Origin of the sequence: Acinetobacter sp. AG1, from assembly GCF_001005525.1 — a bacterium.
Lineage (GTDB): Bacteria > Pseudomonadota > Gammaproteobacteria > Pseudomonadales > Moraxellaceae > Acinetobacter > Acinetobacter modestus.
In genome coordinates this window covers 57,672-115,342 of record NZ_LBMZ01000122.1, presented here as the reverse complement: position 1 = coordinate 115,342, position 57,671 = coordinate 57,672, and the positions used below count along the sequence as shown (strand labels likewise).

44 protein-coding genes, 4 tRNA genes and 1 pseudogene (2 of these 49 cut by a window edge) are annotated in these 57,671 nt (G+C 39.9%); 16 read left to right on the top strand and 33 right to left on the bottom strand.

Going from position 1 to position 57,671, the window contains the following annotated elements; translation table 11 throughout:
- From AAV96_RS15580 to AAV96_RS15530, 10 genes are all read right to left on the bottom strand, one after another.
- Nucleotides 1-1,313: the 5' portion of an FAD-dependent oxidoreductase gene (locus tag AAV96_RS15580; protein ID WP_004660164.1), read on the bottom strand. 109 nt of this gene lie to the left of the window's left edge; the window shows 1,313 of its 1,422 coding nt (coding positions 1-1,313); the start codon lies at nucleotides 1,311-1,313; its stop codon lies off the left edge, out of view.
- 71 nt (nucleotides 1,314-1,384) lie between these two features.
- Nucleotides 1,385-5,863, bottom strand: a complete 4,479-nt coding sequence (gltB, locus tag AAV96_RS15575; RefSeq protein WP_171249169.1) for a glutamate synthase large subunit — start codon at nucleotides 5,861-5,863, stop codon at nucleotides 1,385-1,387.
- 463 nt (nucleotides 5,864-6,326) lie between these two features.
- The gene (locus AAV96_RS15565) at nucleotides 6,327-7,193 is read right to left on the bottom strand and encodes a hypothetical protein (protein WP_046739958.1); all 867 of its coding nucleotides are present in this window, start codon (nucleotides 7,191-7,193) and stop codon (nucleotides 6,327-6,329) included.
- Nucleotides 7,194-7,212: 19 nt separating this feature from the next.
- The gene (aroB, locus tag AAV96_RS15560) at nucleotides 7,213-8,295 is read right to left on the bottom strand and encodes a 3-dehydroquinate synthase (protein WP_046739957.1); all 1,083 of its coding nucleotides are present in this window, start codon (nucleotides 8,293-8,295) and stop codon (nucleotides 7,213-7,215) included.
- A gap of 24 nt (nucleotides 8,296-8,319) precedes the next feature.
- Entirely contained in the window at nucleotides 8,320-8,886 is a 567-nt protein-coding gene (gene aroK, locus AAV96_RS15555; protein ID WP_087535970.1) for a shikimate kinase AroK, read from the bottom strand.
- Nucleotides 8,887-8,896: 10 nt separating this feature from the next.
- Nucleotides 8,897-11,074: a type IV pilus secretin PilQ gene (pilQ, locus tag AAV96_RS15550; protein ID WP_046739956.1), complete on the bottom strand. Its 2,178-nt coding sequence runs from the start codon at nucleotides 11,072-11,074 to the stop codon at nucleotides 8,897-8,899.
- A 16-nt stretch (nucleotides 11,075-11,090) separates the two neighbouring features.
- Nucleotides 11,091-11,618, bottom strand: a complete 528-nt coding sequence (locus AAV96_RS15545) for a pilus assembly protein PilP (protein ID WP_004660150.1) — start codon at nucleotides 11,616-11,618, stop codon at nucleotides 11,091-11,093.
- Nucleotides 11,618-12,364 (bottom strand): type 4a pilus biogenesis protein PilO, encoded by a 747-nt coding sequence (locus AAV96_RS15540; RefSeq protein ID WP_046739955.1) that lies wholly within the window; start codon nucleotides 12,362-12,364, stop codon nucleotides 11,618-11,620. The genes AAV96_RS15545 and AAV96_RS15540 overlap by 1 nt, the downstream gene beginning before the upstream one ends.
- On the bottom strand, nucleotides 12,361-13,005 hold the full coding sequence (locus AAV96_RS15535) for a PilN domain-containing protein (RefSeq protein WP_004660140.1): 645 nt from the start codon (nucleotides 13,003-13,005) through the stop codon (nucleotides 12,361-12,363). Before AAV96_RS15535 ends, AAV96_RS15540 begins: the two co-directional genes overlap by 4 nt.
- A complete protein-coding gene (locus tag AAV96_RS15530; RefSeq protein WP_004660139.1) occupies nucleotides 13,005-14,063 on the bottom strand; it encodes a pilus assembly protein PilM in 1,059 nt (352 codons plus the stop codon). The genes AAV96_RS15535 and AAV96_RS15530 overlap by 1 nt, the downstream gene beginning before the upstream one ends.
- A gap of 162 nt (nucleotides 14,064-14,225) precedes the next feature.
- On the opposite strand from AAV96_RS15530, the gene ponA reads away from it, so the two are divergent.
- Complete coding sequence (gene ponA, locus AAV96_RS15525; RefSeq protein WP_081407498.1) at nucleotides 14,226-16,796, top strand: penicillin-binding protein PBP1a; 2,571 nt, start codon at nucleotides 14,226-14,228, stop codon at nucleotides 16,794-16,796.
- A 19-nt stretch (nucleotides 16,797-16,815) separates the two neighbouring features.
- On the opposite strand, the gene AAV96_RS15520 is transcribed toward ponA, so the two are convergent.
- From AAV96_RS15520 to AAV96_RS15485, 8 genes and pseudogenes are all read right to left on the bottom strand, one after another.
- Entirely contained in the window at nucleotides 16,816-17,634 is an 819-nt protein-coding gene (locus AAV96_RS15520; RefSeq protein WP_046739953.1) for a methyltransferase, read from the bottom strand.
- A 58-nt stretch (nucleotides 17,635-17,692) separates the two neighbouring features.
- Nucleotides 17,693-18,811: a phospho-N-acetylmuramoyl-pentapeptide-transferase gene (gene mraY / locus AAV96_RS15515; RefSeq protein WP_046739952.1), complete on the bottom strand. Its 1,119-nt coding sequence runs from the start codon at nucleotides 18,809-18,811 to the stop codon at nucleotides 17,693-17,695.
- Nucleotides 18,812-20,221, bottom strand: coding sequence for a UDP-N-acetylmuramoyl-tripeptide--D-alanyl-D-alanine ligase (locus AAV96_RS15510; protein ID WP_046739951.1), 1,410 nt, complete (start codon nucleotides 20,219-20,221; stop codon nucleotides 18,812-18,814).
- Between the two features lie 22 nt (nucleotides 20,222-20,243).
- Nucleotides 20,244-21,755, bottom strand: coding sequence for a UDP-N-acetylmuramoyl-L-alanyl-D-glutamate--2,6-diaminopimelate ligase (locus tag AAV96_RS15505; RefSeq protein ID WP_413772446.1), 1,512 nt, complete (start codon nucleotides 21,753-21,755; stop codon nucleotides 20,244-20,246).
- A 3-nt stretch (nucleotides 21,756-21,758) separates the two neighbouring features.
- Nucleotides 21,759-23,592, bottom strand: a pseudogene (gene ftsI, locus AAV96_RS15500) (penicillin-binding protein PBP3).
- A gap of 10 nt (nucleotides 23,593-23,602) precedes the next feature.
- Nucleotides 23,603-23,941: a cell division protein FtsL gene (ftsL, locus tag AAV96_RS15495; RefSeq protein WP_004660120.1), complete on the bottom strand. Its 339-nt coding sequence runs from the start codon at nucleotides 23,939-23,941 to the stop codon at nucleotides 23,603-23,605.
- The gene (gene rsmH / locus AAV96_RS15490; protein ID WP_046739949.1) at nucleotides 23,941-24,864 is read right to left on the bottom strand and encodes a 16S rRNA (cytosine(1402)-N(4))-methyltransferase RsmH; all 924 of its coding nucleotides are present in this window, start codon (nucleotides 24,862-24,864) and stop codon (nucleotides 23,941-23,943) included. The genes ftsL and rsmH overlap by 1 nt, the downstream gene beginning before the upstream one ends.
- A gap of 197 nt (nucleotides 24,865-25,061) precedes the next feature.
- Nucleotides 25,062-26,057, bottom strand: a complete 996-nt coding sequence (locus tag AAV96_RS15485; protein ID WP_004660116.1) for a sulfate ABC transporter substrate-binding protein — start codon at nucleotides 26,055-26,057, stop codon at nucleotides 25,062-25,064.
- Between the two features lie 464 nt (nucleotides 26,058-26,521).
- Here AAV96_RS15485 and AAV96_RS15480 point away from each other — a divergent pair, with 464 nt between their 5' ends.
- From AAV96_RS15480 to AAV96_RS15450, 7 genes are all read left to right on the top strand, one after another.
- A complete protein-coding gene (locus AAV96_RS15480; RefSeq protein ID WP_413772447.1) occupies nucleotides 26,522-26,767 on the top strand; it encodes a DUF4179 domain-containing protein in 246 nt (81 codons plus the stop codon).
- Nucleotides 26,768-26,872: 105 nt separating this feature from the next.
- Nucleotides 26,873-28,381, top strand: a complete 1,509-nt coding sequence (gltX, locus tag AAV96_RS15475; RefSeq protein WP_046739948.1) for a glutamate--tRNA ligase — start codon at nucleotides 26,873-26,875, stop codon at nucleotides 28,379-28,381.
- Nucleotides 28,382-28,439: 58 nt separating this feature from the next.
- Nucleotides 28,440-28,515, top strand: a tRNA-Ala gene (locus tag AAV96_RS15470).
- A 26-nt stretch (nucleotides 28,516-28,541) separates the two neighbouring features.
- Nucleotides 28,542-28,617: transfer RNA gene (locus AAV96_RS15465), tRNA-Glu, on the top strand.
- Nucleotides 28,618-28,734: 117 nt separating this feature from the next.
- Nucleotides 28,735-30,141 carry an amino acid permease gene (locus tag AAV96_RS15460; protein ID WP_005219431.1) on the top strand — a complete coding sequence of 469 codons (1,407 nt, stop codon included), beginning with the start codon at nucleotides 28,735-28,737 and terminating at the stop codon, nucleotides 30,139-30,141.
- A gap of 211 nt (nucleotides 30,142-30,352) precedes the next feature.
- Nucleotides 30,353-30,428: transfer RNA gene (locus AAV96_RS15455), tRNA-Glu, on the top strand.
- Nucleotides 30,429-30,465: 37 nt separating this feature from the next.
- Nucleotides 30,466-30,541, top strand: a tRNA-Glu gene (locus tag AAV96_RS15450).
- A gap of 42 nt (nucleotides 30,542-30,583) precedes the next feature.
- Here the strand turns inward: AAV96_RS15450 and AAV96_RS15445 are convergent.
- Complete coding sequence (locus tag AAV96_RS15445) at nucleotides 30,584-31,519, bottom strand: hypothetical protein (RefSeq protein ID WP_004660107.1); 936 nt, start codon at nucleotides 31,517-31,519, stop codon at nucleotides 30,584-30,586.
- Between the two features lie 179 nt (nucleotides 31,520-31,698).
- On the bottom strand, nucleotides 31,699-33,309 hold the full coding sequence (locus tag AAV96_RS15440) for a hypothetical protein (RefSeq protein WP_046739947.1): 1,611 nt from the start codon (nucleotides 33,307-33,309) through the stop codon (nucleotides 31,699-31,701).
- 224 nt (nucleotides 33,310-33,533) lie between these two features.
- Between AAV96_RS15440 and AAV96_RS15435 the strand changes: the two genes are divergently transcribed.
- A complete protein-coding gene (locus AAV96_RS15435) occupies nucleotides 33,534-33,872 on the top strand; it encodes a hypothetical protein (RefSeq protein WP_004660100.1) in 339 nt (112 codons plus the stop codon).
- 31 nt (nucleotides 33,873-33,903) lie between these two features.
- Here AAV96_RS15435 and AAV96_RS15430 read toward each other — a convergent pair whose 3' ends face one another.
- The 6 genes from AAV96_RS15430 to ettA all read right to left on the bottom strand — a co-directional run bounded on the left by AAV96_RS15430 (nucleotide 33,904) and on the right by ettA (nucleotide 43,106).
- A complete protein-coding gene (locus tag AAV96_RS15430) occupies nucleotides 33,904-34,848 on the bottom strand; it encodes a cation diffusion facilitator family transporter (protein ID WP_034600869.1) in 945 nt (314 codons plus the stop codon).
- Nucleotides 34,849-34,975: 127 nt separating this feature from the next.
- Nucleotides 34,976-38,140 carry an efflux RND transporter permease subunit gene (locus tag AAV96_RS15425; protein WP_046739946.1) on the bottom strand — a complete coding sequence of 1,055 codons (3,165 nt, stop codon included), beginning with the start codon at nucleotides 38,138-38,140 and terminating at the stop codon, nucleotides 34,976-34,978.
- Nucleotides 38,130-39,377, bottom strand: a complete 1,248-nt coding sequence (locus AAV96_RS15420; protein ID WP_046739945.1) for an efflux RND transporter periplasmic adaptor subunit — start codon at nucleotides 39,375-39,377, stop codon at nucleotides 38,130-38,132. The genes AAV96_RS15425 and AAV96_RS15420 overlap by 11 nt, the downstream gene beginning before the upstream one ends.
- 3 nt (nucleotides 39,378-39,380) lie before the next feature.
- The gene (locus AAV96_RS15415) at nucleotides 39,381-40,808 is read right to left on the bottom strand and encodes a TolC family protein (RefSeq protein WP_046739944.1); all 1,428 of its coding nucleotides are present in this window, start codon (nucleotides 40,806-40,808) and stop codon (nucleotides 39,381-39,383) included.
- Nucleotides 40,809-40,862: 54 nt separating this feature from the next.
- Nucleotides 40,863-41,261 carry a cation efflux protein, CzcI-like gene (locus tag AAV96_RS15410; protein WP_205625872.1) on the bottom strand — a complete coding sequence of 133 codons (399 nt, stop codon included), beginning with the start codon at nucleotides 41,259-41,261 and terminating at the stop codon, nucleotides 40,863-40,865.
- Nucleotides 41,262-41,444: 183 nt separating this feature from the next.
- On the bottom strand, nucleotides 41,445-43,106 hold the full coding sequence (gene ettA, locus AAV96_RS15405; RefSeq protein ID WP_004660087.1) for an energy-dependent translational throttle protein EttA: 1,662 nt from the start codon (nucleotides 43,104-43,106) through the stop codon (nucleotides 41,445-41,447).
- 297 nt (nucleotides 43,107-43,403) lie between these two features.
- On the opposite strand from ettA, the gene AAV96_RS15400 reads away from it, so the two are divergent.
- Nucleotides 43,404-44,681: an O-acetylhomoserine aminocarboxypropyltransferase/cysteine synthase family protein gene (locus AAV96_RS15400; protein ID WP_005219416.1), complete on the top strand. Its 1,278-nt coding sequence runs from the start codon at nucleotides 43,404-43,406 to the stop codon at nucleotides 44,679-44,681.
- Nucleotides 44,682-44,930: 249 nt separating this feature from the next.
- Nucleotides 44,931-45,818, top strand: a complete 888-nt coding sequence (locus AAV96_RS15395; protein ID WP_046739943.1) for an SDR family NAD(P)-dependent oxidoreductase — start codon at nucleotides 44,931-44,933, stop codon at nucleotides 45,816-45,818.
- Nucleotides 45,819-45,875: 57 nt separating this feature from the next.
- On the opposite strand, the gene AAV96_RS15390 is transcribed toward AAV96_RS15395, so the two are convergent.
- Complete coding sequence (locus AAV96_RS15390) at nucleotides 45,876-46,985, bottom strand: SDR family oxidoreductase (RefSeq protein ID WP_046739942.1); 1,110 nt, start codon at nucleotides 46,983-46,985, stop codon at nucleotides 45,876-45,878.
- Nucleotides 46,986-47,088: 103 nt separating this feature from the next.
- On the opposite strand from AAV96_RS15390, the gene AAV96_RS15385 reads away from it, so the two are divergent.
- Both AAV96_RS15385 and AAV96_RS15380 read left to right on the top strand, forming a co-directional pair.
- Nucleotides 47,089-47,466, top strand: a complete 378-nt coding sequence (locus tag AAV96_RS15385) for a heavy metal-responsive transcriptional regulator (RefSeq protein WP_005219411.1) — start codon at nucleotides 47,089-47,091, stop codon at nucleotides 47,464-47,466.
- Between the two features lie 202 nt (nucleotides 47,467-47,668).
- Nucleotides 47,669-48,961: an MFS transporter gene (locus tag AAV96_RS15380; protein WP_046739941.1), complete on the top strand. Its 1,293-nt coding sequence runs from the start codon at nucleotides 47,669-47,671 to the stop codon at nucleotides 48,959-48,961.
- 64 nt (nucleotides 48,962-49,025) lie between these two features.
- Here AAV96_RS15380 and AAV96_RS15375 read toward each other — a convergent pair whose 3' ends face one another.
- Nucleotides 49,026-49,787 (bottom strand): HD domain-containing protein, encoded by a 762-nt coding sequence (locus tag AAV96_RS15375; RefSeq protein WP_046739940.1) that lies wholly within the window; start codon nucleotides 49,785-49,787, stop codon nucleotides 49,026-49,028.
- A 101-nt stretch (nucleotides 49,788-49,888) separates the two neighbouring features.
- On the bottom strand, nucleotides 49,889-50,773 hold the full coding sequence (locus tag AAV96_RS15370; protein WP_005219406.1) for a LysR substrate-binding domain-containing protein: 885 nt from the start codon (nucleotides 50,771-50,773) through the stop codon (nucleotides 49,889-49,891).
- A gap of 108 nt (nucleotides 50,774-50,881) precedes the next feature.
- On the opposite strand from AAV96_RS15370, the gene AAV96_RS15365 reads away from it, so the two are divergent.
- On the top strand, nucleotides 50,882-51,637 hold the full coding sequence (locus AAV96_RS15365) for an SDR family oxidoreductase (protein ID WP_046739939.1): 756 nt from the start codon (nucleotides 50,882-50,884) through the stop codon (nucleotides 51,635-51,637).
- A 48-nt stretch (nucleotides 51,638-51,685) separates the two neighbouring features.
- Here the strand turns inward: AAV96_RS15365 and AAV96_RS15360 are convergent, their stop codons facing one another.
- The 3 genes from AAV96_RS15360 to AAV96_RS15350 form a co-directional block, all read right to left on the bottom strand.
- The gene (locus AAV96_RS15360) at nucleotides 51,686-52,003 is read right to left on the bottom strand and encodes an AzlD domain-containing protein (RefSeq protein WP_046739938.1); all 318 of its coding nucleotides are present in this window, start codon (nucleotides 52,001-52,003) and stop codon (nucleotides 51,686-51,688) included.
- Nucleotides 52,000-52,710: an AzlC family ABC transporter permease gene (locus tag AAV96_RS15355; protein ID WP_005219401.1), complete on the bottom strand. Its 711-nt coding sequence runs from the start codon at nucleotides 52,708-52,710 to the stop codon at nucleotides 52,000-52,002. The genes AAV96_RS15360 and AAV96_RS15355 overlap by 4 nt, the downstream gene beginning before the upstream one ends.
- A 76-nt stretch (nucleotides 52,711-52,786) precedes the next feature.
- Nucleotides 52,787-53,617, bottom strand: coding sequence for an AraC family transcriptional regulator (locus AAV96_RS15350; protein WP_046739937.1), 831 nt, complete (start codon nucleotides 53,615-53,617; stop codon nucleotides 52,787-52,789).
- A 335-nt stretch (nucleotides 53,618-53,952) separates the two neighbouring features.
- On the opposite strand from AAV96_RS15350, the gene AAV96_RS15345 reads away from it, so the two are divergent.
- Both AAV96_RS15345 and AAV96_RS15340 read left to right on the top strand, forming a co-directional pair.
- Nucleotides 53,953-54,870: a DUF2167 domain-containing protein gene (locus tag AAV96_RS15345; RefSeq protein WP_046739936.1), complete on the top strand. Its 918-nt coding sequence runs from the start codon at nucleotides 53,953-53,955 to the stop codon at nucleotides 54,868-54,870.
- A 7-nt stretch (nucleotides 54,871-54,877) separates the two neighbouring features.
- On the top strand, nucleotides 54,878-55,618 hold the full coding sequence (locus AAV96_RS15340; RefSeq protein ID WP_046739935.1) for a hypothetical protein: 741 nt from the start codon (nucleotides 54,878-54,880) through the stop codon (nucleotides 55,616-55,618).
- 87 nt (nucleotides 55,619-55,705) lie between these two features.
- Here AAV96_RS15340 and AAV96_RS15335 read toward each other — a convergent pair whose 3' ends face one another.
- Nucleotides 55,706-57,671, bottom strand: partial view of a Tex family protein gene (locus AAV96_RS15335; RefSeq protein ID WP_046739934.1) — the 3' portion only. 392 nt of this gene lie beyond the right edge of the window; only the last 1,966 of its 2,358 coding nucleotides appear in the window; its start codon lies beyond the right edge, outside the window; it ends in the stop codon at nucleotides 55,706-55,708.

The window sequence follows — 57,671 nt, the reverse complement described above, 5'->3', positions numbered from 1 at the left end:
GGATTAGATGTTTGGAATTTAAATTCTTGTTGTTCTGCCGCAACGACACGACCTGAACCATCTAAACTTACATTTGCAGAACCAAACCAATCAGCAGGACTTGGACGGAAACCAAATGCAAGTAATACTGCATCTGCCGGCAAAATTTCTTCAGAACCCGGAACAGGTTCAGGGCTACGACGACCACGGCTATCAGGCTCACCCATTTGTGTAGTGACAACCTTAACACCAGTCACCTTACCATTTTCACCAACAACCTCAATTGGCTGGCGGTTGAACAGGAATTTTACACCCTCTTCATAGGCATTCTTCACTTCGCGCGCAGAACCCGGCATGTTGCTTTCGTCACGACGATAAGCACATGTCACATCATGCGCACCTTGGCGCAATGAAGTACGGTTACAGTCCATTGCAGTGTCACCACCACCAAGAACAATCACCTTCTTACCATCAACACTGATGTATTCGCTTGGATCTTTTTCCCAACCTTGGCAACGATTGACGTTAGCGATTAAGAAATCTAAGGCATCGTAAACACCATCAAGATCTTCGCCAGGAAAACCACCTTTCATGTAGGTATAGGTTCCCATCCCCATAAATACGGCATCGTATTCAGCAAGGAGTTGTTCAATCGTTACATCGACACCGATTTCAGTATTTAAGCGGAATTCGATACCCATCCCCGTGAAGATTTCACGACGACGTTTCATCACATCTTTTTCCATTTTAAATTCTGGAATACCAAAAGTAAGTAAACCACCAATTTCAGGGCGTTTATCAAATACAACTGGTTTCACACCGCCGCGAGCAAGAATATCAGCACAGCCTAAACCTGCTGGACCCGCACCAATAATGGCAACTTTTTTATTGGTCCATTTCACGCCAGACATATCTGGACGCCAGCCCAAAGCGAACGCTGTATCATTGATATATTTTTCTGCATTACCAATCGTAACCGCACCAAAACCATCATTTAAGGTACATGCACCTTCACACAAACGGTCTTGCGGACAAACACGGCCACATACTTCTGGCAAGGTATTAGTTTGATGGCAAAGCTCAGCCGCTTGGAAAATTTGTCCTTCTGCAATCAGCTTTAACCAGTTTGGAATGTAGTTGTGTACTGGACATTTCCATTCACAATATGGGTTACCACAACCTAAACAACGGTGCGTCTGATTTGCCGCCACTTCCGCAGTAAAAGGCTTATAAATTTCCACAAACTCTGCTTTGCGGACAGTAATATCTTTTTTCTCTGGATCTTGGCGTGCTACATCCAGAAATTGAAAGTCATTATTGAGGCGTTCTGCCATGTCTCTCTCCGTGGGTAGGCGCAGTGGTGTCCTTCACCTCTGCACCTGCCTATGTCTTTGCAGTCGTGGAATTATTGTGGATCAGCTTGGGTTGTTTTCAAAAGCGATTGCAAATTAGCAGCTTTTGGTTTTACAAGCCAGAACTTACGACTATAGAAGTCGAACTCATTACGGATTTTGTATGCCCAAGCACTTCCAGTCTCTTGAATATGTTCATCAAGAATACGAAGGAGGTTTTCTTTATGATCTTCCATCGCCTCTGTAGAGATACGATTTAGGTCAATAAGCTCATGGTTATAGTAGTCAACAAAGTCATTATCAAGGTCAAGTACATAAGCAAAACCACCAGTCATGCCTGCACCGAAGTTATGACCGACTTTACCCAGTACTGTCACCACACCACCTGTCATATATTCACAACAGTGGTCACCTGCACCTTCAATGACTGCAAATGCACCTGAGTTACGAACTGCAAAACGCTCGCCCGCAGTACCCGCCGCAAAGACCTTACCGCCAGTCGCACCATATAAACAGGTGTTACCAATAATTGCAGTATTTTGCGTTTGGAAAGGAGAGCCTTTTGGTGGGAAGATCGACACACGACCACCAGCCATACCTTTACCCACGTAATCGTTTGCATCACCTTCAAGTTTGATATGCAAACCACCAGCGTTCCAAACACCAAGCGACTGACCAGCAGTACCTACAAGGTTCATGACTACTGGGCTGTTTTCCATACCCAAGTTGCCATAACGGCGTGCAATTTCACCAGAAATACGCGCACCAATTGAACGGTCACAGTTACCGACAGTGAAGTTAAACGAACCACCTGTACCTGCTTCAATTGCTGGCAACATCTCAGCCACCATTTTCTCAGCTAAAACACCTTTATCAAATGGTGCATTACCTTGAACTTGGCAATACTGAGCTTTGCCTTCAGCAGCAGGATGTGATGTCAATAATGCACTGAGATCAAGATGAGCATGCTTTTCAGTTTCGCCTGGTAAAACCTCAAGCAAATCAACACGACCAATCAAATCTTTAAGTGATGCAACACCTAAAGCAGCTAACCATTCACGTGTTTCTTCAGCAATAAACTTGAAGAAGTTGATGAGCATTTCTGGCTCGCCAATATAGTGCTCTTGACGTAAATGATCTTGCTGTGTTGCAACACCAGTTGCACAGTTATTCAAGTGGCAAATACGCAGATATTTACAACCTAATGCGATCATTGGTGTAGAACCGAAACCAAAGCTTTCAGCACCTAAAATTGCTGCTTTGATCACATCCAGACCTGTTTTTAATCCACCATCAGTTTGTACACGAACCTTACCACGCAAATCATTTACACGAAGTGCTTGATGCGCTTCACTTAAACCAAGTTCCCAAGGCGAGCCCGCATGGTGAATCGATGAAAGTGGTGATGCCGCTGTACCACCGTCATAACCTGAAATGGTAATGAAGTCGGCATAGGCTTTTGCAACACCTGCCGCAATAGTACCAACACCTGGCTCTGATACTAGTTTTACCGATACCATCGCTTGAGGATTGACTTGCTTCAAGTCAAAGATCAATTGTGACAAATCTTCAATCGAATAAATGTCATGATGCGGAGGCGGAGAAATCAAAGTCACACCCGGCACTGAGTAACGTAAACGTGCAATTAAGCCATTTACTTTACCACCTGGTAATTGACCACCTTCACCTGGTTTTGCACCCTGTGCCACTTTAATCTGCAACACTTCAGCAGAAGTTAAGTACGCAGGAGTTACACCAAAACGACCTGATGCAATCTGTTTGATTTTCGAATTACGAATAGTGCCGTAACGTGCAGGATCTTCACCGCCCTCACCAGAGTTCGAACGACCACCAATCGTATTCATCGCAATTGCAATTGCTTCATGTGCTTCTGGAGACAATGCACCTAAAGACATTCCCGCAGAGTCAAAACGAGGTAGAATCTCTTCAATCGTTTCAACTTGATCAATCGCAATCGAATCGGTTGTTTTTAACTTGAATAAGTCACGAATCGTAGCAACTGGACGGTTGTTTACTAGCTCAGCGTATTCTTTAAAGTCTTGATATTGACCTGAACGAACCGCTTTATGCAATGAGTTAATCACATCAGGGTTGAACGCATGGTACTCTTTACCGAATACGAATTTCAGTAAACCACCCTGATCAATTGGTTTACGATTTGACCAAGCTGTGCTTGCCAATTTTTTCTGGTCATTTTCCAGATCAGCAAAGGTTGCACCCTGAATACGGCTTGGTACGCCAAGGAAACATTTATCAACCACTTCAGATGACAAACCTACCGCTTCAAACAATTGGCCGCCACGATAAGAAGCAACTGTCGAGATCCCCATTTTAGAAAGAACTTTTAATAGGCCTTTCTCAATCCCTTTACGGAAGTTTGCTTGCGCATAAATTGGGTCACCCAATAACTCGCCTTTTGCAACCAAATCATTAATCACGTCATAAGCTAAATACGGGTAAATTGCTGTCGCACCAAAACCTAGTAGTACTGCAAATTGATGTGGATCACGTGCGAAACCTGTCTCAACCAAAATATTTGCATCAGTACGTAAACCAACTTGAATCAGGTAGTGATGTACTGCACCTGTTACCAATGCTGAGTTTGCTGGCAAGAAACCTTCACGAATATTTTTATCGGTCAAAACGATTAAAGTTTTGCCATCACGAACCGCTTGTGCAGCTTCTTCACAAATACGTGCAACTGCGGCTTGTAAACCTTCGGTTTCTGCATAATTCAGATTGATATCAGCAACAGCATAACCCGCACGTTCTTTTTCAACATCACGAAGCTGCTGCATTTTTGAATGTGACAATACAGGGCTTGAAATAATGATGCGATCAGCGTGTTCAGGACCCTGTTCAAATACGTTTTGCTCACGACCCAAACATGTTTCCAATGACATTACAATCGATTCACGTAATGGATCGATTGGTGGGTTGGTCACTTGCGCAAACTGTTGACGGAAATAGTCTGATACATGGCGAACTTGACGAGACAAGACTGCCATTGGCGTATCATCACCCATTGAACCAACAGCTTCCTGACCACTTTCTGCGATTGGACGCAAAATCTGATCACGCTCTTCAAATGTCACCATAAACATTTTTTGAGCCGCTTTTAATGCATCACCAGTTAAACCTTGATCACTCAATTGTTCTTCAAGCTGAGGATCTGCTTTCAAACGAATCGCATGGTCACGCAACCATTCACGATACGGACGCATGTTTTTAAGGTGATTGCTGACATCTTTCGTATCAAGCACTTTGCCTGTCAAAGTATCTACAACCAAGATTTGACCAGGACCAACACGACCTTTAGACACAACATCTTCTGGCTCATAGCCCCATACACCAATCTCTGATGCAAGCGTGATGTAATCATTTTTGGTGATCACCCAACGCGCTGGGCGTAAGCCATTACGATCCAACATACAAATCGCGTGACGACCATCTTGAATCACAAGACCCGCTGGACCATCCCAAGCCTCCATATGCTTAGAGTTGAATTCATAGAATGCACGTAGATCAGCATCTAAAGTTTCAACATTCTGCCATGCTGGTGGAACCAACATACGAAGTGCACGGAATAAGTCCATTCCGCCACCAACAAGAATTTCTAGCATATTGTCTAGGCTTGATGAATCCGAACCAGTACGGTTTACAATCGGATTTAACTCAGTTAAACCTGGCAGTAATGGATTTTCAAACTTTGGCGTACGAGCCAGTGCCCAGTTACGGTTTGCTGTAATGGTATTAATTTCACCATTATGCGCAAGATAACGGAATGGCTGAGCCAATGGCCAACGTGGCAAAGTATTTGTTGAGAAACGCTGATGGAACACCACAATATGCGATTTTAGACGTTCATCAGCTAAGTCTGTATAGAAGTCAGCAATTGCTGCTGGCATCATTAAGCCTTTATATGTGATGACAGTTGTTGCAAGTGTTGTCACATAGAATAATGGATCGTTTTGTAATTGTTGTTCTGCACGGCGACGAGCTAAAAATAACTTGCGGTTAAATTCAACTTCAGTCAAACCCATTGGGCAGTTAACTAAAATTTGTTCAAATGCTGGAAGTGATTGTAATGCAATTTCACCTAAAGCATCATTATTTGTTGGTACAACACGCCATGCCGCAACCGTTAAACCTTCTGCTGCAATTTCTTTATTTAAAATATTCTTTGCATTTTGAGCTAAAGCAGGATCAATATTCAAAAATACTGTACCCGCAGCAAAAATCTCAGTTAGATTACTGCCTAGCTTCTGAGCTTCTTCACGGAAAAATTGTTTTGGCATTGCCAATAACAATCCGCAACCATCTCCTGTTTTACCATCCGCGGCAATACCACCACGGTGCGTCATGCAACTTAAACTGTGAATCGCAGTTTCGACCAGATGATGGCTTGATTCACCCTTCATATGGGCAATCAGACCAAAACCACAGTTATCCTTAAACTCATCAGGCTGATATAAGCCTTGAGCGGGAGCTACAGTATTAGGCGATGGCATGTGCATAGCGTACCCTTCTTTCAACATGGCTCTTTCGAGCAACAAACAATCAATTCATTTTCTGCGATATTGCCGATCAACTCATATAAAGTTCAATGCTTCGCAAAAACATTTTTCCTGGCGGATTTGCAATATACGCCTTTCTTTAAGAAGAAACAGCGTACTCAAGCATATAAAGTGTTTTCAGTTATTACACCTTCACCAATGTTTGTAAAGCACAAAAACTTTCCATTTCACTAAATTAATTGGGTATTTAGTGTGAAAAAGTGCAATGAGCAGATAAATTAGCACCACAAGGAAGCAAAAAACATACCAATTAATTGAAAATTTACTAAATCATTAAAAAAATTAAAATAACCTTAATTTATAATAGGCTAAAGCTATATCTTATGAAATTTTTTTGCACCAAAATAAATCATTTCGCCTTAAAAAGGCGCTAATAATGCTCAAAAATAGTGCGATTTTAATTAAATGGATCTGTCACATCGCGTTTAGAAGAATCTGAATTTTCTTTCAATTTTTCAGGGTTTTGTGTTGAAGATTGGCTTTGTTTGACGTTTATCACGTTACCTTGAGCATCACGCTGGGTGACTGTTGTCTGAGTTGCTATTGCAGGATCAACTGCTGGCTTTCCTGAACTAACACCCAAACTACCTTGTGAAGCCACAGCCCCCCCAACCAACAAACTCTCGTCCACTTTAGGTAGCGCTGCTGGTTTTAACTGAATATCATAAAGCTGATTTGTCGCTGTTTTTAATTCATCTGAGCCTAAATCATTCACAAACTCAGCATATTTTGATAATTGCTGAGCTTTAGGTTGCACGGACTGAGGAAGCACCAAATTTAGTTGAGCAAACTGACGATTTGCTTCCTCCATATTGGGTGACATACCATAAGCAAGAACATATTGTTCTGCCTGATCTTCTCCAGTTAAGCGGAAATAAATAAACTTTTTCCGATCTAATCGACTTAACAAGAAATTTTTAACAATTGCTTCATCTGAACTACGAAAAATTTCCATCGTCCATTGTTGCTGATTTTCTTTAATAAATTTAGTGCCACGAAATTCTGGTGCATGCTCATTAGAAACAACAACTCTGGTTGTTAAATCTAATGGCTTCACCTCGTTAGAAAAGGCACCTAGATGAGCAGTTGCAGCCACTTTTTCAGGTTGAATTTGAACTTCAGTTTTAGCTGGTTGATCTACTTCAACCAAAGCATCTCCATCAGTAATGCCCCAAAAGACCAATGCAGCAATCAAGCATACAATTGCAAGTGTGAGCCAGCTGTATTGTTGAATATTTTGCCAAATTGATCTAGAAATAAGCATATTTTTCTCAATATATTGATTATGAAGATTGGTTCGCAAGAATCGTTTGCTTCATTAAATCCACATCAAAATCTTTGGTAATGATGGCTTGACCTAACTTTTTAAGTAAAACCAAACGCAATTGGCCATTGAGCACTTTTTTATCATGCGACATATAAGCCAAAAATTCGTCGAGTGGAATTTGTGGACATGATATCGGTAAATGGGCACGTAGAATAATTCTTTTTGTACGCTCAACATCTTCAGCAGATATCCAACCTAGACGATGTGACAAATCTGCTGCCATTACCATACCTGTTGCAACCGCCTCACCATGTAACCATACCCCATAACCTAGATAGGATTCGATTGCATGCCCAAAAGTATGCCCTAAATTTAAAAGTGCACGCTCGCCCTGCTCTTTTTCATCATTAGCCACAATTCTAGCTTTATGTGCGCATGAACGATAAACTGCTTCTGCGAGTAAATTCGCATCACGTGCAACAAGCGCATCCATGTTCTGCTCTAACCATACTAGAAAATCTACATCGCCTAGTAATGCATATTTAATCACTTCAGCCAAACCAGCAGAAAGTTCACGATCTGGTAAAGTATTAAGCTGCGCCATATCCGCTAATACAACTTGAGGTTGCTGAAACGCACCCAACATGTTTTTACCTAAAGGATGATTGATTCCTGTCTTCCCACCCACACTTGAATCAACTTGAGATAATAATGTAGTTGGTACTTGAATAAAATTCACTCCGCGCTGGAAACAAGCAGATGCAAAACCAGCCATATCACCAATGACACCACCACCTAATGCCAGCACTGTGCAATCACGATTAAAACCTGATTCCAAAAGCGCATCAAAAATTAAATTCAAATGTTGAATGTCTTTAAATTGCTCCCCATCAGGTAAAATACATTGTGCAATCTGTTTATCTAACTGGCGCAATCCATCAACATAATGTTGCAAATATAATGGTGCGACTGTTGTATTAGAAACCAACATTACTTGTCGACCATGAATATATGGCGCCAGCAAATCCCTAGGATTTAAATTACTTCCAATAAAAATAGGATAGCGACGATCACCCAATTCAACATGTAGTGTTTGCATAAAATTAGACCAACAAGAAAATTACTAAATTTGTTTAGATAAAATAAGCTGTAGAATTTTTTGCGCTAAATCTCGCGCTGCACCCTGATTTGTTTCAACAATAAAATGTGCAACCTCACGATAAAGTGGATCTCGCACAGTTAACAAATCTCTTAATTTCTTTTCTGGGTTTTCTACTTGCAACAATGGACGATTCTTATCGCGATGAGTTCGCTGTAGCTGAAGCTCTACAGGAGTATATAGATAAACAACGATGCCTCGCTGTTTTAAAAACTTTCGATTTTCCGATTGTGTTACCGCACCACCACCAGTCGCCAAAACAAGGGCAGAACGTGCAGTTAGGTCATTTAACACATTAGTTTCACGCGCTCGAAAACCAGATTCGCCCTCTTTTTCAAAAATCCAAGGGATTGTAGCACCTGTTTTACGCTCAATTTCATGATCACTATCAATGAATTCACGTCCCAACAATTCTGCTAAATGTCGACCAACTGTTGTTTTCCCTGCCCCCATTGGCCCTACCAAATAAATATTTGGTAGGGTTTCAAACGCTTTGCCCTGCAACGCGCCACCTATATTAATTGCGATTATTCAAAATATATTAATGATTTCTGGTCAAAGTGTCATTAACAATTCTTGGTGTCACAAAAATAAGTAGTTCACGCTTTTTATCTGTTTTTAAATCACGGCGGAATAATCTTCCAACATATGGTAAATCACCTAAAAACGGCACTTTCGTCTGATTGGTAAGGTTTTCCTGTTCAAAAATCCCGCCTAATACTACTGTTTCACCATTATCAACCAATACATTGGTATCAATTGAATTTTTATTAATCGTTAATTGACCCGTAGGTGTTGGTGTGCTTGGTGCATCTTTAGTGATATTTAATTTCATCATCACTTTACCATCTGGCGTAATACTAGGCGTTACATCCAAACTTAATGTCGCATCAATAAACTCAGTTTTAGGCACTGCATTTGCACCACTACCACTTGAAGAAGCATATGGAATTTTTGTACCTGATTCTATTTTTGCTGATTGCTTATCCGCAGTCATAACTTTAGGCGTTGAAATTACTTCACCATAACCATCAGCTTGAACAGCAGACAACTCTAAATCTAGCATAAAATCAGACAGGCTAATCAAACCAAATGCAATCCGACTTGCGCCAGGTGTTACCGCTCCCAAATCAACATTTAGGTTATCAGGACGTTCAATTTCATATTTCCACCCCCCTGTATCACTATCTTTAGTAGGCTTTCTTAAGTTCCATAAAGTAGTATCACTACCACCTACTAACAAATCATTATTACTGGTAATACCTTGCGATAGAATACCCCATTTAACACCCATTTCTTTAGTAAAATCGGTACTTGCACTTACAATACGCGCCTCTATCATGACTTGTTTTACTGACACATCTAACAAATCAATCAATTTTCGGATTTTGTCAATATTTAGTGCAGTATCATTAATGATTAAAGTATTTGTACGTGTATCTGCCACAGCACTGCCACGAGAACTTAATAGACTTTCTAAAGCTAATGAGTCAGAGTTAGCTGTTCTATTTGATGTTCCACCTTTACCATCACGAGACTCTTCAATTAATTTGAGTACATCTGCAGCTTTTGCGTAACTCAACTTAATATATTCTGTTTGTATTGGAGAAAGCTTAATACTTTGTGCAATCGCCTTAGCCTCCTCTTCTTCAGATTTTATTAATTCTGAGACTGGGGCAATCCACATTACATTGCCATTACGACGCTTATCTAAATTCTTGGTTTTAAGAACAATATCTAAAGCTTGATCCCAAGGTACATCTTTCAGACGTAAAGTAATATTGCCTTGAACCGTATCAGCTGCGACCATATTTATACTAGTGAAATCTGCCAGTAACTGCAGAACTCGACGTACTTCGATATCCTGAAAGTCTAAGGATATCTTATTTCCAGTATAGACTTGCGCTTTAGCCTTCGCAGGAGACTTATCTTCAGGGCGTTTTAGGCTAATCGTTAATTTATTTTCCGCTTGGTAAGCCATGTACTCATAACTACCTGCCGATTGAATTGTAATAACACCGTTTCCTTTGTCATTATAAGCATCTACGCTTGCAACAGGTGTTGCAAAATCATTGGTATTTAAACGGCGAGCTAAATGCATAGGAATTTTATTACCCATCGTACGGATAACAATTTTACTACCTTGCTGTTGCACATCTACAGGTGTATTACTACCTAACAAATCTACAACAACTAGTCCTTCACCTTGTGCACCACGCTGGAACCCAATATTCGACACACCTTGCTGTGGCTGTCTAGCAATAGTTGTATTACGTGAATTATTTATAGGCTGCACAGAATTAATTTTTAGAACAAAAGTATTGCCTTCAATGCGCGTAGTAAAAGCTCCTGCCTCTTTTAAATTGACCACCAAGCGAGAACGTTGATCATCTGCTGCAAGGTCTATAGATGATGCTTCAGCAGTTGATACAGGGATCGATTTTTGTTTTAGATTTTGTTGTGCCTTATCAAAATCTAAAATCAATCTTGAGGGTTGCTCTAATTGATAGGCCTGCGGTTGTGGTGGCAGACCATCAAACATCACACGGATTTCTGTACCTTGGTCAGCCAAACTCATTGGAACAATATTCGTCATACTCACTTGTGCAGATGCAACTTGCATAATTGCAATCGCGACTGCACCCATTGAAAATTGACGGAATGCATGGCTCATAGTCTTGACTTCCCCAAATAAAGAATTTTTAAACTGTTTTTTCATTGTTATTCCCTTAATCCTAAGATATTGGCCCAATTAAAACGAGCGTCCGTGGTCTTTCAACATAACCCTCTCGCCCATCTGGCACAATCTCTACTAAATCAATTTGAGTCGGGTTGATCTTAATGATTCGCCCTTGGTTCATTCCTAGATAGCTACCAACTTGAACACGTTCAATCTGTCCATCAGGTGTTTGGATCAAAGCAATAGTTTCATTCGCTTTACCACGCATCGTACCTTTCATATTTAAAGCTTCTAATGCATAACTTTCTAATGGTTGAGGTTGACGATTAAGGTTTGGATAAACACGTTTACCTGCCATTATTCTTAATTCTGCAGCTAATGAACTCGGCATAAATGGGCTTTTTAATTGATGAGCTGCATAATTAAATAATGGTACAGGAGTAAATATTGGTGCAGGCTCAATAGGTAACGGAGGTAAATTACGAATATCTGCCATTTGTTGATTTACGGCATCAATACGAGAATCACAACCAACCAAGCTTATGGTAATAAATAGAGCAGATATTATTTTATAATTATTCATCAGTGCTGCCCTCCTTGAACTGCTGGAGTTGTCGTTGTAGCTGGTTGAGTCATAGATTCTTTCTCAACTTGCTCTTCAGGACTAATATAACGATATGTTTTTGCTTTAATTGAGTAATTTACGACAGGAATGTCTGAAGCCTTTAATGAATCTGCTTTTCCAGCTTCAACAACAAAATCATGCAAAGTTACGATGCGCGGCAATGCAGCAATCCCTGTAACAAAAGCACCAAAGGCGTGATAATCACCCGTAGCTTCGATACTAATTGGCTGCTCAATAAAAAATTCTTGTTTTACTTCACTTTCCAAACGAATATTTTTGAACTTCAACCCAGAATTAACACCCGTTAAATTAATATCTTCAACCAAGCTTGGAATTTCAGTTTCTTTCGGTAGTTGCTCTAATTGTTGATTGAAATTTGCTTCCATTTCTTGTAATTGAGCTTGATATTGCTGCAAATTACGTAATTTAGAATCTTTTTCTTTAAATTCATTTAATAAATTTTGCTCTTGTGCTTGCGCGCTGGTTATATTGTCAAGTTGTTTTTTAATGACAACAAAATATCCTAGAGCAATAACTGCTAGAAAAACGAAAATCCAACAAGTGATTTTTACAGATAGAGGCCAACCACCATAATTATTCATATCCAACGTATTAAACTGTTGGAAAAATTGCTCGAACGTCATCTTCTTTTTCTTTACAACAGCGACTTCCTGATTTAAATCATCCGATTTCTCTAAGTTCATTTTGTCACCCCTGCTGTCCCTGATGCTGCTGCTTCTAAAGTTGAGTCAGCTTCAGCTGTTGTCCCTATCTCCCCCAAATCAACAGTAACCAGAAAACTACCATAATTTTCTTCAATTCGAGGAACTAAAGAACTTGCTGTTTTATCTTTTTGATCACTTGCTGCCAAAAATGAATTCATAAACGCATTACGATACCAAGGTGAAGCTTCTAGATTTCTTAAAAGCTCAGCAACGGTATTTGGGCTTTCTGCTTTACCCTCAATGGTAAACTTATCACCTGTACGGGTAAATTTTGTCAAGTACATTGTAGGTGGTGTTACTCGCACTAGCTCATCAACTAAACGCACTGTAATAGGACGCTGCCCCTGTAAGCCTTGAATCAACTTCATACGCTCAATAATTGCATTACGTCGTTCTTGCAAACCATCTAATGACTTAAGTTGAGTATCTAAATTCTGATTAGTACTTACAATTAGCTGATTTGCCTGCTCCTGATCATTCAACTTATGATCAAAGTACATCCATCCAGAAAAAACCGATACTACGCCTAATGCTGCTACCCCAGCACAAAATGCAACGAACTGTTTCTTTTTTTGTTCTCTTAGCTCATCACGCCAAGGGAGTAAGTTAATCTTTGCCATTAATCAAAACTCCTCAATGCTAAACCACATGCAACCATCAATGAGGAAGCATCGTTTTCAATTTTTTTAATATCAATTTGCGGAGAAAAGCCCATTTGCAAGAATGGATTGGCAATGGTGACGCGATAACCTAGTTTTTGTTGTAACAACTTGGCTAAACCAGGAATATTGGCATTACCACCTGCCAATAAAATATGATCAATCTCATTGAATTGTGATGATGAAAAGAAAAATTGAAGTGAACGAGCCGCTTGTTGAACTACAGCATCTAAAAAGGGTTCGAGAACTTCAGTATCATAATCATCAGGCAGCGTTCTTTCTTTTTTCGCGCGCCCAGCCTCTTCAAAAGACAAACCGTAACGACTCTGAACATCTTGGGTTAGCTGTCGACCACCAAATACCTGTTCACGTGTATAGATAATTTTACCTTTCTGCATGACAGATAAGGTTGTCATAGTATGACCAATATCTAAAATACCAACTGTGTTTGCACCCATTGGCAAAGTATCTGCGAATACACTGAAAGCACGTTCCATGGCATAACTTTCAACATCAGCAATTTTTGCAGATAAATTAGCCAGCTCAAGAACTTCTACACGTGTGTCAACATTTTCTGTACGCGTTGCCACTAACAATACATTTACACGATTTGGGTTTGCTAATTTGTCAGATAAGACTTCAAAATCTAGACTTACTTCATCTAATGGGAACGGAATGTATTGCTCAGCATCCATACGAATTTGAACTTCTCGTTCATCGGCTGTCATATCTGCATCCATTTCAATGATTTTATTAATCACCATTGAAGTTGGCACAGCTATAGCCACATTCGTCGTACGCGGATTCGCAAGGTTAACGACTCTTTCAAGCGCGTCACCAACTGCTTCTGGATTGAGAATGCTTTTTTCTACGACACTGTTTTCAGGCAGTGGCATCACAGCATAGCTTTCAACCCAATATCTACCGTTCTTTACAGAGAGCTCCAATAACTTAACAGTTGTCGAACTAATATCGACCCCTACTAACCCCTTATTTGGTTTACGATATAACCTGAGCACAGTACATTCCTATTTATTTTTTTATCCCCAAAAATACAACTCACTAATTTGTTTTGGTCTTTAATTGATACGGATACAATATCTCATCTAACAATCCGTAAGGCTAAAGGATATACTGACCATAATTAGTTTGCCATTCGCTCTTATTAAAACTTACTTATTATGAAAAAGCTATCCAGTTCTGGTATTGTTCGTCCATTTTTTTTGATGCTTATTATTATATTAGTCTCACTTCCAATGGGATTTTATGGCATGTATCTCTATCTAGCACCCTCTTTGCCTGATATGAGTTCATTAAAAAAGGCACCTTTACTAAAACCATTGCAAGTTTACACGGCAGATAATAAGTTAATTGCAGAATATGGCGGCAAACTTTCCATTCCGGTGAAATACGAACAGATTCCACCAGCGTTTATTCATGCATTTCTAGCAGCAGAAGATTCGTCATTTTTTGAGCATAATGGGATTAGTTTTAAGGGCTTGGGGCGGGCACTAACAGAATCTATTACAGGGTCAGATGTACAAACTGGTGGTTCAACCATTACCATGCAGGTAGCAAAAAACTATTATTTGAGTCCAGAACGAACACTTAAACGCAAACTAACTGAAGTTTTTCTCGCTCGCAAAATCGAGCAAAATCTCACCAAACAAGAAATTCTAAGCTCATACGTAAATAAGATCTTCTTAGGCAAAAATGCTTACGGAATTGCTGCAGCTGCACAAATCTATTACAACAAAAATATTAATCAACTTACCATTGCCCAAATGGCAATGATTGCAGGATTACCTAAAGCACCATCAAAATACAACCCTGTCGTAAATCCTGAACGCGCGCTTGAACGCCGGAATTGGATTTTAGGGCGTATGCTACAACTTGGCTATATTAATCAAAGTCAATATCAAAAAGCTGTTGCTGAGCCAATCAACCTTAATATGATTGATCGCTCTGTCAGTAACGTTTTCCCGTATGTTGGCGAAATGGTTCGTTCAGAATTGGTTGAGAACTTTGGCGAGCAGGCGATTGATTCAGGATATAAGGTGTATACGACTATTGATAGTAATCGTCAACGTTATGCTGAAGAATCAATTCAAGACGGTTTAGAAGCATATGATCGCCGGCATGGTTGGCGTGGACCAGAAGCACATGACAAACCTCTTAACCAGTTTGTTCCATATGCAAATACCTATCCAGCACAAGTCATAAAAGTTAATAACAATTCTTTTGATGCTTTGATGCAAGATGGCTCAACAGTTACCGTAAATTGGGCAGGAATGTCATGGGTTCGCCCTTATCGGAATGCTAACAGTGTAGGCGGCGCTATGTCGAATGCTTCACAGATCGTTAAAGTGAAAGATATTATTCGATTACGCCCCAATGAAAACAAAACTGTTTGGTCTTTAGTACAAGTTCCTAAAGTTCAGGGTCAGTTGATTGCCTTGAATCCAAATGATGGCTCAATAGAAGCTGTTGTTGGCGGCTATAGTTTTTATCAATCTAAGTTTAACCGTGCGTTACAAGGATGGAGACAACCAGGTTCAACTATTAAACCATTTGTTTATGCATTGGCACTTGAACGTGGTATGACACCTTATAGCATGGTGAACGATAGCCCCATCAGTATTGGCAAATGGTCTCCAAAAAACTCAGATGGGCGTTACTTAGGTATGATTCCTCTACGCCGTGCATTATATTTATCAAGAAATACGGTCTCTGTTCGTTTATTACAAACTGTGGGAATTGAACGCACACGCCAACTATTTATGGATTTTGGATTACAAGAAGATCAAATTCCTCGCAACTACACAATCGCATTAGGAACACCTCAAGTACTCCCTGTGCAAATGGCAACAGGCTATGCAACTTTTGCAAATGGCGGTTATCGCATTCAACCCCATTTTATTAAACAAATAGAAGATGCATCAGGCAAAGTAATTTATGAAGCAAATCCAGAATATGCTTGTATTCCATGTATTAGTGATCCAAATGCCTATGCAACAGCCGATGCTATTCAAGAGCAAGATGCTGTAAACGAAATCACCAATCAAACTTTAGATGATGTATCTGCCGCATCTGAAACTGTTGCATCTAATTCTCAAACAGCCGCAGCGACAAATAGTAATTATCGCCAAGCGCAACGCATTTTGAAGTCCAGCTCAGCTTATGATATGGCTAATATTTTACGCGATGTGATTCAGCATGGTACGGGACGAGCGGCACTTAAAATCGGTCGGGACGATTTAGGTGGAAAAACAGGAACAACCAATGATGCAAAAGATGCATGGTTTGCAGGTTTTAATGGCAAGTTAGTTGCAATCGCTTGGGTTGGTTTCGACCAACCACGCACACTCGGTCGACGTGAATACGGCGGAGTTGCTGCTTTACCAATTTGGACAAATTTCATGGCGAACTCACTTAAAGATACGCCATCGGCTTGGGTACATTTCGATAAAGACGCGAAAGATCCAATTTCATTCGACAAATTACAACTGGAGAAAAATGAAGGGCAAAAAGAATATCGTGCTTCACCACCATTAGCACGCCCACTTTATCGTCCTGCTCCAGTTGCACCAACTCGCTCCGCGCAAACTGACTTCTCAGATTTACCAGATACAACACCATCTGATGAAGAGCAAATTATTGTTCCCGCGAAAAAACAGCCGCCAGCGATGGGAACTGCATCACCTCAAAAAGAACATGATGGTATTGAAAATTTAATTAATAATATTCAATAAGTAAATTCAAAAGAAGCCATCAAATTGATGGCTTCTTTCTTTTTTGGAATACATAAATTTGAAAAGCGGCTGTCACTAAGAAATGCTGTTCTTGTTCTAAAATCATTCTTCGCTCAGGATTCGCTTTATAAGCATAAGGTGTCATAGCAATCAAATTTTTTAGCGCTTGTTGATCTAACTCGATTACACTTTCGACAAGCTGTTGCTGCTGTAGTTCAAATTGACTATCTAGCTGTTCTAAAAATTTTTCTGGTTCGTGTAAATTTACTTGCTCAAATAAAGCTTCACGCAACCTATAGAGATGTCGAGGTGCAGGTGTCACCACAATCAGATGACCATTCTCTTGAAGAACACGTGTGATCTCTTCTTGTGGAATTGGGCTAAATAAACTAGTACATACATCGATTGAATGATCCTGTACGGGCAATGTTGCACCCGTCCCAACAATCCAAGTGACTTTGGAATTGAGTTTCGCGGCTCGTTGTACAGCAGTTTTAGCAATATCCACACCTATACAGTGTTGAGTATGCGCTTGCATCGCACTGGTGTAATAACCTTCACCACAACCAATATCTAAAATAGTTTTCGGCTTGAGCCGCTGCAACAGTTCAACAACCGCCTGCTGTAACGGCTGATAAGCACCTGTTTGCAAAAATTCACGACGGGCCAATACCGACTCTGCAGTATCCCCTGGTGTCTTACTATGCTTATGCTGTACGACATGCAGATTGACATAACCTTGTTTGGCGACATCATAATGATGGCCTTTTTCACAACGCCAAGAACGCTCAACCAAATTCAATGATTGGCGACAAACAGGACACATCAATAAATTCATCTATTTTCTCCAAACATAAAAAAAGCTGGTGATCACCAGCTTCTTTTTGAATCATGGTTTAACGCAACTTTAAGGTCATTAAGCCTAACACAACAAGGAAAATGGTAATAATCCAAAAACGAATAACAACCTGTGTTTCCTTCCAACCTTGTTTTTCATAATGATGGTGTAAAGGTGCCATCAAGAAAACGCGCTTATTTCGCATTCGCAATGAACCAATTTGTAAAAATACAGAAACGGCTTCCATTACGAATACACCCCCCATAATCGCAAAAACGATTTCTTGGCGAACCATAACAGCAATTGTACCTAGCATCGCACCTAGTGCTAAAGCCCCGACATCACCCATGAATACTTGAGCAGGATGCGCATTATACCAAAGGAAAGCGAGACCTGCGCCAACCATAGCTGAACACACCACAACCAGTTCAGAGGTATATTTTACATAGGAAATATGCAAATAATTGGCAAACCGAATATCACCTGATAAATAAGCAAATACACCCAAACCTGCTGCAACCATCACAATTGGCATAATTGCCAGTCCATCCAATCCATCTGTCAGATTGACTGCATTTGATGCTCCATTAATCACTAAATAAGTGAAAACTATAAATGCTAGACCAAACGGCACCGCTGAAAGTGGAATGGAGAGATTCTTAAAGAAGGGAATCAGCAAATCTAGCATATTTGCAGTATTCACTGGATTATCTTGTTGTTTTGCAATTAGATATAAAGCAATACCAGCACCTAATGATGCCACAGAAGTCCAAAAGAATTTTTTACGTGCAGGTAAACCAGCATTATCTTTATAACGAACTTTAATCCAGTCATCTGCCCAACCAACAGCACCAAAAACCACCATAACTCCTAATACAATCCAAACATAAGGGTTTGATAAATCAGCCCATAATAAGGTACTAATACCGATTGAGAGCAGAATTAAGATCCCACCCATCGTTGGTGTTCCCATCTTCTTCGCATGATTTTCAGGAGCAAATGAGCTTACTGCCTGACCATATTTTAAGGCTTGTAATTTCCGGATCATCACGGGCCCTAAAGCCAAGCCAATGGTCAAAGCAGTTAATACACTCAACAAAGAGCGTAATGTTAAATAACGAACCACTTGGAAAGAGCTGTTATAGCCTGCCAATTGTTCAAATAACCATAACAACATTTAAATCTTCTCCATCAAGTCAGCCATCAACGTTTCCATATGGGTATAGCGAGAACCTTTAAATAGGAAACTCATGTGCTGGGGTTGATGTGTCTCTACTAAACTCATTAAAAATGACAAAGCTTGCCCCTGATTCAGAAAAGCTTGTAATTTTTTACCGTATTGTGTGCTTCTTGCACCTTCTTGAGTGGCAGGTGAGAATTCACCCACTGCAACTACAAAATGAATACCTTGCATCGAAACCAAATCTCGGCCCAACAAATAATGTTGTTGCGCTGCTGTACTTCCAAGCTCACCAATATCCCCGATTACCATCACTTTAATGCCCGTTTGTTGAGCAAGAACTTCTGCTGCTGCACGCATTGAAGTTGGATTGGCGTTATAAGTATCATCAATGAATAAGTGATTTTGGTGTTGAATAAAATTCAGACGCCCTTTGGCACCCTGTGCTTGTTCTAAGCCTTGTACAATATCATCAAGCGCAATCCCAATTGCCAAGGCAAATGCTGTTGCAGCAGTTGCATTTTGCACATTATGTGCACCTGCAAACGGTAGATCTACTGTACGGATACCCTGTGGAGTATGTAAATTGAATTTTGCTGATTGAGGATGTAATTCAACATCTGTCGCAAATACATCTCCACCCTGACCAAAACTCAGAATTGAATGAGTTTGAGCATTTTCACGAATGGTCGCTGTAAAATCATCATCAGCGGGAACGACCGATATCCCCTCAGGCAAAATATGCGAATAGATTTCTGATTTAGCGCGACAAATGCCCTCGCGACCACCAAATTCACCCAAATGCGCTGTGCCAATATTCAAAATCCCCGCCACATGTGGCTGCACCAGATTAGAGGTGTAATCAATTTCACCTTGGTGACTGGCACCTAACTCCATCACAGCATATTGATGCTCCTGACGCAGTTCCAGCAACATCATCGGCACACCCAAATCATTATTCAGGTTGCCACGCGTGATCAAGGTTGGTGCTAAACGAGATAAAATACTACCCAACATTTCTTTCGTGGTGGTTTTACCACTACTGCCTGTTAAAGCAATCACTTTCAACTGTGGATTTTGCTGACGGCGATACGCTCCAAGATGTCCTAAAGCCAAACGCGTATCTTTGACGACGAGTTGTGCAATATCTGCATCAATTGGGCGCTCTACAATTGCAATCTCACACCCTTGCGTCGCCACTTGAGCGATAAAGTTATGAGCATCAAAGCGCTCACCTTTTAAAGCAAGAAATGCATCGCCCGCCTCAGCGTGACGAGAGTCAGTCAAAATACGCTTAATTTCGCTTTGTGGAATCTTATGATTATGCCATTCACCTTGAGTCGCTTGTTGTAATTGCTCTGCTGTCCAAGGTTCTAGTGGAACGGTGCTGGTTGTTGAAGTATGCATACGCTTTATTTACCTTTTAACCTTAGTGTGCAGGATAAGCTGAATCTACAGGATGCGGCTGAGCATTAATCGCAGATTGCACTTCGACTACATCATCAAACCAGTGACGAACTCCATCTACTTCCTGATAGTTTTCATGACCTTTGCCAGCAATCACTACAATATCTCCAGCTTGAGCTTGAGCGACCACAAATTTAATCGCTTCACGACGATCATGAATTTCATGTACGCTGTGTTCTGCAAAATCAATTCCCTGCTTCATATCAGCAAAAATCTGTTCAGGGTTTTCAGTTCGTGGATTATCCGAGGTGAGAACCACAGGATTAGCATGATCAAGCGCAGCCTGAGTCATTAAAGGACGTTTACCGCGATCGCGATCACCACCGCAGCCAAATACCGCCCATAGTTGTCCAGTGACATGACGTTTCAACGTGGTTAACACCTGAATCAATGCATCGGGTGTATGTGCATAATCAACGACAAATAAACGATCTGCATCTTGAATGACTTGCATGCGTCCTGGGGCACCCTTAAGTTGCGGGACGAATTGCACTAAATCTGCAAGCGAAAAACCAGCATATTCTGCTGCAATCAAGCTTGCTAATAAATTTTCTACATTAAAATGTCCAAGCAATGGGCTTTGCACAGCAAATGTACCTGTTGGACTAATCAATGTAAAACTTGTACCACTCAATCGATATTGCAAATGATCAATATGATAATCCGCAGAAGTTTGAGTCAAAGAATAAGTCAAAATTTTCGGTTTTGATGGATTCTCTTTCGCAGCAGTCAGCATCACGTTTGCATGTGCATCGTCGATGTTAATCACAACGACTTTTAAAGTAGTAAATTTAAATAATAGCGCCTTAGCTTCTGCATAAGCCTCTAAAGTACCGTGATAATCCAAATGATCACGACTTAAATTACTATAAACTGCAATTTCAAGATCGCAACCATTCAGACGACCTTGTTCCAGACCATGGGAACTCGCCTCAAGTGCAACAAAATTAGCCCCTTGTTTAGCGTAGCCATGTAAGGCTTGCTGCAATTGCAGCGCATCCAAAGTGGTATGAGTCGATGGGGTCAAATTTGGCAAGATACCATTGCCCGTTGTCCCCATCACGGCACAACCTTTCGCTTGTGAGCTGACTAATTCTGCAATTAAACGTGAAATCGTCGTTTTACCATTGGTGCCAGTCACAGCAATTCCTCGTAAAGCTGTAACAGGGTCAGTCACCTGTAAATATTTCTTTTGCAGTATCCCTAAAACTTCCCTTAAATTGGGTATATAACAAACATTATCCTGATGTGAAAGTTCTTCTATTTCAGTTAAAACACCTATCGCACAACGTGCTAATGCCTCATCTATGTGCTCTTGAGCTTTCCCTAAATTACGATTTATCCCCTGCAATGCAATAAAAATTTGACCTGGCAAAACGTTTCGACTGTCTAAACAAAAACCTGTAAAATCATATTGTTCTGCCCATTTTGGCATAGGTTGTTCACCCACCCAAATCTCTACTAAAGTCGACATAATTTACCTACGGATTGGATTTTATAGAGGTATCAAGTGGTTTATCTAAAGGTACATTCAGTAATCGTAGCGATTCTTGCATAATTCTCGCAAAAACGGGCGCTGCAACGAGACCACCATAATAACGACCTTGAGGATTTTCAACGACGATAATCATCGCCAGACGAGGATCACTCACTGGAGCAACCCCAGCAAATAAAGCACGATATTCATTACTCGAATAACCTTTACGGTCAGCTCGTAATTTATGTGCCGTACCTGTTTTACCACCAACACGATAACCAGGAATATTGGCCTGTGTAGCTGTACCACCAGGCATAGTAACCTGCTCAAGCATCAATAACACTTGATCTGCAATCTTAGGATCAAGTACTTGCTTACCTTGAGGTGCTTGATCTAATTTTCTTAGACTTAATGGCATCTCCACACCATGGTTTGCGAGCATGGCATAACCTTGTGCAACTTGGAGAATGGTTGCGTTTAAGCCATAACCATACGCCATCGTACCCAACTGAGACGGGTTCAACTTATCACCCGAATACAACAGACCTGCGCTCTCACCTGGGAATTTCACATCAGAACGATGCCCAAAACCAACACGACGGAAGAATGAAGGTACAGCATCCTTTGGTAGTGACAATGCGAGTTTTGCTGAACCCACGTTAGATGATTTAACAATAATACCTGTCAGGGTTAATGCACCATAGTTGTGTGTATCACGAATGGTATGCCATCCCAACTTCATTGAACCTGGTGAGGTATTAACGATTGTGTTCGGCGTGTATTTGCCACTTTCTAAGGCAGCCGCAACGGTAAATGGTTTCATCGTCGAACCCGGTTCGAACATATCAATTGCACCACGGTTACGCATTGCATCTTTGTTGGCTAAACCATTTTTATCATTTGGGTTATATGACGGCCAACTGGTCATTGCTAAAATTTCGCCAGTTTTTACATCTACAGCAATAGCGGTTGCCGAACGAGCATTATTTGCAACACCAGCAGCTGTCAATTCACGATACATAATATATTGCAAACGTGAGTCGATACTGAGTGTGACATTTTCACCTGACTCGACTTCTTTAATCACTTCTGAAACTTTAAGACGGTTACCTTTTTTATCCCGAATAATTTTTTGTTCACCATCGACGCCTGACAACTGTTTATTCAGTTGCATTTCTAAACCTTCAACCCCAACCCCTTCACTATTGGTTAAACCAATAATTTGTGCATTCGGCTGCGGTTGCGGATAGTAACGCTTATACGTCTTTTCGGCGTAAACCCCTTGAAAGTTTCGCTTGGTAATGAGGTCAGCTTGCTGCGGTGGAATTTCTTTTTGTAGTACCAAATAACGTGAGCGTGGACGAGCTTCCATTTGCTTTTTGAGATCAGCACGATCTACACCAACCACATCTGCCAACTCATCCAAATTCAAGTTTTTATCAGGTAATTGACGTTTTAATTTTCGGTTATGTGGATCTTTTTTTAATTCGGCAGTAATTTCATCAAATTGTTGTTTCGTTTCCCAATAATCTCTTGGGTCAATCACAATTTTCATAATTGGTGTACTAATCGCTAAAGGCACTCCGTGGCGATCACTAATCACACCACGCATTGCTTCTAGGCGTTCCGTACGCAAAATATTAGCATTCGCTTTATTTTGTAAAAAGTCTTTATTGACCACTTGCACATAAAATGCACGTGCAATCAACACAATAAAGCACAGTAACACCGTGCCCCAAAGCAAATAAAATCGCCACATGTCTAAAGCAAGTATTGGTCTTTCAGAAATAGACTGCTGTTTTTTTCGTATTGGTTTACTTCGCTTATCTGCCATACAGCATGCCTTATTTGTCTTGCTTTGAAGTCATAGGTAAAGAAATCACAACCGTTTGTGCTGCGGGTGGTGAAAACATCCGCAATTGTGTAACAGCACGAGAGCCAATCTGCGCAGTTGCACCAAACGTTTGTTGTTCAATCAGCAAGCGCCCCCATTCTGCATTCAGATCGTCTCTTTCACGCATATAAGCACTTAAATCACGATAATCATGACGATATTCAAACACTTGAAAGACCACCATCATTGCGCTTGTGAATACCATCGCAATCAGCACAGCATACACTACAACTTTTTTCAGTCCTTTCTTGCTGCTAGATATGATCTCATCATCATTCTTTTTATTCATTATCTGCCTTTCTGCTCTAAACGCTCTGCTACACGTAACCATGCACTACGTGAACGAGGATTTGCTTTTACTTCTGCTTCACTCGCACGAATACGAGACACTTTCTTTAAACGTCGAGTATCAATCTGTGCTTGAGGCATTCCCCAACCATGATCTTCCGCTAAAGTTGATTCTTTTTGAATAAATTGTTTAATCAAACGATCTTCCAAAGAGTGGAAGCTAATCACAGCCAACTGTCCTTGTACTTTCAACAATTCTACAGCTTGCGGTAAAAACGTTTCAATATCATCAAGCTCTTTGTTAATTGCGATACGAATCGCTTGGAAAGTACGCGTTGCAGGATGTTTATGCTTTTCCCACTTTGGATGTGCAACCTTAACAATTTCAGCTAATTGCGCTGTTGTGGTGATTTCGCCTGCCAGTTTAATGGCTTTGGCAATACGGCGACTATAACGCTCTTCACCATATTGAAAAATAATATTGGCTAATTTTTCTTCTTCGATTTCAAGTAACCATTCAGCCGCAGTTAAACCTTGAGAATTATCCATACGCATGTCTAGTGGACCATCTTGCATAAAGCTGAACCCACGTTCTGCTTGGTCAAGTTGCGGTGAAGACACACCCAAATCGGCCATAATGCCGTCAACTTCAGTAATTCCAATATTTGTTAATTCCACCTGAATATCGGCAAAACTGGCATGAATAATTTTAAAACGCGGATCTTCTTGTTCTAATTGCGCGGCAACTTCAAGTGCCTGAGGATCTTTATCAAAGGCGTAAACACGTGCATTTTGATCCAATTTGGAAAGTAAGAGCTTGGTATGCCCTCCTCGACCAAACGTTGCATCGACAAAAATACCAGTATCGCGACCTGCCAATACGCCATCAACGGTTTCATGAAGTAAGACAGAAATATGCGACATAACAATAGGATCAATAGCTAAAAATGTAACTGCACATTATCACCTTGTTTTATCCCAGTACCAAACGACTTTTTGTAGAGAATTCTTAACTTTTCATAGATAAAACCGTTTTCTTATCATTTTTTATGCAACAAAAAAGCAAATACTCCGTGTATTTGCTTTCTCATATTCAATCACAAATTTTATATATAATTTATTTACTGTTTATCTGCATAAATTTGATCAAAAATCGCACCATTTATAAAGTGAGTTTTCTGCGCTTTTGCCCATCCACCAAATACATCGTTAATGCTGAATAGTTTGATCTTTGGAAATTGTTTCGCATATTTTGCTGCAACTTGCGGATTACGTGGACGGAAATAATGTTTTGCTGCAAGTTCCTGCCCTAATGGTGAATAAAGAAAATTTAAATAACCTCGTGCTAAATTGCGATTACCATCTTTATCCACGGTTTTATCTACAATCGCAACTGAAGGCTCAGCCAAAATCGAAATTGATGGATAAACAATATCGTATTTATCTTTACCTAAACCTTGGGTCGCCAATAAAGCTTCATTTTCCCATGACAGTAACACATCGCCTATACCTCGCTCAGCGAATGTAGTTAAAGAACCTCGCGCTCCCGAATCAAGTACTTTGACATTTTGGTATAATTTTTTCACTAAATCACGGGCTTTAGCATCATTTCCACCGGGTTGTTTCAACGCATAGCCCCATGCCGATAAATAAATCCAACGCGGTGCCCCACCTGTTTTCGGATTTGGGGTAATAATTTCGACACCCTCTTTGGTGAGATCATTCCAATCACGGATATTTTTCGGATTTCCTTTGCGGACAAGGAATACAACCGTTGATGTATAAGGCGCAGAATTATTTTTAAATTGTTTTTGCCAATCTTTACGAATGAGACCTGCGTTGGCAATTTCATCAATATCATTCGCCAAGGCCAATGTCACAACATCAGCCTGTAAACCATCAATTACCGATCGTGCCTGTTTGCCTGAACCACCATGCGATTGTTTAAAATCGACCTCTTGACCTGTACGCTGTTTCCAATATTGACCAAATGCTTGGTTATATTCTTGATAAAACTCTCGTGTTGGATCATAAGATACATTTAAAAACGTTGTAGCTGCCTGCGCTATGCTATTTAAACCCAAAGCAAGCAATGCTGCGGCGATCACTGTTTTCATTTATTATTCACTCATTTTCTGTATATCTGTGATCACTATATTTATTTAAAAATAATTTACAATCATATAGTTATATCAATAATTTAGAAATTATTCTTTTTTTTATATATCGTAATATTAAGGATGTATTGCAGTTAAAATGCTAAGTGTTTATTCATGTTATTTTTATTTTGAGAAAAATTATCATTCTCCACTTTTTCTACACATTTGCTTGTTAGATTTAATTTGCACATATTCTAGCCATCAGGCTTACAATACCCAAAAGTGTGTTTGTTTATTATTTTTTGTAAAAAGTGTGACGTAGTTATACTTTTTTATTAAAATTTATGTTTGAATCGTATGATTAAAGCAATACTATAGTCATTTAGTTAGTCTTTTAGACTCGAAGTCATGAAGGGGATGTTACCGTGCAAGCATCAAAACTTAAAAAAACACTATGCTTAAGCTTATTTTTGGTGTGTTCTATTCAAGTTGGACATGCAGCCGCAATTAAAGAAAACAATAATATTAAAACGATAGACAAATCGTCTTCGTTAATTGTGAAAGCGCTTGATCAACAAAAACGTAATACGGCGATGTTGCCTTCAACAGATGACGAATTAAAAATGTTGAATACGATCCGTACAACGCCAACGCAAACGTTCTTTGCAAGCCAACACGAACGTTTTTCACGCTTTGTTCAGACTATTTTTCAACCGCATACTTCTTGATCTTTTAAATATGTAACGCTCTACATGTTTAAATAAGCCTAGTCATGCTGTGACTAGGCTTTTTCGTTATAATAGTTTCAATTTTAATTTGAGCTTCGATAATTTATGAAAGTTCGTACCCGTATTGCGCCTTCTCCTACAGGTTTCCCTCATGTAGGTACTGCTTATATTGCGTTATTTAATTTATGTTTTGCTAAACAGCACGGCGGTGAATTTATTTTACGTATTGAGGATACTGATCAACTCCGTTCAACACCTGAATCAGAAAAGATGATTTTAGATTCTTTACGTTGGTTAGGATTGAACTGGTCAGAAGGTCCAGATGTGGGTGGCCCTCATGCACCGTATCGTCAATCGGAACGTATGGGTATTTACAAGCAATATGCCTTAGATTTGGTTGAAAAAGGACATGCTTTCTATTGTTTCGCAACAGCTGAAGAGCTAGACCAAATGCGTGCAGAGCAGCAAGCACGTGGTGAAACGCCAAAATATGATGGTCGCGGCTTAAAACTTTCACAAGAAGAAGTAGAACAACGCCTTGCTGCAGGTGAGCCACATGTCATTCGAATGAAAGTACCTGAAGATGGTATTTGTAAGATTAATGATTTGCTTCGTGGTGAAGTGGAGATTCCTTGGGCACAAGTTGACATGCAAGTATTGCTAAAAACGGATGGTTTACCGACCTATCACCTTGCAAACGTAGTAGATGACCACTTAATGGAAATCACTCACGTGTTACGTGGTGAAGAGTGGTTGCCATCGGCACCGAAGCATCAATTGCTTTATCAATACTTCGGTTGGGAAATGCCAACTTTATGTCATATGCCATTGTTACGTAACCCAGATAAATCAAAACTTTCTAAACGTAAGAACCCAACTTCTATTAACTACTATCGCGACATCGGTGTATTACCAGAAGCATTATTGAATTATTTAGGTCGCATGGGTTGGTCAATGCCTGATGAGCGTGAAGTATTCACATTACAGGACATGGTTGAAAACTTTGATGTACAGCGTGTTTCATTGGGCGGCCCAATCTTTGATGTTGAAAAACTTAATTGGCTGAACGGCCAATGGATTAAAGGCTTAACACCGGGGCAACTTCTAGATCGCCTATTAGCATGGAAAAGCGACCGCCAAACACTTGAAGACATTGCAGCTGCGATTCAACCTCGTATCAATCTACTCTCAGAAGCTGTGAATTGGGCTGGTTTCTATTTCAATCACATGCCACAAATCAGTAAAGAACAGTTTGAAAGCAAAAAACTGACCGAAGAACAAGTTCGTCAAAGCTTACAATTTGCAATTTGGCGCTTAGAGAGTCAGTTTACGTGGAATAATGATACTGTCAGCCAAACGCTGATGGATTTAGCCACTCAAATGGAAGTTAAACTTCGTGACTTTATGCCAGCATTCTTTATTGCGATTGCGGGTTCAACGAGTTCAACGCCTGTGATGCAATCTATGGTAACACTAGGTCCTGATTTGACTTTTGCACGTTTACGTCATGCCTTAGAAATCGTAGGTGGACCAAGCAAGAAAGAACTTAAAGTTTGGGAAAAATTAAACGAATCACTAAAACTGCCGAAAAATGATGCAAATAGTGAGAATTAATTCAGTTTAATCATTGACGTGTGAGCGCATTCGCCCTAATATTGCGCTCACACAGACTGGGGTCATAGCTCAGTTGGTAGAGCGCTACAATGGCATTGTAGAGGTCAGCAGTTCGATCCTGCTTGGCTCCACCAAACTTCAATTTGTGTTGCCTCAATAAGTCCCTATCGTCTAGAGGCCTAGGACATCGCCCTTTCACGGCGGTAACCGGGGTTCGAATCCCCGTAGGGACGCCATATTTTATGCAAAATAATTAAAATTATAATTTTCAACTAAACATTCATTCATTCAGATTGCACATTTCAAAATTTTACATAAAATACCCGCTTCTCCACGCTTGGACAAATTGTGGTATGCAATCTTCCAACTCAAATGCTACCTCTGAATCAAAAACATTAAAACGTGCAATGAGCACCCGTCACCTAGTGATGCTTTCATTAGGCGGTGCAATTGGTACAGGTTTATTTTTAGGTTCTGGCGAGGTCATCGCTCAAACGGGGCCTATCGGCGCAATTATTGCCTACTTTTTAGGTGGTTTAATTGCCTATATGGTCATGCTCTGTTTAGGTGAGCTCGCAGTACATATGCCTGTGGCTGGATCTTTTGGCGCATACGCTCAAAAATATATTGGCCCAGGAACGGGTTATATGATTTCTTGGCTGTATTGGCTGACATGGACCGCAACGCTTGGTACAGAATTTACTGCCGCAGCCTTACTCATGCAAGAATGGTTTCCTCATATTTCGATGTGGATTTGGACCATTATTTTTGCGATTACGATTTTAGGATTAAATTTAAGTTCAACCCGCATTTTTGCCGAATCAGAATTTTGGCTTGCATTAGTCAAAGTCATTACCGTTATTGCCTTTATCCTTTTAGGTTTATGCGCAATTTTTGGTTTCATTCCATTCCAAGGCACTGAATCAGCACCGTTATTTCATAACTTAACGGCACATGGTTGGTTTCCACAAGGTCTTTTTCCAATTTTCACCACGATGTTAATTGTTAACTTTGCCTTTTCTGGAACTGAACTTATTGGTGTTGCCGCAGGTGAAACTAAAAATCCAGCTGAAAATGTTCCTAAAGCAATTAATGCAGCAATTTGGCGACTATTAATTTTCTTTGTGGGTACGATTGTCGTTATTAGTGCATTACTTCCTTTCCATGTAGCTGGCTTAGGCGGTGATGGAGTGAGTAGCAGCCCTTTCGTAACGGTATTTAAATACATCGGTATTCCATATGCCGACGATATTATTCGCTTCGTGATTATTACTGCCTTATTATCCGCTGCAAACTCAGGTCTCTATGCGGCTTCCCGCATGATGTGGTCTTTATCTGATCAACGCCAACTGCCAAGCATATTCTCAAAATTGTCTAAGAGTGGTACACCTATCATTGCGCTAGTGGTAACCATGTTTGGCGCAATTCCCGGATTACTATCTGAGCATTTTGCCCCAGAGACAATTTTCAAAAATTTACTAGGTGTTGCTGCATTTACCATGGTCATCGTGTGGATGAGTATTTGTTGGAGTCAGTTTAACTTTAGACGCCAATGGTACAAGGCTGGACATTCAGCAAAAGATTTAAAATTTGCTGCACCACTTTATCCAATCGTTCCCATCTTAGGTTTTGTTTTCTGTTTAATTACAGGTCTCAGCATGGCATACGATCCTGAAATGCAGGCTGGTTTTATTGGATGCTTACTGTTTATTGCCGCTTGTTATTTAAGTTACTACGTTTTCTACCGTGATCGTAAATAAAATTATAATGAATAAAAAATGCAGCTTAGACTGCATTTTTTATTTAACTTAAATTAACTTGCTTGACAATTTTACTTTAACTTCTTTATTTTGATTATTTATTCTACGATATGTTTTATTTTTAGACACTCATAAGTTTTTTTTAGATTTTCTTTGGAAAAGTGTTTGACACCCTACCTAATTCACCCTAATATACGCCCACCTCTGAAACGTCCCTATCGTCTAGAGGCCTAGGACATCGCCCTTTCACGGCGGTAACCGGGGTTCGAATCCCCGTAGGGACGCCAATATTTATTATTGTTTTCAGATGTATGCCTCATATAAGTCCCTATCGTCTAGAGGCCTAGGACATCGCCCTTTCACGGCGGTAACCGGGGTTCGAATCCCCGTAGGGACGCCAAATTCTAAAAAGCCACTGCATTGACAGTGGCTTTTTTATTGCTTACTCACTTCCAATTCCAACTTGGACTTCTAAACGTCCAGACTGAACACGTAAGCCTCGGATCTCAAATTGATCAACTAATTGTTGAACCAATTCGCGACTCTCTTGCAAAATATTAAGTCCTGGCAAAATACTGAAATCAGTCAAGCTTAATAGCTTATCGACCATCCATGAGCGGTTATTAATGAAATCAATAAAACCAGCTTCTTCAAGGTCGATATACCATAAACGATGTCCTTCTTTTTGAATCCCTGGCACATCACGAATGAGGTGATTGATCAAAAATGGGATCGGTAAGGAATTAATCACTTCAAAGCTGATATTACCAACACGTCTTGCTGCCCAATTTGTTAAAGTACCGCCATGACGAATTTGTAAGTCCAGATGCTCATCGACTTGACAAAGACGTAAATATTTTTCCTGCCCAATACGACATTCTAAAACATTGAACTCTAAAGAGAGACGATATAGGAAACGCCGATAGTGTCCATCTAATTCGATATGAAAGCGATCATTGCCACATTCAATTTTAATATCATCAATTTCAGAACGATCCATACGTTTCCGAATTTGATTATTGAGCAGCATTTCAGGCAAATATAAGGTGAGGCTACTTTTCCCTAACGATGCACGTGCCATTGCTAACGCAACTTGACGCGCTGCTTCACTGGTTTCGGATACCATATCACGAACAGTATTTCGCATCCCTTCAACACCACGTTTGGTATGATGGGTAACTTGATCTAAGGCATCTAAGGCGGCATCTGCGACACCCGCGATATTACGAGAGGTGTCACTCGCAAACTCAACAGCATCTTGTGCGTGCTGTAATGTCTTATTGATTAACCGACGTGATAAAGACGGTTTTTCATCTGATGATTCTATATCTGCAGGCATAATATCGAACATTGCCTTTTTATCATCTTGTCGATTCAAGATGTTCTCCCTCTTCCCTTTCTCAGCAACTCAATTTTGATATGAGCAACAATCTGTTTTATAAACTTATTGGCTGTTTTTATGTAGATTAGCATGCTATTTAGCGCAATTTGCGTCTTTTTGTTGCACACTTTTAAATTAATTTAATCGTCCATTTTCTAAATATGTTTCAGAAAACGTTACATTTCACCTTCTTCGAGCTGCACTTTTTCACCCGTATCTGCTTTTAATAACATTTGATTCAGACGAAGTTGTTTATACTTTTCTAGCTCAATTTCAATAGAAACAAGTTTTTCCTCTATATTGCCTCGCTCTAAATGACTAACTTCTCGCAATGCCACCCAAGCGGCTTGCATTTTATCAAAGTCATTTCCCTTCTCTAGTTTTTGTTGCATCCAATCAAATAAAGCTTGTGCACGTTGTTCAGCTTCAAATTGATAAGCAAATAAACCACTTGAAAGTGCAATTTCACTCAACTTACCCATCCAATTCAATTGCAACTGTTGCGAGCAATAATGCTGCTTTACCAAATAAGGTTCTAAAATATTCTTTGGGAACATGCGAGCAAAGCTCACCATTTCATTGACGACAATATCTCGCTGCTCATATAAAGCAGGTCTTTCAGCGTGTTGTTTATCAAGACGAAAGTCACCCAAGAATTGCATCAGCCCTTGCTCTAGGATCAGTTGTATCGGTCCTGAAATAATGGTCTGCTGTTGTTCATATTCAACTTTAGATAAAGCCTGTATAAATTCTTCACGTTGAATCGGCTCGACTAGCCATCTCCAAATATCCAGATTTTGTTGAATCGCCAACCATAACTTTAACAATAGGGTATCAGCCGACTGTTGATCATTTTTCAAAAGACGTAATAGGGCATTTTGTATTGCACTAGATTCCGCAAGACCTGCAAATACCAACGGATGAGTTAAAAGTTGTGGTGCATTTGCAATCACTTCTTTATTGTAAGGAAGCTGAAAATCCCGTCCGCCTAACATTCCACCGATTGACTTGCCTAGTGAATTTAAGCTACGTCCAACATCCGCAAGAATATTCGTTTCTATCGCTTGCGTTTGCAGTATCACTGCTGGCAACAAAGCATTTACCGCAGATTTCAACGTTTTTAGATAGGTTTTTTGATCAACTGGTTTTTCAAATTTAGAGAGTAAATCTATTGCATATTCAACATCGCTTACATTGAGCATGTACTCAGACTGGTTGCGATTTACCAAACACTCTATATATGCATAAAAAGCAATTTCACTCCGCTGTATAGACTGCTGTGAAGCCCATTCATGCTGTTTGATCGCTTCAGTATATTGTTCTGCGCCTGCATAGGCTTTTGCTAATGCCACTGCATGTTTTGCACTTGGATATTGCTGTTGAAAATAGAGCAATAAATCAATCTTAGGTTGTTTATCTAAACATTTATCTAGCTGACGTAAATAAAGATTGATTTGTGGCTGTGTCGGTTGAGGTACAACAGAATTAAGCTGATAAACCAAGCATTGTTCATACCATGCATGTTTTCTGGCATGAGATTCATAACTTGGAATAAATTCGTTTTCAATTAATTTGATGAGTTGTGATGTATATAGAATATCTTCATCTGTCTCATGCTGGAATTTCCATTGCTTTGGTAACGAGACTTTAAACAATCTTAAAAAGAAATTTGCACTTAAATCAGGAGTCTCCATACTAACCAACATTAGCTTGTCTTGGGTCGAAAGATGACCTTCTCCCTTTTCGATGCGAGCTAATCGTAATTTTAGAAGTTTGGTAGGCAGCATGCGATTCCTTGCGCATTATTCAACACATTCAGTTCACAAATTAGCATGACTAATATTGTTTTAGCGAACAAGTTTAGACGAGCTGCGACCGATATGGATTGCTCGAATCAACTTAATATTTTAAAGATAGTACAAAATAAGTAAGTTTATGTATTTGAACAACGTAGGATTTTAGCTTTTGCATAATTTTCGCTAAAATAAACAAAATACTATAGGAAACCTTTATGCAATATCGTTGCCCTAAATGCCAAAGCGTTAAAATTATGCCTGTCAGTCAGGGTACAAATAGCCCTCGCCCTAATGTGCCTAAAAGCTTGGTACTTTTAGTGCCTGCTATTTTTATTTTACTGGTGCTGGTGTTAATTAGTGTTGCAATGTGGATTTTTGGGCATGGCGCTGGTCAAGGCCTGCAAATTGCGACCGTTGCAGTATTTATCGTCTGTGTAATCGCGGGCATCTTATTTTGGCGAGATTTGCCTGATTTCAAAATTTCAATGCAGGCTTTTATGCAAGCGCAAAAGCATTGGAAATGCCGTGACTGTAATCACGAATGGCAAAACTAACACGTTGCTCTAAACTCCAATTCACATCAGCTTAGTGCTGATGTGAATGAGTATGTTGTTCATCTTCAACATGTTGATGAGTATGCTGACAATTCATTTCAGCATCATCTTCGATCTGCAAAGTCACTTCGGCAATACCATGTTCATGCGATAACATTTCAATTGCAGCACGATGTAGCTGATTACGATCAACATTCGGTGCAAACAAATGTACGGTAAGATGAATATTCTTCGATGTAATTGCCCAAACCTTTAATTGGTGGATACTTTCAACACCATCTAAACCCAACAGATCAGTGCGTAACTTTTCAATATCAACCTCTTCAGGTACACCTTCTAATAAAATATTGATACTTTGTCTGAGCAAAATCCATGTTCTTGGTAAGACCCAAAAACCGATCGCAACTGCAATTATGGTATCAACCCAATACCAGTTGGTGTAATAGATAATCACAGCACCAATAATCACACCCACAGAACCTAATGCATCACTCAGCACTTCTAAATAAGCACCTTTCATGTTCAAACTTTCAGTCGCACTCGACATCAAAATTTTCATTGAAATCAAATTAATGATTAATCCAATTGATGCGACCACCAACATGCCTATACTTTGAATTTCGGGCGGTTGGGTAAAACGTTGATAGGCTTCGTAAAGAATATACATCGCCACAAAAAATAGCATAGATGCATTAAATAATGCCGCCAAAATCTCAAAACGCTGGTAACCGAAGGTACGCTTATCATCAGCAGGGCGTTTGGCAATTTTAATCGCTGCTAAAGCAATCGCTAATGCAGCGGCATCAGTAAACATATGTGCAGCATCGGAAAGTAATGCCAAACTCTGTGTGATGATACCTGCGATAAATTCAATGACTAAAAAAGTCGTGGTCAGTATTAGCGCAATCGTTAGTTTTTTTGCATTGCCTTCTGTAACAGCGGCATGACTATGATCATGCCCTTGATGTCCACTCATGTTGGACTCCTTATCATTATCAAAGTAAAGCTGTTCAGCCCCACAGTCGACCAAAGCATGAATCATGCTTTGGTCGGTTCAGATTCTTCTTAATAAAATGCTTAATTAAGAAGATAACATAAATGGATTAGATTGCGGTTTCCTGACTTTTTGCTTCTTTAGCTTCATTCATCCAGCGATAAACTACAGGCAAAATCAGCAATGTCAGTAAAGTAGAAGAAATAATCCCACCTATTACAACTGTCGCCAATGGGCGTTGTACTTCTGCACCTGTGCCTGTAGCAATCGCCATGGGAATAAAACCCAACGATGCCACGAAGGCGGTCATCAGAACGGGCCGTAATCGGAGAATCGCCCCCTGCCATGTCGCTTTATGTAGATCAAACTGCTCACGAAGCTCTTTGATGAAACTCAGCATCACTAAACCATTGAGTACTGCAACACCAGAGAGCGCAATGAATCCAACACCTGCTGACATCGACAATGGAATATCTCGCAGCCAAAGTGCGACTAATCCACCTGACAACGCAAATGGCACACCACTGAAGACCAACAGGCTTTCCTTAAAGTTATGAAATACTGCCATCAATAAAATAAAGATGGTAATTAATGCCAGTGGAATCACAATTTGCATACGAGCCGCCGCAGAAGCCAGATTTTCAAACTGTCCACCAAACTCTAGCCAATAGCCTGCTGGCAGAGGTTGTTGTTTTAATGTCGCTTGTAACTCCTGCACAAATGACCCCAGATCACGCCCCTCCACATTTGCGGTGACAATGACACGGCGTTTACCATTTTCACGACCGACTTGGCTCATCCCTGAAATCGTTTCCACTTTGGCAACATCTTGCAATTGAATCAAACCACCATTCGGCAATTGAATAGGTAACTGCGCTAAGTTCTGTGCTGTGCGTTGTTCATCGGGCAAACGAATTTCAAAATCAAAACGACGATCACCTTGCAAAATCTGTCCAACATTTTGACCACCTACGCTGGCTGCAACCACATCCTGAATGGTTTTTACCGACAGGCCATATTGCGCAGCTAATGCATGATTGATATCCACATTAAGCACTGGCAAACCTGTGGTTTGTTCCACTTTGACCGCAGTTGCACCCGAAATTTTCTGTACTTTTTGTGCAATCGCCTGTGCTTGAGTGTTCAGCACATTCATATCGTCACCAAAGACTTTGATCCCGACATCACTACGTACACCTGAGATCAATTCATTAAAACGGAGTTCAATTGGTTGTGAAAATTCACTGTTATTACCTGGGATGGTTTCCAAAAATGCCTGCATACGGCTACGCAATTCATCAATTGTTTCTTTCGGATTTTCCCATTGATCATGCGGTTTTAACAAAATCACGGCATCTGAGATATTTGGCGGCATCACATCGGTCGCAACCTCAGCAGTCCCCGTTCTGGCAAATACCGCTTTGACTTCTGAAAAATTCTTCATAATTAACTTTTCAGTATTTTCCTGCATACGTAAAGACTGCTCCAAGCCTGTGCTTGGCGAACGCATTTGTTGTAAGGCGAAATCTCCTTCACTCAGTTGTGGCGCAAATTCACTGCCAATTTGAGTCGTCAGTACACCTGTTAATACCAAAATGCTCACGGCTAAAGCCACTACCACCATTTTGAATTGATATGCCCAATCGAGAATCTGTTGGTATTTATGTTTTAAGCCTTGCATCCAACGAGATTCTTTTTCTTTGACTTCACCTGTAATAAACAATGCAACCGCAGCGGGTACAAATGTTACCGATAAAATCATCGCACCCAGCAATGCCATTACTACCGTCATTGCCATTGGATGGAACATTTTCGCTTCTACACCTGTCAAAGCAAAAATGGGTAAATACACCACCATAATAATGGCCTGACCAAACAGGAGTGGTTTACGTGCTTGCTTGGCTGCCAAAAAGACTTCTTTAAAGCGTTCCTGTCGTGTGAGTAAGCGTCCAGCATGATGCTGCGCTTCAGCCAGCCGTCGAATACAGTTTTCGACAATAACCACTGCACCATCAACAATGATCCCAAAATCTAATGCACCTAAACTCATTAAATTGGCACTGATATTTTGTTCAGCCATACCCGTTAAGGTGAACAGCATTGACAACGGAATCACACAGGCAGTAATCAAAGCAGCACGGAAGTTGCCCAAGAAAATAAACAGAATCACGATGACTAAAATCGCGCCTTCTATTAAGTTTTTCTGAACCGTTTTGATGGCTTTATTTACTAAGCTCGTACGGTCATACACCGTTTCAATTTCAACGCCTTTGGGTAAAGTCAGCTGAATTTCCTTGATCTTGCTATCAACCGCTTGGGCAACCGTACGGCTATTTTCGCCCATCATCATCATAGCGATACCAAGCACGGTTTCCTCGCCATTATATGTGGCAGCACCTGTACGCAAATCATGTCCGATCGCCACTGAAGCCACATCTGCAACACGAATGGGTAGACCATTTTTAACCGAGACAGTAATGTTTTGAATATCCTCAACTGTACTGAGCATACCCGGCACACGCACTGTTAATTGTTGTCCATTTTCCTCAATAAAACCTGCGCCTCGGTTTTCATTGTTCTCTTGCAATGCAGTTTGGAACGCTGGCAAGGAGATCTGAAGCTGCTGTAAACGCTTTAAATCAGGTGAAACAATATAGGTTTTGTTGTAGCCACCAATACTATTAATTTCAGCCACACCTTTAACACGCTGTAATTGTGGACGCACAATCCAATCTTGGATTTCTCGTAAGTCCATCGCACTATACGGTGTTCCATCTTCTTTTTTTGCATCGGGTTTAGCTTTAACCACCCATTGGTAAATCTCTCCAAGCCCCGTAGAGATCGGTGACATCACAGGATCAACCGTATCTGGCAATTGTCCGTCTGCCTCTTGCAAACGTTGATTAATTAACTGTCTTGCCCAGTAAATGTCGGTGCCATCTTTAAAAATAATGGTTACTTGCGATAAGCCATAGCGAGAAATCGAACGGGTTTGCTCTAGATCTGGAATACCTGCCATCGCAGTTTCGATCGGATAGGTAATCCGCTGTTCTACCTCTAAAGCGGTATAACCATTCGCTTGGGTATTAATTTGTACTTGGGTATTGGTAATATCAGGAACTGCATCTATCGGAAGCTTTTGATAACTCCAAATACCAACTGCAATCCACGTCATCACAAATAGCATCACCCAAATGGCATTACGAATCGAAAATTGAATCAATCGATCAAATAAACCTTCAGGCTTGGGGAATTGAGGAGAGTTAATGCCCATGTTCAGCCTCCCCTTTCTCAAGTTCTGATTTCAACAAGAAGCTACCTGCTGCTACATAAGACTGGCCCGCACTCAAACCTTGGGTAATTTCGACCCATTGTCCATCTTGGGTACGTTGACCGATCTGAACAGGAATCGCTTTGAAATCAAAACCCTTTTTCTGATTCGGTTGAGCAACGAAAACGACATCTTTACCGTCCACCTGCTGAATCGCTTCAGAACTTACGCGAATTGCAGACGTTTTTGAACCTGCTTGCAATTCAACATTCACCATCAAGTTTGGACGTAATTCAGTTGCATTTGACAGCACTTTGGCACGAATCTGTAAACGACCTGTTTGTGCATCTGCTTCAGTCGTTAAACTTTGAACTTGGGCATTAAAGAGATTGCCTGTTTGCAGTGATTTAAATCGAATCTGCTGATTGGGCTGTACATTGATATTCGCTACGGTTGGTAACACAAATTCCAACCAAAGTTGATCTAACTGATCAATGGTAAATAGTTGATCTGCAAGTTGAACATTTTCACCAATAACAATGTCTTTATTACTAATTACACCATTGATCGGTGCAGTCAACGTATAGCGACCACTTGAGCCAGAAGCTGCACCAAAGGCACTAAGACGTGAACGTGCTGCTTGGACCTGAATCTGTGCTTGACGATAAGCATTATAAGCACGTTGATAATCTTGTTTGGCAGAAATACCTTGCGCCCACAAACTACGTTCACGCTCATAATCCTGCTGAGCTAAATCCAAATTTGTCTGAGCAATTTGTAGATTCGCTTGTTGATCCACTAAGTCGGGTACTAATAAGTTTGCTAAAGCCTGACCACGTTTCACTTGTTGACCTAATTCAACATAAACTGCTTCAACACGACCAGCAAAACTTGGTGAAACATGCGCTTGGCGATCTGTATTCACTACCAATTTTGCAGGAAAAATTTGAACCTGATTCACTTCACCCAAAGCCACTTGTGCCAATTTGACACTATGCTGTTGCATCTGCTCTGCTGTTAGGCTAAGGCTTTCTTCAGCCTCATGTTCCTCATCCTTTTCATCGTGTTTAGGTTCATCTTTTTCATTTTCTTGATGGGCATGTTCCTGCTCACCTTGTGCGGCAGTTTCAGAAGTCTTGGTTTTGTTATTCCATAATAGTCCTACTGCCAAAACAATTGTGAGTACCGCAATCACAGCGATCCAAAGCCATTGAGAACGTGTTTTTTGTTTCATATCCATCTCTTATTCTCCTACTTGGCTTGGAAAAGCGTTACTTTGTTGCCAAACGCGTTGATTTAATTGCATTAAGGCATCTTTCGCTGTGATCTGATCTACTGGAAGCCCCATACGTGCACTTTGTACTTCCACATTCAATTGCCAAGCTTGTTTAAGGAGTTGAACTTTACGTAAACGGACATCCTGTAACTGAGTTGTGGCTTGTTGCACATCCGTAACAGCAAATTTACCTAAGCGAAAACCTTGCAAAGTCTTTTGCTGAACCTGTATCGCTAAAGGTACTTGTTGGTCATTTAACTGTTTAAATTGCGTTTGTAGTCCACGTAGTTCAGCAAGACGAACATCAATATCCAACTGATTTTGCTGACGATAAAAACGTTGTTGTTGTCGAATCAGTGTTTGCTTCGCTTCCGCAATCTGAATGCCGTATTTTTGTGAGTTAAAGATATTGAGCGGAATCTCTACCCCTAAACGAATTTGATTTTCAGTATTTTGATCTGCCGAACGTGTCCGATTTACACCTAAAGACATAATCGGTTGAGGACGAGATTTTGCTTTGAGCTGATCAATATTGGCTTGTTGACGCTGAGTTTCTAATTGCAAACCTCGCTCAAATAAATTCTCTATATCTTGTCGGTCAGTTTTTACGACTGTGGCACGAGACCAAAGCTCATTGACACTTGGAGCAATCACAAATTGATTAAGGTCACTGCCCCAAAAACTTGCTAATTGCTGCTGTGCAACTCCAAGTTGTAGATCTACTTGTTGATAAATACGCTGATTTTCTAAATGTGCAATACGAACTCGCTCAACATCAACTTGAGCTATATTGCCAGCTTGATAACGCTTCATCGTTGCGTCTAAATTTTCTTGGCTGACTTGTAATTGCTCTGCAATCAAAGACTTTTCCAATTGAAATAATGCCACTTGTGACCATGCATATTGCACAATCAATTCAAGTTCAGCATTGTAGCGTTGCTGTTCTAAATCGACTTGAGTTGCTGAAAGCTGAGCAACTTTTTGTGCTGCACGACGTTGACCAAATAAATCTAATGGCTGTGAAATACCAATGGCAAGCTCTTGATCCTGATTACTCTGTAAACCAGTTTGCTCAATTGAAATGCTTGGATTCACAAGTAAAGCACTTTGTTTGAGCTGTACATTCGCCATCTGTTGTTGGGTTTGCCAATTGGATTGGTTGGCTTGATAAGCACGAATTTGCTCAAGAATTTGTTCAAAGTTACTATTTCGCTGCGCAACAGTTGCTGGCGATTGATTCACATTGAGTAAGGACTCAGCTGAAACTGCTTGAGCTAAAAGTCCCACTGATAAGCCAATACTCAAAATTGACCATTTCAATGATGATAAAAGCAGATGATTTTTAAGCGTACGCTTTTTCAATGCATAGCTACGCTGATTTAAACTTAAAGACATATAAAGCCCCGCAAATAAATAAGGTTGCGGTGGGCTATTTTTCGGCTACCCCACCTATAGCGGGGTGAATACAGGCGGCGGGGTGAGTTGTGATAAATGTGGCGACTGGTACAAATTAGACCAGTAATATTTTTGTTCTATTTCATGCGTCTGTAAAATTGGTTCATTCAACTGCTGTTGCGCTTCGGTCACAACGACATGAAAACAAGATGGCAAATGATCATGATGATCTTGCAAACTTAACGGCATGGGTAAATCAGAAGCATCTTGATCTGCAACTACTGCATGTTTTCCAGAAGCATCTAAATTTTCAGGCATGTGATGCCCAAAATGATTCAACGTACGATATTCAGTCGGCTGTTCATGTGCACAAAAAGCTGCCGCCACATTCCAAAAACTTTGGAACATGAACAAACTCAGCAAGAGTGTCATAAATACAGCAGAACGTTGCACGTTACACCAACTGTTCAAAATTTGGGTCACTATAGCAAGTAAAGTACATGTAATAAAATTACATTAAACAAACTAAAACAAGATCGTCCTGAAATTTAGCTTTATCGCACAATCCTTGGTTTCTATTTATAATTTCTGAAAATAAAAAAACCAGCTCGAAAGCTGGTTTTTTTAGACAGGAAATTAACCTGTAATCTTTTTATACTTTGTACGTTTAGTTGCTGCTGTATCCCCTAAACGAGACTGACGGTATGCTTCGTATTCTGCATAGTTACCTGTGTAGAATTCTGGCTGTTCATTCTCAAATGACAAGATGTGTGTTGCAATACGGTCAAGGAACCAACGGTCATGCGATACCACCATCACAGTACCTGGGAATACAAGAATTGCATCCTCAAGCGCACGTAAAGTTTCGATATCCAAGTCGTTCGATGGCTCATCCAGTAAGATAACGTTTGCACCTAACTGTAAGATCTTGGCAAGTTGTAAGCGGTTACGCTCACCACCAGACAATTCACCTACACGTTTTTGCTGATCTTGACCTTTGAAGTTAAAGCGACCGATATAAGCACGTGATGCAATTTCGTAATCACCAATTTTTAAGATATCTAAACCGCCAGAAACTTCTTCCCAAACAGTTTTGTTGTTATCCAAGGTGTCACGAATCTGACCAACGTAAGCCACTTTAACCGACTCACCTAAAGTCACAGTACCTGTATCTGGTTGCTGTTCACCGGTCATCATACGGAATAGCGTGGTTTTACCCGCACCGTTTGGACCCACGATACCCACAATCGCTGTAGGAGGTACAGTAAACGTTAAGTTTTCGTAAAGTAAGCGACCATCGAATGATTTACTGATGCCTTCAACTTCTACAACTTTATTTCCTAGGCGTGGGCCAGGTGGAATATAAATTTCAGAAGTTTCGTTACGCTGCTGGAACTCACGAGAGTTAAGCTCTTCAAAACGCTCCATACGCGCTTTGTTTTTCTTTTGCTGACCTTTGGCATTTGAACGAACCCATTCAAGTTCTTTTTTCAATGCTTTCGCAAAAGATTCTTCTTGTTTGTTCTCTTGCTCTAGGCGTGCATTCTTTTGTTCTAACCAAGAAGAGTAGTTACCTTGATAAGGAATCCCCATGCCACGGTCAAGTTCAAGAATCCACTCAGCCACATTATCCAAGAAATAACGGTCATGCGTAATCGCAACGATCGTACCAGGGAAATCTTTCAAGAAACGCTCTAACCAAGACACTGATTCAGCATCTAAATGGTTCGTCGGTTCGTCAAGAAGTAACATGTCTGGCTTAGAGAGCAATAAACGACATAATGCAACACGACGGCGCTCACCACCTGAAAGCAATGATACATCTGCATCCCAAGCTGGAAGATTCAATGCATCTGCAGCAATTTCAAGCTGATTATTCAGATTGTGTGCATCCCAAGCATGGATGATCGATTCTAATTTTTCTTGCTCTTTTGCAAGTGCATCAAAATCTGCATCTGGGTCTGCATATTCTGCAAAAACCTGATCAAGACGTTCTAAAGCATCAAGCGCTTCACGTACGCCATCTTCAACGTTTCCACGTACATCTTTACTTGGGTCGAGTGGCGGCTCTTGTTCTAAGTAACCGATTTTGATTCCTGGTTGTGCGCGTGCTTCACCTGAGAAATCTTTATCTACGCCAGCCATAATACGGAGTAAGGTAGATTTACCTGCACCGTTCAAACCAAGCACACCAATTTTTGCGCCTGGGAAAAATGATAAAGAGATGTCTTTTAAGATTTCGCGCTTCGGCGGAACCATTTTCGACACTCGATTCATCGTATAAATATATTGGGCCACGCAGGACTCCTCAATTGAAAAACCAATAAATCGCAAAAAGCGAAAAATAATCGCACGTATTATACGCTGAAAACGGGATTAACATGAAGTTAAGATCATCTTTGTTTCATCCAATCAAAGGATTTTCTTTTTCAAGACATTACACAATTTTGTCTTCATAACAGAATTATCGCCTTCAATCGCTTAATATTTTGTTTATATGAATAAAAACGCAATAAATCGCATAAATTATGCACCATTTTGGATAGCTTTTCGGCTACACTCGATCAGTATTTAACTCACGTAGATGATGTAATCATGACCTATAAAGATGAAACTTTAGCCATTCATGCGGGATATTCACCAGAAGCCACTACAAAGGCTGTCGCTGTACCTATTTATCAAACCACGTCTTACGCATTTGATAATACACAGCATGGTGCTGACTTATTCGATTTAAAAGTTCAGGGCAATATTTACACCCGTATTATGAATCCAACCACTGCCGTGCTTGAACAACGCCTCGCAGCGCTTGAAGGTGGTATTGGTGCATTGGCTCTAGCCTCAGGTATGGCAGCGATCACCTATTCGATTCAAACGATTGCTGAAGCAGGTGACAATATTGCATCTGTATCCACTTTATACGGTGGTACTTATAACCTATTTGCGCATACATTGCCGAAACAAGGGATTGAAGTTCGTTTCTTTGATTATCAGAATCCCGAAGCTTTACGTTCTATTATTGATGATAAGACCAAACTGGTCTTTGTTGAGTCGATCGGAAACCCTCTTGGCAATATCATCGACCTAGAAGCAATCTCCAAAATTGCCCATGAATATGGTGTCCCTGTCATTGTAGATAATACTGTTGCAACTCCTGCTTTATTGAAACCATTTGAATTTGGTGCGGATATCGTGGTTCATTCTCTGACGAAATACATTGGCGGACATGGCAACAGTATTGGTGGTGTCATTATTGATAGTGGCAAATTCCCTTGGGGCAAATATCCTGAACGTTTTAAAGCGTTGAATACACCAGATCCAAGCTACCACGGCGTGAATTATGTTGAAGTTCTAGGTGAAGCTGCTTATATCGCACGTGCACGCGTTGTTCCGTTACGCAATACAGGGGCTGCGATTAGTCCACTGAGTGTGTTTTTGATCTTACAAGGTTTAGAAACTTTAAGCCTTCGTATGGAGCGCCATACGGAGAATGCACTGAAAGTTGCAAATTATTTGAAACAACATCCAAAAGTAAAATGGGTCAATTATGCAGGTCTAAGTGACCATCCACAGCATAATTTGGCACAAAAGTATGTGAAAGGTAAACCTTCAGCAATTCTTTCTTTTGGCGTGCAAGATGGCTTAGAGGGCGGTACTCGCTTTATCGATGCATTACAACTCTTTACGCGTTTGGTCAATATTGGTGATGCCAAAAGCTTAGCATGTCACCCTGCTACCACAACCCATCGCCAACTCAATGCTGAAGAACTTAAATCTGCTGGAGTCAGCGAAGATCTAGTTCGCCTTTCGATCGGTATCGAACATATTGATGATTTGCTTGCAGATCTAGATCAAGCCCTCGCTCACGTTTAAACGCCAGTAAATCAAACAGCCTCTCTTGTAGAGGCTATTTTTTTATTTAATAAACTAAAAACTTATTTCCTTTTCAACTATCCCTATATTTAGTTTTAGAGTTTTTACTCTAAAAAATTTATTATATTTCAAATATTTACACTAGACAAACAAAAAAAATCGGTTAATATTAATACAAAATAAAGTGCAATGTTTAATCGCAATAAAAAAGCATTGCAAACAACAGCTTGATTAATGTAGGTAACTTACATGAACGCAAAACTCAAAAAACTTTTTCAACAAAAAGTCGACGGGAAAACTATTGTTGTCACTGGTGCATCAAGTGGCATTGGTTTAACGGTATCAAAATACCTCGCTCAGGCAGGTGCTCATGTCTTGTTGCTTGCTCGTACTAAAGAAAAATTAGACGAAGTCAAAGCTGAGATTGAAGCTGAGGGCGGAAAGGCTTCTGTTTTTCCATGTGACCTTAACGACATGGAATCAATTGATGCAGTTTCAAAAGAAATTTTAGCTGCTGTTGATCACATTGATATTTTGGTTAATAACGCAGGTCGTTCAATTCGCCGTGCTGTACATGAATCTGTTGATCGTTTCCATGACTTTGAACGTACTATGCAATTGAATTATTTCGGTGCAGTTCGTTTAGTGTTAAATGTGTTGCCACACATGATGCAACGTAAAGATGGCCAAATCATCAATATCAGTTCGATTGGTGTACTTGCAAATGCAACCCGCTTCTCTGCTTATGTTGCATCAAAAGCAGCACTAGATGCATTTAGCCGTTGTTTATCTGCTGAAGTTCACTCGCACAAAATTGCAATCACTTCGATTTATATGCCATTAGTGCGCACACCAATGATTGCACCAACCAAAATCTATAAATATGTACCAACGCTTTCTCCTGAACAAGCAGCGGATTTGATTGCTTATGCGATTGTGAAACGTCCGAAGAAGATTGCAACCAACTTAGGTCGTCTTGCATCGATTACTTATGCGATTGCACCAGATGTAAATAATATTTTGATGTCAATCGGATTTAACTTATTCCCAAGCTCTACAGCATCTGTAGGTGAGCAAGAGAAATTAAATCTTGTACAACGTGCCTATGCACGCTTGTTCCCAGGTGAACACTGGTAATCTTGTGATTCCGATTTTAAAAACAGCGTATCTCTAGATACGCTGTTTTTTTATGATTTAAACAATTTTTGTGGATGTTGTTTGTTTCATCCAATCTGTTGTTTTTGCAATGGCATCCGCTAAATCCCCTGTCTTTATATCCCAACGCTGTCTAAATTGTTTAAGTGGTTCTAAATCCAGTTGTTCAGTCCTCAAAAAACTTAACATCTCAGCCGACATTTCTAATTGATTTGCCAACCATGTCCATTTCAAAATTAATCGTAAAATAACCAGCGGCACATGTTGTTTCGGTGCGGAGACATTTAATTGTTGAGCAATCATTTGCGTCAATTCAGACAAAGGAATGTTCTGCTCTGAGGCAACTAATAAGGACTGGTTCACTAAACCTGAATCTGTTGCAGCTCGCACCATTACTTGGCATAGATCATCTACGCTCACCAAAGGCAGATAATGTTTTGGTGTTGCAGGAATTGCACTCATTTTACGGCGCTTTAATAAATCAATCATTTGAGCAATTGGTTGATTGCGAGGGATTTCACCCGATAAAGCATCTCCACAGACTGTAGCAGGATGAATAATCGTCCAATCAATCGAAAGCTTTTCAGCACATTGTATCCAAGCGTAATGAGCCTCTATTTTGGAAGCTTCATATGCACCTAATTGTTGATACACTGCTTGCCAATCGGTTCGGTTGGGTTGTTCCAAACGCACGCCTGCTTGCTGTATATGTGATTGTATGGTCAACATATAGCCTGAAACATGTAGCGCACGTTGTAAATGACAATGTTGTGTTACGCAAGTCAGTAAATTTAATGCACCATCTACATTCACAGCACGCGCTTGTTGCATACTCAGGTTCCATGAAAAAAGCGCGCTACTGTTATACAACGTATTCACTGAGCTTAATTTTTCCCAATCTTGCTCGCTCATTCCGAGCTTAGGCTTAGTCACATCACCTTGAATAAATGTGAGGCTGTGTGTAGGGATGTGTTGAGCACTGAACCATTGTTCTAAACTCGCTTGTTGTACTGACTGACGTCGTAACAACGCAAAAACTTGATGCCCATTCTTTAATAATTCTGCAATTAAAAATCGCCCAACAAATCCAGTTGCTCCAGCAACTAGGGCAATCTGTTTTTGATGAAATTTTATCGGATTATTTTCCATGTTTTAGATCCTATTTTTGAAGATAGGAATAGGCTAAAGGATGGAGTACACTCTATGGTCAAGCAATTTTTTATTGCACTTTGAAAATAATAAGGATGAGATCATGTTAATTGGACAACTCGCAAAACAAACTGATTTAAGCCGAGATACCATCCGTTTTTATGAAAAAATGCAGTTAATTCAGTCTATCACCCGCAATAATGGCTATAAGGATTATCCAGAACAAACACTACAACAATTACAATTAATACGAACTGCAAAAAATTTAGGATTTTCTCTCACTGAAATTAAACAAATTTTGGCACTAACAGCGCAAGGAGAAATTCCCGCCATTCAAGTACACGATATTTTTCAAGACAAGCTGAATATGATTGATGAAAAAATTTCACAATTACTGCATATCAAAACCATGTTAAGTCGATTTACTCAAGGGGCTGCTTGCCCACTTAGAGCAGATTGCCCTATTCCTGACATAAATTAATTATTTTTCAGAATATTAGAGTCTAAGTTTAATTTTATTTCCTCATTTTAGTTTCATTCCTACCTCCTTAAAATCTCTTTTTATTTAAAATATCGCTATAAAAAGCATACAAAATAGTGTCATTTTCATGTTTTTCAGCGGTATATAACATTGATTAAAAGTTAAATAAAAAATACCTGATGGGATTACAAAAGGAATAGGAATGAACCAAACATATAGTAAGGAAGAAAGACTCAGCCGTATTAAAGGCATTGTCGGTGCAGCATCAGGGAATCTCGTTGAATGGTTCGATTTTTATATTTATGCCGTTTTTGCTGCTTATTTTACTCATGCATTAACTGCTCCAGATATGGATTCAACCACCAAAGCCATTTATGTCTGGGGAGTATTTGCGGCCAGTTTCTTTATGCGACCAATAGGCAGTTGGTTGTTTGGTCGTATTGCGGATCGACATGGTCGAAAGCAATCCATGGTGATTTCAATTTGCCTTATGGCGCTCAGTTCTTTTCTTTTTGCCGCATTACCGACTTATGAACAAGTTGGAATGTTTGCCCCTTTTTTACTGCTGATGGTTCGTTTATTACAAGGTCTATCCGTTGGCGGTGAATATGGCGCTGTCGCCACTTATATGAGTGAGTTAGGGTTAAAAGGGCAACGTGGATTCTTTGCATCATTTCAATATGTCACGCTATCTGGTGGACAACTCCTAGCCAGTTTACTTGGTGTTATTTTGCTTGGTTTTATGACGGAGCAACAATTAAATGATGGCGGTTGGCGTATTCCATTTGTGATCGGTGGGATTGCTGCATTACTCTCTTTAGCGGCACGAAGTCGCTTAGAAGAAACTCTTTCCCATGAAGATGCTCAACGCGAAGAATCAGGAAGCTTAATTGCTCTATTAAAGCAGCATTGGAAAACCTTTCTCTTAGTTGTCGGTTATACCTCTGCGGGTTCACTCACTTTTTATGTTGTGACAGTTTATTCAAAGACCTATCTCACCAATATTGGTATCGATGGTAAAACAGTGGGTTTCATCATGACCACTGCACTCTTTGTCTTTATGTTAGCACAACCATTTTTTGGAATGCTTTCTGACCGAATTGGTCGCCGTACTTCCATGCTCGCTTTCAGCTTGTTGAGTGCAATCTTTATTTATCCAGTCATGGTCATGGGTATGCGGAGTTTTGCTAATTCACCTATTATCATCACCTTATTACTCATTTTCTTGATGATGTTGTTGAGCTTCTACACCTCGATCAGTGGTTTAGTCAAAGCTGAAATGTTCCCTCCCCATGTCCGTGCCCTAGGGGTTGGTTTCTCTTATGCGGTGGGTAATGCCTTATTTGGTGGTTCAGCACCATCAGTTGCCCTGATATTTAAAGATGCAGGCATTGAAAATATCTTCTTTATTTATGTTATTTTCATGCTAATTATTTGTTTTTTCTGTAGTTTGGCATTACCAAAAAAACCTGAATATTTGGAGCATGATCACTAATAAATCAATGATTCATTTGAACCACTTCTGTTCTCGCAAAAGTGGTTCTTTTATTTCTGATCGTTTAATCAAGATATGGATTCAAACGAACCAATTGCTTAAACCCACTTTTTACTACCATTGCTGTTCGTGATTTTGGACGAATAATTGCCTCTTTTTGAGTAAATTCAATCATATTCTGGTTAAAGTCTAAACGAGGATATTGCGCATATAATTGTTGTCTAAATTGTGTAGAAAACTCAAAACCGCGACTGCCAATCACATCGCAACTGGCAGCTTGCTGTAGCAAATGTGCCTCAACGCCCTTATCAACCGCAACATAAGGATTCATGTGCATACTGATAACATCAAATAATTGATCTGCACGTGGTAGTTGCCATCCTTGCGCTAAAGACCAGCCTTGAGCAGCATAAGCGCCCTGTCCTGCAAAACAACGACAATTTTCATGATGCTGATAATGTTGCTCAGTCATGCCCAAATCATGGAGCAAACAAGATACTGCCAATAATTCAGCATCATGTTTTAAATGCTGTATCTTGGAAAATGCAACGGCATAATGCCAAGTCCTTAAACAATGATTCTGTAAACTCACTGAACTACAGGATTGCATCTTTTCAATTGCCAGTTTGACATCATGACTATCAGGCAAATATAAGTCATCCACACTCAAAAACTGATGTTTTTGCTTAGAGCGACCCGCTAAAGCATACATTTTTATACTTTGTTTGAGTACAGGGAATAGGCTATGACTCAATAAGGTCATACGATCTTTTAAAGACAAATCACCTGAAGTTTGAGCCATCCATGCTTGTCGACCAATCTGCATTTTTATTCACCTATAGAAATTAGAGTAATTACTCTAATTTCTAGTTTTACTGTAAATTTATGCTGATGTCAAAGTGAGCTGAGCTGTTGTTCCTACAAAAGCTAAAGCAAATTTTTAAGTCGTTCATCTAACCAGTCGATAAAGTCTTGAAAATATTTTGGGCGATATTGTCGATCCGTCAACAAAATATTTACAGGCAATTCTGAGCTTGGGATATCAGGAAATAGACGTATTAGCTGTCCCTTATGCACATAAGATTTTGCATCAAATTCAGGAATTTGAATTAAACCTATACCTGCTAAACCTGCTTGGATATAAGCTTCCGTATTTTCAACCAGTAAACGGTAAGGCATTTTGACACAGTGATTCTGAAAGCTTAATTCGCTTAATTCTCGATAATGCTTTGCCACATGATAATCCACAGCAAAATGCTGTTCTAATTCATTGAAGTTTTGGGGATGACCAAATTCTGCCAAATATTTAGGCGAAGCTAATGTCCAAATTTGAGTGTTCTTAATGGGTCGAATCAGTAAATATTCATCCTGAACCTGCCCAACGCGCACCACACAGTCCAGTTGTTGTTCAATCAAATTTGAAAAATCATCGCTGCCATTAATCAATACTTTGACTTTTGGATAGCGTTGATAAAATGCGGATAGATGAGGGATCAACACTTGTGTTGCCAAGCGTTTCGGCATGCCAATACTGATCCTGCCCTCTTGGCTACGTACCTGAGTTTTAAAACGATTCAACTCCTTAAGTTGAGCTACCAGACGTATTGCCTCCTCATAAAACAAGCTGCCTTCATGCGTTAATGCAACTTTCCGGGTAGTTCGATAAAACAGTAATACTTCATATTCTTTTTCCAAAACTTGAATCGCATAAGTCACATTGGAACGAGGCAAACCCAATTGCAACGCGGCTTGAGCAAAAGACTGTTTCTCAGCCACCAGACAAAAAATCTTTAAACGCTCAATTTTATCCATTTTATTATTCAACTTTCCTGCACAATCAGTTCAATACTAACAACTATTTCAAACAAATAAATTCAATTAGGATGCTTTTTATGCAAAAACAACATGAGGAATAAAGCAATGTCACAACATAATCTAAAAGGAAAAACGGTACTGATTACTGGTGGTGCAAAAAACTTAGGTGGATTAATTTCGCGTAAATTTGCTGAACAAGGGGCAAATTTATTAATTCATTACAACAGCGCAGCAACGCAATCAGATGCTGAAGAAACCTTACAAGCAGTGCAAGCACTGGGGGTTAAAGCAATCTTGATACAAGCAGATTTAGCCAATATTCAGAACATTGAAGACTTATTTGTTCAAGCCAAAGCAGAGTTTGGCGGTGTGGATATCGCAATTAATACTGTCGGACGTGTGCTCAAAAAACCGTATTTAGACACCACCGAACAAGAATTCGACAGCATGAATGACATCAACAACAAAATTGCCTATTTCTTTATTCAATCGGCAGGTCGTCATCTCAATCCAAATGGAAAAATCTGTACCATTGTCACCAGTTTACTTGCTGCATATACAGGACTTTATTCCACTTATGAGGGTTTAAAAGCCCCTGTAGAACACTACACACGTGCTGCATCGAAAGAGTTTGGTGAACGTGGTATTTCTGTCACTGCTGTCGCGCCTGGTCCAATGGATACACCTTTTTTCTACAGTCAGGAAGCGCCAGAAGCTGTGGCTTATCATCAGTCAGCATCAGCTTTGGGTGGTTTAACCAAGATTGAAGATATTGAACCCTTAGTACGTTTCTTAGTGGCTGATGGTTGGTGGATCACAGGACAAACGATTTTCGCCAATGGTGGATACACCACGCGTTAAGACATTGGCAATAAAAACCGGGAGCATAATCTATATGCTCCCAATCTTTTAATTTAACAAAAACACCAATCCATAAAAACACGCCAAACTCAAAATAATCGTTAAAAAGGTATGACGGACTTTATACGCAATCAAAATCGTTAAAATCGTGGCAAGAAAATACGGATTCAGTAAAGTCGAACGAAATACACCATGTTCATCCATAAAAACAATCGGTGTTGCAATTGCCGATAACAAACACGGTGCGGAGTACTGCAAAGACTGTTGAAACCATTTGGGTAAACGCAAAGGCAGATTCGGTTCAAGCAAAATATAGCGATTCATAAACACCACAATTGCGAGAATAATCAGGAGAAACCAAGTCATGCTGTACGCTCCCTAAAATTCTGCAAGCAGGTTGCCGCAAACATTCCAATCACACCTGCCATAATCGCAGCACTTTTAAAACCTAAGCTTAGAAAAACAACGGTGAGAATCACTGAAACCAATACCCCAACCAAAGTATTTAAGTTTTTAATAAATGGAACCACGATTGCAATAAATGTCGCAACAATGGAAAAATCGAGATGATATTGATCTAAATTAGGAACTGCGGCAGCGAGAAAGACCCCACAAGCACTAAACAGAACCCAACATAAATAAAAGCAAAGTCCTGCGCCTAACAGATAGTGAATATAATGCTGTTGCTTTTTAATACTCACTGCAAACAATTCATCAGTTAATAAAAAGCCCAACATCAAACGATCTTTTAAAGGCTGTTTAGAAATATCTTCACGTAAATACAGTGCATATAAATAATGCTGTGTGGTAATCAAAAAAACAGAAATGATAATTGTGATTGCAGGCGTTCCTGCCATGACTAAACCTAATGTCATTAATTGTGCTGCACCAGCAAAGACCAATGCAGACATCCCAATCGCTTGTAAAGTCGTTAGCCCTGCTTGAATCGCCATTGAACCCGCGAGTAAACCCCACGGCAACACCGCAAAACACAATGGCAGTATTTTGATCACTCCATTTAAAAATGCCCGTGATTCGGTCATCGGAGTGTCATCTGTGCTTTCACCTAACATTAACATCACAATTATTCATTAACGAGATTAGACTATGCCAAAAATGCTTCCATGAAGCTTGTATAAAATTGCGGTTTTATTTGAGGGTTGTAGTATAACCGCCCGGTGTAATACCAAACGTTTGACGAAAATGCCGACTAAAATGACTCTGATCAGAAAAACCACATTGCTGTGAAACCTCGGATAAATTCAAACCTTGTCTTAATAATTTTTGTGACTTCTGTAAACGTGCTTGAATAAGCCATGCATGCGGTGAGAGTCCAACATGCTTTTTAAATTGACGTAAAAAATGCCACTGGCTGAGATTTGCCATTTCCGCCAATTCGATGAGGGAAAACTCTTGCTCAGGCATACTCGCCATTAATTCTTTGATATTTAAAATACGTTGTTTGGCATTGCTCAGATCAGTGGCTTGAGGCTTGGTTTGACTATATTTTGAGATTAGCCAAGCAATTGTCGACAAAAATAATGTTTGTTTAAGCAGCTTATTATTCGGTTGTTCAAGTAAATCAAAAAGTAATCGTAATTGCTGTGCTAAACCCTCATCATGTAACACCGCTTCTCTAAACCACGGTGCTGTGCCGTGTACAGTAGTGAGATCACGGGTTAATTCATGGAAAATTTCAGGAGTCGGATAAATCGCACGGTAACGCCAACCTGTTTCCACTGCTGATGAGCCTGTATGCACTTCATCGGCATTCACTAAAATAATATCGCCTTGTGGCGCAACATGATTACCACCTGTTCGATAGAATCGCTGTGCCCCTTCTTCAATGACACCGATACAAAATCCTTCATGGACATGCCGAGAGAACTCCTGTTGAAAGTAACTGGCTTTCAACATTTCCAAACCACCTAATTCTTTTAGGTGTAAGTAATCAACTTGTTCTCGAGGTCTGCGCGACATCACGACCTCCTAAGGCATGTATGCATCATTTCAGGTTAACGCGATTTAGATAGATTTATAGAACAAAATTGCTATGTACTAAAAATAATTTAGCTCTACATTTCAATAAAAGGTTTTTAAAATCATTATATCCATTCAATTCAAGGGCTTTAAAATCGAATTAATCCTAAGATGATAATCAAAGAAAATATTCAGTTGAATTAAATAACCCTATAAATAAATATTATATCCTTAAAATTAATTTAACTTCTGATAAAAAGTATTTTAGAATGCACCCATAATTTATGTAATAAATTGCAATAAAACGAATAGCTAATAATGATTGTGAGATTTTTATGTTTAATCCTTTGCACCAAAAAAAATTAATGCCATTAAACTATGCAATTGCGCTGAGTCTTTCGATATTAGGGACAACTTCTATACCAAGTTATGCCTATGCATCAGCATCCACAGAAGAAACAATATCCAATGCAGCTCCAGCACAACAAACTGAAGAAAATCCGATGGCAAAATTGGATTGGCATTTAGGGCCCAAAAAAGAAAATGTCGCCAATGTTGCGACTTTAAATACGCTGAAAGATGAAGGTTTTTTAGACCCAATAAATTCAGACAAATTTTTAGAATTCACAGGGAACTTGACTAGTGGCAGTACTAATATTTTAGTCGCACCAGATAATTCATGGTGGGCTACTTTTGATTTTGATCCATCAGGTTATGTCAAAGATGATGAAAAAATTGATGCTGATGCATTATTAAAACAATTAAAAGAATCTGATGCCCCCTCAAATGAAGAACGTACACGCCAAGGTTTACCAAAACTTTATACTGTTGGTTGGGCTGTACCACCGCATTATGATAACCAAACCAAACGTCTAGAATGGGCATTAAAAATACGTGATGACTCTAATTCTGAAGCGATCAACTACACGATTCGTATCTTAGGAAGAACAGGTGTGACCAGCGCAACACTGGTTTCAGATGAAGAACATCTCACCCAAAATATTGATGAATTTAAATCAAGCCTAAAAGGCTTTGATTATAATTTTGGTGAGAAATATGCTGAATATCGTGAAGGTGATAAAGTTGCAGAATATGGTTTAGCTGCATTAATCGCAGGTGGGGCTGCCGTTGTCGCAACAAAAAAAGGATTTTGGGCAATTGTTGCCACTTTCTTTGCGGCAGCATGGAAATTTATTGCAGTTGGCGCAATTGCAGTCGGTGGATGGATAAGTTCACTGTTCAAAAAGAAATAAATTTTAAATGCATTTACCCTTCGACATATTGATTGTGATTGGGATAGTCGGGTTCTATATTTATGACTCGGCTCAACTCTATTTTTATAATGAATTCAATATTACAAAGGGTATTCGCCCCATCTTTAATTTCCAGCACATTTCAAAAACGCTAAATTGCTTTAATAAATATCTGGTTATTCCAAATCTATTTTTATCCCACCAACTTATTTTTAAATGTGCTTGGAAAATAAAAAACATTTCTTCACCAACTCATTTAGATAGTGAGGACAATATAAAAATAATCAGCAAAACCCTACGACCATTACAATTCCTTAATATTTTATTATTCTGGCTAACGATAGGCATTCTGCCCATTCTGATTATATTTAAATTTGGCTATATCGCACTTACGATTACGGTTAGTCTCATTTATTTGCTTAATGTTTTTTCAATTATTTTTGTGATCACCAAAAGAAAAGTATTACAACTATCTTGGTCAAAGGTCATGCAACTCTTACTTGATATATTACTATGCCCTCCATTTGCTTTGAATTTATTACGAAAAATTAGCTTAAATTATAATATTGAAACTGAAGGTACTGTACTCGCTGCCCAAATTCTGAATACTGACAATTATCAAAATCTACTGAACGAAATTGTTCATGATATTCAAACGTTAAAAACTGCATCAAATGACAAGAATGTTATACAGCTTGAATTACGCGAACAACAACTTTTGTCGTTAAAAAATCAAACTGATCATTAAGGCATCAAAAAACTCCCGGTAGGGAGTTCTGTGAATTACAATCTACTTTTAGCCTGAGCAACTGTTAAAATTGCTACAGTTAAACACTTATTTAGAGCCTTTAATCCCTGCTTGTAATAACAAAGCACCTAAACCACCGATTTTTTGCTCTTGCGGTTTTTCAGTTTTTGGCTTGTTATTTTGTGGACGCTTAAAGTCACCTTCTTTACGCGGTGGACGTTGACCTTGAGGCTTACGCTCTGAACGTTCAGTTCGCTCTTGCTGTGGACGCTGTTGCTGACGTGGTGCTTTAGCAGGCGCAGAGCCCTCTGCACGCATACTTAAGTTCACACGATTACGTTCCACATCAACTTGCATCACACGTACTTGCACAATTTGACCTGGTTTCACCACTTTATGTGGATCAGAAACAAATTCATTTGCAAGTTCAGAGATATGCACTAAACCATCTTGATGTACACCCACATCTACGAACGCGCCGAAGTTAGTCACATTGGTCACCACACCTTCGAGCTGCATGCCTTCAGTCAGTTGCGCAACTTCCGTAATATCTTCACGGAACTTGGCAGTACGGAACTCTGGACGTGGATCACGAGCCGGCTTTTCAAGTTCAGCTAAAATATCTTGAATCGTCGGCAAACCAAATTTGTCATCGACAAACTCATCTGCTTTGACTTGGCGGATAATTTCAGTATTACCAATAATGTCTTTTACTGTTGTGGCTTTTGCTGCAACAATCTTTTCAACCACGCCATAACTTTCTGGATGAACTGCTGATGCATCCAATGGCTCAGAACCATTTTGAACACGCAAGAAGCCTGCTGATTGTTCAAAAGTACGCTCACCTAAACGTGGCACTTTTTTCAAGGCTTGACGGTTATCGAAACGACCATGTTCTTTACGATATTCAACGATTTGCTGTGCAATCGATTTATTTAAACCTGCAATATATGCCAAGATCGCTGGAGATGCGGTATTCACATCCACACCCACCGCATTCACACAGTCTTCAACAACTGCATCCAGTGTTTTTGCCAAACCAGTTTGATTCACATCATGCTGATATTGACCCACACCAATTGATTTAGGATCAATTTTAACGAGTTCAGCCAATGGATCTTGTAAACGACGAGCAATCGATACTGCTCCACGAATTGAAACATCAAGCTCTGGTAATTCTTGAGAAGCAAGTTCACTTGCCGAATAAACCGATGCTCCAGCTTCACTGACCGTAATACGCGTGAGTTTTAAATCAGTATTTGCAGCCATCATCTCAGCAACAACGGCTTCGGTTTCACGACTCGCTGTACCATTACCAATCGCAATAAGTTCCACGTGGAACTCTCTGCATAAACGAGCGAGCTCTGCAATTGAGCCTTCTTTATCCTCTTTCGGTGCAAACGGGTAAATCGTGCTATGTGCTAGAACATCACCGGCGTCACTCACAACCGCAAGCTTTACGCCTGTACGGATACCAGGATCAACACCTAAAGTAGTACGACCACCTGCTGGTGCAGAAAGAAGTAAATGACGTAGATTTTCAGCAAACACATCCATTGCTTCAGCTTCAGCAGCTAAGCGCTTATCAGTCAATAATGAATGTTCGATTTGCGGACGAATCTTACCAAGCCAAAATAATTTTGCAGTTTGTTTTAAATAATCTTGACGGCTTTGTGGCTGAATTTGATCAAGATTATATTCAGTTTCAATACGAGCTAACGGCGTATCATCTTCGCCGTCCACTTTTAAACCCAATACATTTTCTTGACGACCACGTAACATCGCCAATAAACGATGCGAAGGTAATTTATTTAGGTTTTCAGAAAACTCAAAATAATCACGGAATTTTTTACCGACTTCTTTTTTCTCTTCAGAAGCAACTGCGCTCTTAAGAACTGCTGTTTTAGAGAAAATTTGTTTTAATTCAGTGGTTAATCCAATATTTTGTGCCCAGTCATCAATCAAGATGTGCTGAATTGCATCAAGTTGGCTTTCGACATCTGGATAGTCTTCATGACTAAAACCTGCCAATGCCTCAGTCGGATCAACTTGA

Excerpts from the sequence above, each read along its gene's own strand:
- AAV96_RS15395 (WP_046739943.1), top strand. The coding sequence starts at position 44,931 with ATGAACGCAAAACTCAAAAAACTTTTTCAACAAAAAGTCGACGGGAAA.
- gltB (WP_171249169.1), bottom strand. The coding sequence starts at position 5,863 with ATGCCATCGCCTAATACTGTAGCTCCCGCTCAAGGCTTATATCAGCCT.
- AAV96_RS15435 (WP_004660100.1), top strand. The coding sequence starts at position 33,534 with ATGCAATATCGTTGCCCTAAATGCCAAAGCGTTAAAATTATGCCTGTC.
- AAV96_RS15415 (WP_046739944.1), bottom strand. The coding sequence starts at position 40,808 with ATGTCTTTAAGTTTAAATCAGCGTAGCTATGCATTGAAAAAGCGTACG.
- AAV96_RS15425 (WP_046739946.1), bottom strand. The coding sequence starts at position 38,140 with ATGGGCATTAACTCTCCTCAATTCCCCAAGCCTGAAGGTTTATTTGAT.
- AAV96_RS15360 (WP_046739938.1), bottom strand. The coding sequence starts at position 52,003 with ATGACTTGGTTTCTCCTGATTATTCTCGCAATTGTGGTGTTTATGAAT.
- AAV96_RS15430 (WP_034600869.1), bottom strand. The coding sequence starts at position 34,848 with ATGAGTGGACATCAAGGGCATGATCATAGTCATGCCGCTGTTACAGAA.
- ponA (WP_081407498.1), top strand. The coding sequence starts at position 14,226 with ATGAAAAAGCTATCCAGTTCTGGTATTGTTCGTCCATTTTTTTTGATG.
- mraY (WP_046739952.1), bottom strand. The coding sequence starts at position 18,811 with ATGTTGTTATGGTTATTTGAACAATTGGCAGGCTATAACAGCTCTTTC.
- AAV96_RS15510 (WP_046739951.1), bottom strand. The coding sequence starts at position 20,221 with ATGCATACTTCAACAACCAGCACCGTTCCACTAGAACCTTGGACAGCA.
- AAV96_RS15340 (WP_046739935.1), top strand. The coding sequence starts at position 54,878 with ATGCATTTACCCTTCGACATATTGATTGTGATTGGGATAGTCGGGTTC.
- pilQ (WP_046739956.1), bottom strand. The coding sequence starts at position 11,074 with ATGAAAAAACAGTTTAAAAATTCTTTATTTGGGGAAGTCAAGACTATG.
- AAV96_RS15420 (WP_046739945.1), bottom strand. The coding sequence starts at position 39,377 with ATGGATATGAAACAAAAAACACGTTCTCAATGGCTTTGGATCGCTGTG.
- AAV96_RS15345 (WP_046739936.1), top strand. The coding sequence starts at position 53,953 with ATGTTTAATCCTTTGCACCAAAAAAAATTAATGCCATTAAACTATGCA.
- rsmH (WP_046739949.1), bottom strand. The coding sequence starts at position 24,864 with ATGTCGCATATTTCTGTCTTACTTCATGAAACCGTTGATGGCGTATTG.
- AAV96_RS15505 (WP_413772446.1), bottom strand. The coding sequence starts at position 21,755 with ATGTCGACTTTAGTAGAGATTTGGGTGGGTGAACAACCTATGCCAAAA.
- AAV96_RS15380 (WP_046739941.1), top strand. The coding sequence starts at position 47,669 with ATGAACCAAACATATAGTAAGGAAGAAAGACTCAGCCGTATTAAAGGC.
- ftsL (WP_004660120.1), bottom strand. The coding sequence starts at position 23,941 with ATGAATAAAAAGAATGATGATGAGATCATATCTAGCAGCAAGAAAGGA.
- AAV96_RS15350 (WP_046739937.1), bottom strand. The coding sequence starts at position 53,617 with ATGTCGCGCAGACCTCGAGAACAAGTTGATTACTTACACCTAAAAGAA.
- AAV96_RS15540 (WP_046739955.1), bottom strand. The coding sequence starts at position 12,364 with ATGAACTTAGAGAAATCGGATGATTTAAATCAGGAAGTCGCTGTTGTA.
- gltX (WP_046739948.1), top strand. The coding sequence starts at position 26,873 with ATGAAAGTTCGTACCCGTATTGCGCCTTCTCCTACAGGTTTCCCTCAT.
- AAV96_RS15565 (WP_046739958.1), bottom strand. The coding sequence starts at position 7,193 with ATGCTTATTTCTAGATCAATTTGGCAAAATATTCAACAATACAGCTGG.
- AAV96_RS15390 (WP_046739942.1), bottom strand. The coding sequence starts at position 46,985 with ATGGAAAATAATCCGATAAAATTTCATCAAAAACAGATTGCCCTAGTT.
- AAV96_RS15375 (WP_046739940.1), bottom strand. The coding sequence starts at position 49,787 with ATGCAGATTGGTCGACAAGCATGGATGGCTCAAACTTCAGGTGATTTG.
- AAV96_RS15355 (WP_005219401.1), bottom strand. The coding sequence starts at position 52,710 with ATGTTAGGTGAAAGCACAGATGACACTCCGATGACCGAATCACGGGCA.
- AAV96_RS15520 (WP_046739953.1), bottom strand. The coding sequence starts at position 17,634 with ATGAATTTATTGATGTGTCCTGTTTGTCGCCAATCATTGAATTTGGTT.
- AAV96_RS15365 (WP_046739939.1), top strand. The coding sequence starts at position 50,882 with ATGTCACAACATAATCTAAAAGGAAAAACGGTACTGATTACTGGTGGT.
- AAV96_RS15440 (WP_046739947.1), bottom strand. The coding sequence starts at position 33,309 with ATGCTGCCTACCAAACTTCTAAAATTACGATTAGCTCGCATCGAAAAG.
- aroB (WP_046739957.1), bottom strand. The coding sequence starts at position 8,295 with ATGCAAACACTACATGTTGAATTGGGTGATCGTCGCTATCCTATTTTT.
- AAV96_RS15545 (WP_004660150.1), bottom strand. The coding sequence starts at position 11,618 with ATGAATAATTATAAAATAATATCTGCTCTATTTATTACCATAAGCTTG.
- AAV96_RS15535 (WP_004660140.1), bottom strand. The coding sequence starts at position 13,005 with ATGGCAAAGATTAACTTACTCCCTTGGCGTGATGAGCTAAGAGAACAA.
- AAV96_RS15385 (WP_005219411.1), top strand. The coding sequence starts at position 47,089 with ATGTTAATTGGACAACTCGCAAAACAAACTGATTTAAGCCGAGATACC.
- AAV96_RS15460 (WP_005219431.1), top strand. The coding sequence starts at position 28,735 with ATGCAATCTTCCAACTCAAATGCTACCTCTGAATCAAAAACATTAAAA.
- AAV96_RS15485 (WP_004660116.1), bottom strand. The coding sequence starts at position 26,057 with ATGAAAACAGTGATCGCCGCAGCATTGCTTGCTTTGGGTTTAAATAGC.
- AAV96_RS15370 (WP_005219406.1), bottom strand. The coding sequence starts at position 50,773 with ATGGATAAAATTGAGCGTTTAAAGATTTTTTGTCTGGTGGCTGAGAAA.
- AAV96_RS15400 (WP_005219416.1), top strand. The coding sequence starts at position 43,404 with ATGACCTATAAAGATGAAACTTTAGCCATTCATGCGGGATATTCACCA.